This is a genomic window from Microbacterium tumbae (assembly GCF_054780175.1).
In genome coordinates this window covers 1-56,441 of sequence record NZ_BAAGWV010000002.1, presented here as the reverse complement: position 1 = coordinate 56,441, position 56,441 = coordinate 1, and the positions used below count along the sequence as shown (strand labels likewise).

Here is a 56,441-nt window from a genome sequence, read left to right as displayed (position 1 = left end):
AGTCCGTAGGGCAGGATCATTCCGGCGAAGGTGTTGAGCAGGCCGAGCTCCTTGATGAGCACGAAGTTCGGCAGGAGGGTGAGGATGCCCGGCACCATGAGCGCCGCGAGGAACATCGAGAAGACGAGCTCCCTCCCCCGCCACTGCAGCCGCGCGAACGCATACGCGGCCAGTGTGGAGAAGAACACGACGAGGGCGGTGGACAGGGTCGCGTAGACGATCGAGTTGAGCAGGTAGGGAGCGAGGTCAATCGAGGCTCCCGATCCTCCCTCGGCGAGCGATTCCTGGGGCGTCGCCAGGCCGAGCACCCGGCGGAAGGGCCCCCACGTGAAGTCCACCGGCAGGAGGGAGGACGGATCGGCGAGCAGCGCGTAGTTGTCCGAGAGCGCCGTGCGCAGGATCCAGTAGAAGGGGAAGATCGTGACGAAGAGGATCGCGATCAGATACGCCCAGGCCGCGAGGCGGCCGATGCCGAGTCTGCTGCGGATGCGCATCAGCTGTTGTCCGATTCGTTGGCCTTCAGCAGGCGCATCTGCAGGAAGGTGATGACGATGAGAATGGCGAAGAGCGACAGTGACATCGCGGCGGCGTAGCCGAAGTCGAACTGCCCGAACGCCTTGCTGTAGATGTACATCTGCAGCACGTTCGACGCGTTGGCCGGTCCGCCCTTGGTGGTGACCGCGACGATGTCGAACACCTGGAACGCTCCGATGACGTTGAGAACCAGGACGAGCGCGATGATCGGCCGCAGCAGCGGAAGGGTGAGCCGGAAGAACATCTGCGTCTCGCTCGCCCCGTCGATCCGGCCGGCCTCGTAGATCGACGGCGGGATCGTCTGCAGCCCGGCGAAGATGATGATCGAGGTGTAGCCGAGGTTCTTCCAGACGTGGATCAGCGCGAGCGAGGGGATCGCGAGGCCCCGGGAGGTGAGGAACTGCACGCCGTCGCCGCCGAAGGCCTCGATCGCGATGTTGACGATGCCCAGCTGGGTGTCGAGCATCCACGACCAGACCGTCGCCGCGACCACGGAGGAGATGAGGAACGGCAGGATGATGAGACCTCGGATGACCGTCGACGATGTGAGCCGGTGCAGGATGGCGGCCGTGGCGACCGACAGGATCATCGTGAGCCCGACGGCGAGGGCGACGAAGTAGACGGTCACGCCCAGGGCCGACCAGAACACGGCATCTGCGAACATCTCGGCGAAGTTGTCTATGCCGACCCATTCGGGAGGGGTGAGCACCCTGAACTCGGTGAAGCTGAGATAGATCCCGCGCAGAGTCGGATACACGGCGAACACGAGGAATCCGATCATCGCCGGCGCGATGAGGATCCATGCCAGACGTGCGTCTCCGCGATGAGACGGGGCCGCCGCGTTCACAGGACGGCGCGGACTGCGTCGACGCGGGGCGCCGGGAACGGGCGGCAGCGGCGCCACGGATTCGGTTTCCAAGAGCGTCATCGGTCTTCCTCTTCTGTTCCCCGTCACTGGGGGCGTGCCACGGATCGGAGGCCGGGTCGGCCGCGATTCGGGCTTGCAGCGTCAGAGTAAACATGATTTATTGACATTGTCAAGTAATACCGATCAAGGAGCTCACGATGCCCCACGGCGACGACGCCGTCCTCATTCTCCGAGCCGGCGGCGCGGCGATCGCGATCGATGCGGGCGGGGAGACGCCGACCGTGCTGCACTGGGGCTCCGATCCCGGCGACGGCGCGCAGGTGCTCACGGCGCTGCGCGCGACGGCGGTCCCCGCGATCCTCAACAACTCCCCCGATGCTCCTCGCGTCCTCGGCGTCTGGCCCACCGAGGCGGGCGGCTGGTCGGGAACGCCGGCGCAATCGGGTGACGCCGACGGCAGCGCGACCACTCCCCGACCGCGACTCACGGATGCCCGGCGGACGCTCGATCCCGCCGGCGGAGGGGAGATCGAGCTCTCGTTCGAGGACGCCGTCAGCGCGGTGCGGGCGACCGCCCGCTACCGCCTCGACGCGCACGGCGTGCTCGCCGTGGACATGTCCGTGGTGCGCGACGCCTCGCTCGACCCCTTCGAGGGCGCGGTGCCGTATCGGCTCGACGGTCTGCGAGCACTGCTGCCGCTGCCGGACCGCGCCACGGAGCTGCTCGATTTCACCGGCAAGTGGTGCCGTGAGCGCGCACCGCAGCGCTCCGCTCTCGACTTCGGCACGCACCTGCGTCGTGCCCGCCGGGGCAAGCCCGGCCATGACACCCCCTACCTCCTCGCCGCAGGCACGCCGTCGTTCGGCTTCGGGCGCGGCGAGGTGTGGGCGGTCCACCTCGCATGGAGCGGCGAGGGAGAGTACCTCGCCGAGCGTCTGCCGGAGGGCGCCGGCGCCTTCGCCTCCGTGCTGGGCGCCGGCGAGGCGCTGCGGCCCGGCGAGGTGATCCTGGCGGACGGCGACCGCTATGACGCGCCGACGGCCGTGTTCGTCTGGTCAGACACCGGCCTGGACGGCATCGCCGACCGGCTCCACCGACGGCTGCGATCGCGGGCGACGCACCCGGTCGCCCCCCGCCCTCTCGTGCTCAACACGTGGGAGGCGGTCTACTTCGATCAGGACCTCGATCGGCTCAGCGTGCTGGTCGACCGTGCCGCCCAGGTCGGCGTCGAGCGGGTCGTGCTCGACGACGGATGGTTCCGCGGCCGCCGCGGGGACGACGCGGGCCTCGGCGACTGGTTCGTCGACGACGACGTCTGGCCGGACGGGCTCGCTCCCCTGGTCGACCTGGTCCGCTCCCGAGGCATGCAGTTCGGGCTCTGGTTCGAGCCGGAGATGATCAGCCTCGACTCGGACCTGGCCAGGGAGCATCCCGATTGGGTCGTCGGACCCCGACAGGGACTCGGAGGCACCGCACGGCACCAGCATGTGCTGGACATCGCCCATCCCGACGCCTTCGACTACCTGCTCGAGCGCATCAGCGCGCTCGTCGCCGAGTACGGCATCGACTACCTCAAGTGGGACCACAACCGCGACCTGTTCGAGGCCGTCGGACGCCGCGACGGGCGCGACCGCCCGATCGTGCATCAGCAGACCGTCGCGCTCTACGCCCTCATGGACGCGCTGCGGCACCGGCATCCGGGGCTGGAGATCGAGACGTGCTCAGGCGGAGGAGGCCGCGTGGACCTCGGCATCCTCGACCGCACGGATCGGATCTGGGCCTCGGACTGCAACGACCCCGTGGAACGCGTCCGCATCGAGCGGTGGACGCGGCTGCTCGTCCCCCCTGAGCTGATCGGCTCCCATGTGGGTGCGGCGCGATCGCACACGACCTCGCGCACGGCCGATCTGTCGTTCCGGCTGATCGCGGCGCTCACGGCGCACGCCGGCATCGAGATGGACCTGTCCGAGGCGACGGGCGAGGAGCTCGAGGCCTTCTCGGCATGGTCCGCGCTGTACCGGGAGCTGCGCGGGCTGATCCACAGCGGCCGCGTGGTCAACGCGGATCTCGCCGACGACGCGTCGGCGCTGGAGGGGATCGTCTCGGACGACGGCGCGCGCTCTCTCTTCACCTGGACCCGGTTCGAGACCTCCGCCGCAGGGCAGTCCGGCCGCGTCCGCTTCCCGGGACTCGACCGGGATACGATCTACCGCGTGGTCGTCCGCGGCGAGCTCGGGCGCGCGAGCAGGCACGAGGGCGCCGACCCCGAGTGGGTGCGCCTGGCCGAGTCCGGCGGGGTCGAACTGCCCGGTGCCGTGCTCGCGGTCGCCGGCGTCCCGATGCCCACACTCAACCCGCAGCAGTCGATGCTGCTCGACCTCCGGAGGATCGTATGACCACTCCCGTCATCGTGTTCGTCGGTGACAGCGTCACCGACGGCGAACGCCGCACCGACCCTTCGGGACTCGGCGACGGCTATGTGCGCCTGCTCGCGGGGGCTCCCGCGCTGGCGGGCTGGAGCGTGCGCAATCGCGGCGTCTCCGGCGACCGCGTGCGCGATCTCCGTGCGCGCTGGGCGCCCGATGTCGTGGCCGAGGACGCCGCAGTGGTCAGCGTGCTCGTCGGGGTGAACGACACTTGGCGCCGGTTCGACAGCGACGACCCCACGACCGCTGCGGAGTACGAGCACGACTACCGCGCCCTGCTGGAGGCGACGTCCGCGCGTCTCGTGCTCATCGAGCCGTTCCTCCTGCCGGTGCGCGAAGAACAGGAGTCCTGGCGCGAGGACCTCGACGAGAAGATCGCCGTGGTACGAGGACTCGCCGAGGAGTTCGGCGCCGTGCGGGTGTCCGCCGACGAGATCCTGCGCGCGGCGGGCGATGCCGCAGGTCTCGCCCCCGATGGCGTGCACCCCTCCCCCCGCGGGCACCGGGTGCTCGCCGATGCCTGGCTGGCCGCGGCCGCACCGCTGCTCGCCGACATCGCGAAGTAGGCGCGCGGACGTCAGCGGAGTCGAACGCTCGAGACGGTTCGACGCTGGGCCGGGCCGCATGCCACGCTCTGGATATCGTGAGTGATATGCGATTCGAGATTCGACTGTCCGCCGTGGTGATGCTCCCTCTGGTCGCCGTGCTCTCGGCCTGCGCCCCCAGCGGCGGAGCCGACCCCGGCAGCGTCACGGGGATCCCTGAGACGTGGCTCGCGGCGACGGAGGAAGGGTGGCCGTCCTCGCCGGCGTACGGCGGCGATGTCCCCGTCCTCTCCAGGGAGAAGTGCCTGCTCGGCGACACCGTTCCCCCGCTGCCCGATGGAGGCGCGGAGTTCACCGACACGGGCTGGGGCGCATATGGCGGCCGGCCGGAGGGCTACCGGTATCTCTGCGGCCTGTGGAAGCCGGATGCCTACTCGGGACAGCTCCAGCTGATGCGCGCCTCGTCGGCCGCGGACGCACAGCGCACGGTGGAGGAGTTCCGCACCCAGCAGAGCACGTCGGAGCAGGAGAACTCCGTCGAGGAGGTCACGTCGGGAGAGCTCGATGTGCTGGTCCTCACGCGCTGGTATCCCACGAACCCGCAGGGTCTGTATCAGGCCCTGTATTTCGATGAGGAGCAGAACGCTCTCGTATCCCTCGAGATCAACTCGCTCGGCGAAGAGGAGTTCGCGGATCTCACAGCGCAAGAGGTCGCCGACGTCCTCGTCGAGACGATGGCGGCCAGTTCCTGACGTCGCAGGCGGGAACGCGTCACGCCCGAGCGGGATCCGGACCGGTCCCACGGCTGACGCGGAGGTACGTCGCCACGGGCGATCCGGTGTGCGGAGAGGGCTCTACGACGGCCGCGACGCCGTAGACGTCGTCGATCAGGGATGCGGTGATGACCTCTTCGGGCGGCCCCGCCGCGCAGACGCTGCCGCTCCGCAGCACGACGATGCGATGGCAGAAGCGCGCGGCGAGGTTCAGGTCGTGCAGCGCCGTCACCACGGTGATGCTTTCGTCGCGGAGCAGTTCGAGCATCTCGAGCTGGTACCGGATGTCCAGGTGATTGGTCGGCTCGTCCAGGACGATGACGCGAGGCTGCTGTGCAAGGGCACGGGCCAGCTGCGCGCGTTGCTGTTCGCCGCCGGAGAGCGTGCGCCAGCTGCGTGCGCGGTGCGCTCCCATTCCCGTCATACGGAGCGCATGCTCCACCGCTGCACGGTCTTCCGCGCCGAGGGGCTCGAAGGTGCCGCGGTAGGGCGTGCGCCCCAGTGCGACGGTCTCTTCGACGGTGACGTCCTCGTGGACCTCGAGGGACTGCTCGACGATCGCGAGGCTGCGCGCCAGCCGGCGGCGAGGGATGCCGGCCACGGGAGCGCCGTCGAGGAGGACGGTCCCCGAATCGGGCCGGCGGAGTCCCGCGAGGATGCGCAGCAGCGAGCTCTTCCCTGCGCCGTTGGGGCCGAGGATCCCCAGCACTTCGCCCGCGCGCGCCTCCAGGGACACGTCGTCGAGGATGCGGCGGGAGCTCTTCGTCCAGATGAGGCCTGCGGCGGTGAGGGTGCTCACCGGGTCGCCGCCTTTCTGAGCACGAGGGCGAAGACGGGAGCGCCGAGGAGCGCGGTGACGACGCCGACCGGTATCTCATGGGGCGAGAAGGCCGATCGGGCGAAGGTATCGATCCAGATGAGGAAGATCGCACCGCCCAGCGCCGAGAGCGGCAGCAGGACGCGATGTCCGGGACCGGCGAGGAGGCGGACGATGTGCGGGACGAGCAGACCGATGAAGCCGATCGCACCGGAGGCCGCGACGGCCGCCGCCGTCATGAGCGCGGTGAGGATCATGAGAGATACGCGTGCGCGCGCGACGTTGATCCCGAGCGAGGCTGCGGTGTCCCAGCCGAACGCGAAGGCATCGAGCGCCGGAGCGAACAGCAGGCACAGGATCGTGCCGGTGAGGATCACCGCTCCTGCGATGAGCAGCGGTTCCCAGCGGGCTCCGCCCAGGGAGCCGAGCAGCCAGTAGGTGAAGCCTCGCGTGGAGTCGGCGTCTCCGTCGAGCATGAGCACCAGGGACGTCACCGCGGAGAAGAACTGCGAGACGAGCACACCGGTGAGCACCACGCGGGCGGGGTTCGAGATGCGCCCTCCGCCGATCAGCAGCAGGACGATTGCGAAGGCGACGATCGCTCCGGCGAATGCGCCCGTCGACAAGCTGACCGCACCCGAGCCGAGACCCAGGATCATCACGGCGACCGCGCCGGTCGACGCGCCGGATGAGACGCCGAGCAGATACGGCTCGGCGAGCGGGTTGCGGGTGATGGACTGCAGCACGGCTCCGGAGACGGCGAGACCCATGCCGACGACCGCGGCCAGCAGCACCCTGGGCAGCCGCGACTCCCAGATCAGGGCGTCGATCAGCGGCGGCGCCTCGGGCCCCGGAGCGAGAACGCCGAGGCCCAGATGACGGACCAGGATCCCGTAGACATCGCCCGGCCCGATGTTCGCCGTGCCGATGAAACCGGCCGTGAGCACCGAGAGCACGAGCCCCGCGGCGAAGACGACCACGACGATCCCCGCACGAAGGCGACGCCCCGACACGAGCTGCGCCGCCGGCGAGTCCTCCTGACCGGACAGCTTCTCCCCCGCTGCGACTGCGTCCGTGGTCATCGTCGCGCGAGCACCACGACGTCGTCCCAGAACCGCCAGAGCACACCCGCCTCACGGAAGCCCGCCGTGCGCAGTGCGCTCAGATGCAGCTCCAGGGGCGCATCGGCCGTGGGCGGGCGATCCGCGAACCGATGCTCGCGTTCCGCCCGGAGCGCAGCGAGCTCGGGGACGGCGACGGCCTTCTCCCACCATTGGTCCCATGTGAGCACCCCGCGCGCATACGCCTCCCGCTGCGTGCGTGCGTCATCGGCGGCGGCGCCGGCGGCGAGGAACGGCTGCGCCCGGGAGTCGTAACGGAGGTGATCGGCGTTGAGGAAGAGACCGCCCTCGGGGAGCAGCCGGCCCAGCCGCTCGTAGACGGCGACGAGCTGGTGCGGGGCGAGCCAGTGCAGCGCCGTCGAGGAGACCGCGACCTGGATGGGCACGCCCTCCAGCGCCGCCGCCCAGTCCCCCGCCAGGTCCGCATCCACGGGGGTGAACCGCCCCGGATGCCGCTCCTCGAGCCAGGTTCCGGCGATGCGCAGCAGGACCGGATCGTAGTCGATGCCGATCGCCCTGGCTTCCGGGAACCGGTCGAGGATCCGCTGGGAGAGGCTTCCCGTGCCGCAGGCGACATCGAGCACGGTGAGTCCCGCTCCGCTCTCGCCGAGCTCCTTCGTCGAGCCGAGCAGGTGCGCGATCGCGTCGAGCATGATGCCGAACCGCTGCTCACGGTGCGTGATGTAGGCGGCCTGCTGATCGTCCCAGCCCTGGACGAGCGCCTGAAGAGATTCCGTGCTCATTCGCCGGCCCCGAACCCGACCAGCCCGTCGGCGACGGCGGTGATCGCCTCCACGCTGTGGATCGAGGGATCCATGTACTGGCCGGGCACGATGATGAAGCGCTCGTCGATCACGGCATCCATCGTCCTGGTCAGCGGGTCGCTCTTGAGGAAGTCGATCTTCTCCTCGGCGGTGTCGCCCGGGTATCCGCGGGTCAGATCGCCGAGGATGATGACATCCGGGTCGCGCTGGGCGATCTCGTCCCAGCTGACCTCGGGCCACTTCGTGTCCGCGTCGGCGAACAGGTTTTCCGCGCCGAGCATCTCCGTCACCGTCTGCGGCAGGCCGCCGGGACCGGCGACCGAAGGAGTGGACGCGGAGGCGGCGGTCGAGTAGAACCAGACGAGCTTGGGGGCGTCCTCGATCTGCTCCGCCGTCTCCAGCCCCTCGTCGATGATCCGCTGCTGTTCGGCGACGACCTGCTCGCCGGCCTCGGGCACGCCGAAGATCTTCGCGATCGTCTCGATCTCGTCGAAGAGCATCTCGAAGGTCGCACCGCCCTCGACGGCCTCGTGGTACGTGCAGTCGAACTCGGTCAGATAGGTCGGCACGCCCAGCTCGTGCAGCTCGGCGCGCTCCCCCGCGTTCTCCGCCGTCAGGAAGGAGGCGAAGGAGGAGTAGACGAAGTCCGGCTGCGCCTCCAGCAGCGTCTCGTGCGTGAGGATCCCGTCGGACAGCAGCGGGATGCTCTCGTAGGCTCCGGCGATCTCATCGGCGACGGGCTGATTCTGGTACGCGGTGCCCACGACGCGATCCTCCACGCCGAGCGCGATGAGGATCTCGGTCGCCGACTGGTTCAGCGAGACGGCCCGCTGAGGCGTGCTGTCGAACACGACATCGGTCCCGCAGTTCTCGATCGTCAACGGGAACCCGCTGCCCGCGACCTCTTCGTCCTGTCCGCCGCCGTCCCCTGCGGGAGATGCTCCGGAACATCCCGCGAGGAGAGCCGCTGCGCCCAAAGTACCGATAATAGGAATCATTCTCATCTTCACGATGTCGAGCTTACCGTGCGCCCGACTCGGACTCGGACACCGTCCGCCGCGCTCAGCCGAGCCCCTCGCGCGGGGAATGGGCGCGCGAGCGGGATCCGGAGATCGCTCGACGGAAGCTCGACGGCCGCAAGACCGACGAGAGCCTATGACGGCGGCCGTATCAGGAGAGTTCTGCGCGCACGATCTCCGCGCCCGCGGCCAGCGCGATCATCTTGTCCCGGGCGATGCGTCGCGGCAGAGGCGCCATGCCGCAGTTGGTGCTCGGGTAGAGCTTGTCGGCGTCGACGAACGGAAGCGCGCTCCGAAGGGTCTCGGCGACCTCCTCGGGCGTCTCGACGGTGTTGCTGGCGACGTCGATCGCCCCGACCATCACCTTCTTGCCGCGGAGGAGCTCGATCAGGTCGACCGGCACGTGGGAGTTGTGGCACTCCAGCGAGACGATGTCGAGCGTGGAGCGCTGGAGCAGCGGGAACGACTCCTCGTACTGGCGCCATTCCTCTCCGAGCGTCGCCTTCCAGTCGGTGTTCGCCTTGATCCCGTAGCCGTAGCAGATGTGCACGGCCGTCTCGCCGCGCAGCCCCTCCGTCGCCCGCTCGAGCGCGGCGACGCCCCAGTCCTTCACCTCGTCGAAGAAGACGTTGAAGGCGGGCTCGTCGAACTGGACGATGTCGACGCCGGCGGCCTCCAGCTCCCTCGCCTCCTCATTGAGGATCGTCGCGAACTCCCAGGCGAGCTTCTCGCGGCTCTTGTAGTGGGCGTCGTACAGCGTGTCGATCATCGTCATCGGGCCGGGCAGCGCCCACTTGATGGGCTGATCCGTCTGTGCGCGGAGACGCTTCGCATCCTCGGCGAACACCGATCGCTCGCGGCCCACCGCGCCGACCACGGTCGGGACGCTCGCGTCGTAGCGGTTGCGGATGCGCACCGTCTCCCGTCGCTCGAAGTCGACCCCGCTGAGGTGCTCGATGAACGTGGTGACGAAGTGCTGCCGGGTCTGCTCGCCGTCGCTGATGATGTCCAGCCCCGCGCGGCGCTGCTCGTCCGCCGCCAGGGACTGCGCGTCGAGGGCGCCTTCGGCCAGCTCGTCGCCGTGGAGCTTCCACGGCGACCAGAGCTTCTCCGGCTCCGAGAGCCAGGAGGGCTTCGGCAGGCTGCCGACGATCGAGGTGGGCAGGAGTGCATTCATCGGTGTTTCCTCGCGTATCGTGCGGTCAGGCGGGCTGCCGAGCAGCCCACTGCTCGAGGACGGCGCCGTACGGTTCCATCAGGCTCACCTCGGTGAACTTCCCCTGCGTGACGGCGAGCCGGCTGCGCTCCTCGCGATCGTAGGAGACCTGCGTGACCGAATGGCCGTGGTTCTCCAGGCTGGGCTGATACACCTCTGCGGCTGCCGCATTCGCGTTGTAGATCTCCGGGCGGTAGATCTTCTGGAACGTCTCCATCGTGGCGATGGTCCCGGCGAGCGCCAGGGGGGTGTAGTCGCCCAGGAGGTCGCCCCGGTGATAGAACGCCAAGGGTGCGGCGGAGCCGGGGGGCATGAAGTAGCGGACCTTCAGCCCCATCTTCCCGAAGTACTCGTCGGTCAGGGAGTACTCGTCCTGCTGGTACTCGACGCCGAGGAGGGGATGCTCGTTCACGAGCCGACGATACGTCCGGGACGTCGACACGCTGATGCAGATGACGGGCGGCTGCGTGAAGCGCTCCCGATAGGCGTCCGAGTCGAGGAAGCGCTCGAAGAGCTGCCCGTGCAGCTCTCCGAAGTCGCTCGGGATGCCGGCGCCGGGGGCGCTCGCCGCGTGGGCCGGCAGCCGCACGCTGAAGTCGTAGTCGCGGATGTACGACGAGAAGTTGTTGCCGACGATCCCCTCGACACGAGCGCCGGACTGCGCGTCGAGGATGTGCACGTCGAGGACCTCGATCAGCGGAAACACGGCGTCGTCGCCGGCGGCGGCGATCTGCAGGTCGACGGAGACGATGTCGAGCTCGACGGAGTAGCGGTCTCGGCGCGGGTTGTCCCAGTGCACGAGCTCGTTGAAGCGGCCGTCGATCATCGCGAGGGCGGTGCGAAGGTTCTGCCGGCGGTTCTCGCCTCGGGCCAGATTCGCGAAGTTGGTCGTGCTTCGAGAGCTGGACGAAGGGGAATACTCCTCATCGAAGCGTGTCGTGCTGATGCGGAAAGCACATTCGTTCGTCATGGTGATCTGATGCCTCAAGAGTCTCGGGATCCGCGGAATCGCGTCGATTCGCGCGTCGAGACCTCAGTGTATGCACAAGCATCCGCCATAGCCCCATCAGGAGCCGCAATACGTAACCATAGGCGGTGTCTATGCCAGGAGTTCGACGCCGAAGTCCGCCACGACGTCCCGCATCTCCGCGACGAAGCGCTGCGCCTGCGCCGTCAGCGAGATGGAGGACTGGCCGATCCAGCCGATCTCGATGCGCTCGTCGACGTCGAGCGGGACGGCGATGATCGACGGGTCGAGGTCGTCGGAGATGATGCCGGTGGAGATGGTGTATCCGCCGAGACCGATCATGAGGTTGAAGATGGTCGCTCTGTCGCTCACCCGGATGTCCTGCTTCGCGGAGCGGGTGGAGAGGATCTCCTCGGCGAAGTAGAACGAGTTGTTCGCGCCCTGATCGAAGGTGAGACGGGGCAGGGCGTCGAGATCGGCGAGCGTGACCCGTGCGCGCTCGGCGAGCGGGTTGGTCCTCGCGATGAAGATGTGCGGCGTGGCGAGGAACAGCGGGGTGAAGACGAGCCCCGAGTCGCGGAGCAGCTTGTCGATGACGTTGCGGTTGAAGTCGTTCCGGTAGAGGACGCCGAGTTCGCTGCGCAGCGTGCGGACGTCCTCGATGATGTCCCAGGTGCGGGTCTCGCGAAGGCTGAACGCGTACTCCGCCGCGTCCGTCGCCTTCACCATCCGCACGAAGGCGTCGACGACGAACGAGTAGTGCTGCGTGGACACGGCGAGCAGGCGCCGTGACGGCGCGCGTCCGAGGTAGCGCTGCTCGAGGAGCTCCGCCTGCTCGATGACCTGACGCGCGTAGCCGAGGAACTCGGCACCGTCCTCGGTGAGCGTCACGCCGCGGGCGGAGCGGAGGAAGAGAGTGCAACCGGTGCGGCTCTCGAGGTCCTTCAACGAGGCGGACATCGTCGGCTGCGAGACGTAGAGCAGGTCCGCGGCCGCGCTGATCGAGCCCTCGGCGGCGACTTCGACGAAGTACCTCAACTGCTGCAGGGTGATCCCCCGCGCTGCGGGCGTGCTGTCTCGGGGCATAGCGAGAGGCTATCCCACTGCGCATCGCGCGCAGCGCGGGTGATGGCGGAGACGCTGACGGTCACACGTCTCGCGGCGTGTGCGCGACGAGCTTCTCGGATCTGCGAATGAACTCGTCGACGGCCTCGGAGTCAGGCAGGTCGATCCAGAGTCGGATGCTTCCGGCTTTCGGTCCTGTGCCGTTGACGATCGCCGCGCCGCCGAGCTGGTCGAGAAGCAGTCCCATGACGTCTGCCGAATCGGCGGGCAGATGGCCGACGCCGCGGCCGTTCGAGGTGACGGCGACGCCTGCGGGAGATCTCCGTGTGCGGGGCCGGGTGCGAAGGACGTACGTGCGAGGCGCTCGGCTGTCGCGTTCGCGATCGTTCACGAGGTAGTGGGTCCGCTCCAGCGCGATCGGTCGTGTCGGCAGGTGCCGCAGATCGGGCAGTTCGTCGTGGCGGCTGATACGACCGACGGCGATGTGCAAGAGCTGTTCCCACCATGCGGGCATGAGCGCGCCTTCTCCTCGGATCGGTATGCCATCACCGAGGCGGAGCACCCTCCTACTGTGTCACTCCACGCTGTGAATCCTCCGGCCGGCACTCGCAACTCCCCGGACCGATCGCGCAGACGCGATGTCGCCGATCACCGTTCTTCTCGCGCGATTGAGCGTAGGGTGACCGACATGTGGACAGTTCTTCTCATCTTGCTTGTGGCATGGGCGGTGCTGTCGATCGTGGGATTCGTGTTCGAGGGCCTGCTCTGGTTGGCCATCATCGGAATCGTGCTCTTCGTCGGCACACTGATCTTCGGGATGCTCCGGCAGCGCGCCAAGCGCGCGAAGCCGTAGTCCTCCCCCGCTGGAAGGCGCTGGTCCGTGCCCTCGCGACCGGGCCCTCTACGGATGTGACGATGGCTGCTCTGCTGCTGCGCTCGCCCCCACCGCGTTCGAGCGGGCCGGCCGCCGGATGCGCAGGGCGCCTGGGCGGACGCTGACGCGCACACGGGCGACGCGGCCGAAGCTGTCGCCGTCGAGTTCGATGAGGTGAGGGGCGTCGAACCGGCTGCCTTGAACGTAGGCGAGCGAGTGGAGGTCTGGCGTCTGCTGGAGGATCCTGCGGCTGAGCGGGGAGCGGCGGGCGAGGCCTTGCAGCGTGAGGCGGGTTCCGATCCGCGCCCACCCGAAGCGTCCTGTCGGGCGCATCATCACGACGTCCAACAGCCCGTCGTCGATGATCGCAGCGGGAATCAGGAGCATGTTCCCGGTGAGGGTTCCGCAGTTGCCGACGATGACCGTGTGCGCCCGCGTCGACCTCACCCGCCCTCCGTCGATCCGATAGTCGAGGTGAAAGAGCTTGTTCGCGATGACCGAGCGGGCGATCGGTGTGACGTACGCGAACCAGCCGAGATGCTTCTTCGCAATGGTGCTCGTGCTCTCCGCCATCTCCGCATCCAGTCCGATACCCGCCATGACCATGAACGTATGCGAACGCCGGACGCCGTTCTCATCCTCGAGCTCGGCGACGCCGACATCGACGGACCGGTCCTCACCAGAGAACGCAGCGGAGACGCAGGCGGCGATGTCGTTGAGCGGCGCACCGACGTCCCTGGCAAGGAGATTGCCGGTGCCCAGGGGAACCAGCGCGACCGGGATGCCGGTCCCTCGCATCACCTCCGCGACGACTCGGACCGTGCCGTCGCCGCCCGCGACCATCACCACGGCCGGAGCGGCGGCAAGAGCGCTCTCGACAGCAGCCCGTCCTGAGTCGTCGCCGCTGGTCTCGTACCAGCGCGTCTCTGCCCATCGATGCCGGGCCTCGTGCTCGGCGACCATGGGGCGAAGCCGATCGAGAGGGGTCTTCACCGGGTTGTACACGACAGCCGCGCACCGTTGCCCTGCCGAGCGATCGGGCGCGCTCACTGCGGGACTGCGGTGACGTAGCGGCGCTGCTCGACCAGGGGGCACGTGAACACGTCGCGCTCCCCGAGTCCGACGCGGTTGATGTACCGCACGATGATCGCATAGGACGCCAGCAGCCCGGTCTGCGCATACGGCACATCGTGGCTTCGGCAGTAGGCGGCGATGATGGGCGCCGCCTTGCGCAGATGAGGGCGCGGCATGGACGGGAACAGGTGATGCTCGATCTGATAGTTCAGCCCTCCCATCGCCGTGTCGAGCAGACGCCCGCCGCGGACGTTCCGGCTCATCATCGCCTGGCGGCGCAGGAAGTCGAAGCTCGCGTCGCGGGGCACGATCGGCATCCCCTTGTGGTTCGGGGCGAACGAGACGCCCATGTAGAACCCGAAGAGTCCGAGCTGTACGGCGAGGAACACGAACGCGATACCCGGCGACAGCACGAGGAAGATGAGCACCGGGAAGCCGAGCAGGCGGACCAGGAGGAACCCGATCTCGACCCCTCGTCGATTCAACGGTCCGCGCGTCACCACCCGGCGCACCCCGGACGCATGCAGCGAGACGCCCTCCAGGAGCAGGATCGGGAAGAAGAAGATCCCCTGGTGCGAGCGCAACCACGACAGGACCCGCCCTCTCGGCGCGGCGCTCTCCGGGGCGACGACGATCACCGGCAGCTCGATGTCGGGATCGGACCCCAGCTTGTTCGGGTTCGCATGGTGACGGGTGTGCTTGTGCTGCCACCATCCGTAGCTCATCCCCACCAGCAGGTCGCCCAGGACGAGGCTCACCCAGTCGTTCCACCTGCCCGAGACGAAGATCTGCCGGTGCGCCGAGTCATGCCCGAGGAAGGCGATCTGCGTGAACACGACCGCCAGGAACGCCGCCGTGAACAGCTGCCACCAGGTGTCGCCGATCCACACGAACGCCAGCAGCCCGCCGGCGAGCACGAGCGGCAGGCCGATCAGCTTCGACCAGTAGTACCCGTATCTGCGACGCAGCAGACCCTGATCCCGGATCGTCTTCGCCAGCGCCGTGAACTCGCTTCCGCTCCGGCTGCCTGGCCGATCCACCGAGCGCGGCGTGGTCGAACGGATCCCGTCCATGATGCGCCCCGCATCCCATGGTCGCGGACGTGATCAGCGCCCGTGACCGTCCTCGTCTGCCCCGTCGTCGATCCGGGCGCGGTGGCCGGTCGCTGCGGATCGCTGATCCGACATGGATATCGCTCCCGAACCTCGGTCCGCGGAGGTGCGGAAAGTCACCGACTCCGCGAGAACGGCCACAGATGCCGCCCTGTCCTGCTCGCCCGCCGCCGCCTCGCGGAACCGGACCGCCGCCGCATCCTGCCTAGTGCGGACACCCGCACTGATCTCGGCGAGCCGGTCAGCGAGCACGCCGCCGAGGCCGTCGCGCAGCTCTTCGAGATTCGTGTTCGCGATCTCCAGACGACGATCCGAGATCGTCACCTCGACGGTCGAGTATCCGGCCTTCGCGAGACGTTCCCGTGTCTCGCTCCCCAGGATCTCGGTGATCTCGTCCCGTTCGGGGCGGCGTGTGAACACCGCCTCCACCGTGTAACGATCCGGGGCCTCATCCGTCATCAGCGCAGCAGGCAACGAACCCACCAGAACCGATCCCAGGCCCAGCGCCGCGGTGTCTGCACCGCTCGTTCGTGTCTGCGTCTCCATAGCCTGACGTTACGCCCCCAACATGTGCGCCTCACAGGTTCAGCGAAAGCCGCGCGCGGCGTCGCCGTCCACGCCGGCGGCGCGGACACGGAGCTCATCGAGCACGTCGCCCATCCCGCGTCCGCGAGGTGATGTCCGAGAGCGCGGCGACGCGCCGCGTCTTCGGCGGCGCCGACATCGCCGAGGCCGTCGCCCTCCTGGTGGCCCTGCCCCGGCACGTCACCCTGCAGCAGGTGACCGTGATGTCGACAGCCGGAACGAGCTAGGCCCGCGGGGGCGCCGCCTCGAGTCCGTGGAAGACCGCGGAGACGAGCCGGCGCCCCTGGGCCAGACCGTCGTCATTGTTCGCCACCCGCCACAGGAAGCTCATCAACATGATGACGTCGGCCGGATCGTGGCCGGCGGCGATGCTTCCCTCCGTCACGCAGGCGTCGAGGAGCTTGGCCACCGCTTCGCCGGCCGGCCCCCAGGAGTCCTCGACGACCTGCTGGGCTGCGGTGGAATGCAGTGCGTCGCCGAGCCCGTGCTTGATGCGGATGTAACCGGCGAGAGTCTCGAACCACTCGATGAAGGCCGCCTTGGCGGACGCGTGACGCGCCAGCACCTCCTCGGCTGTGGCGGTGAGCCGCTCGACGTCGTGCTGGTAGGCCGCGAGGATCAGATCGTCCCGGGTCGGGAAGTGGCGGTAGAGCGTGCCCGCGCCCACACCGGCGAGCTTGGCGACCTCGCTGAGCGGCACCAACGGGTTCTCGGCGAACAGTTCATGCGCCGCCGCGATGATCGCACCCCGGTTCTTCGCAGCAGCCTTCCGCTGTGTGCCATAGGTGACCGGGGTCTCGTCGCTCATGCCTCAATGATGCCCTCGTTTGACTTGCGGAGAATCCTCCGCTAGTTTCGCAATATGCGGAGAATCATCCGCATGTCGAAGAATAGCAGCAGAGGACCCTCATGGACTACGTGAAGCTCGGTACCACCGGCCTGGATGTCTCGCCCATCGCGATCGGAGCGATGACCTATGGCGAGCCGAACCGCGGCCACCCTGTCTGGTCGAAGGGCGAGGACGAGGCGCGGCCGCTCATCAAGCACGCGTTGGATGCGGGGATCAACTTCTTCGACACGGCCAACCTGTACTCGCTCGGGTCGAGTGAAGAGATCCTCGGCCGTGCGCTGCGCGACTTCGCCGCTCGCGACGAGGTCGTGATCGCGACCAAGCTGCGTCACCCGATGCGTCTGGGCCCGAACGGTCGGGGGCTCTCTCGCAAGGCGATCATGCAGGAGGTCGACCACTCGCTGCAGCGGCTCGGCACCGACTACATCGACCTGTACCAGATCCACCGCAACGACCACACGACTCCGTGGGAGGAGACCCTGGAGGCGCTCCACGACCTGGTGAAGGCCGGCAAGGTGCGCTACCTCGGCGCCTCTTCCATGCACGCCTGGGAGTTCGCGAAGGCCCTGCACCTGCAGAAGCTCAATGGCTGGGCGCGGTTCGTGTCGATGCAGGACCACTACAACCTGCTCGCCCGCGAGGAGGAGCGCGAGATGATCCCGCTCGCACTCGACAACGGCGTCGGCGCCATCATCTGGTCGCCGCTCGCCCGAGGCCGCCTCGCCCGCGCCTGGGACGACGCCCGCTCGACCACCCGCTCGGAGACGGACGGCGCCTACGCCGACACCCTCTACTCACCCGAGCAGGAGGAGTCCAATCACGCCATCGTCGATGCGGTCGGCCGGATCGCGGAGGCTCACGGCGTCAGCCGCGCGCAGATCGCCCTGGCCTGGCTTCACCGTCAGCCCGTCGTCACCGCACCCCTGGTCGGGGCCGGATCGATCCAGCAGATCGACGAGGCGGTGGCCTCCCTGGACGTCGAGCTCGACGACGATGACGTGCACGCCCTGGAGGCCCCGTACACGCCGCGATATGACTGGCAGGGCGTCTCCGACGAGGCCGAGCTGGAGGCCATCCGCAAGCGAGTCCCCGGAATGGCCCTGTGATGCGATCCATCGTCCGCTCCGGCACGGCGCTCCGCGCCGGGGGCATCCTGCTCCTCCTCGGCCCGCTCGTGTCGTGGGCGGCCGAGTTCATCACGGCCGCCGCCTGGCAGGACCCGCCGTACTCGCCGCTGCACAACTGGGTCAGTCACCTAGGCCTGACCGGTCCCGCTCAGACCGCATTCGGGCAGGCCGGCAACTCTCCGCTGGGCGCCGTCATGGATGCCGGCTGGGTGATCTACGGCGTCGTGCTGATCATCGGCGCGTTCCTCGCGTTCGACCTGCGCAAGGGAGCCCGTCCGATCGTCATCGTCATCCTGGCGACCCTCGCCGGGATCGGCGTGTCCCTCGTGGGGCTCTTCCAGGGCTCGAATGCGAACGTGGAGAACGGGCTGATCGCGTTCCACACCCTCGGAGCGCAGGGCGTCATGCTCGCCGGCAACCTCATGGCCGTCGTCGTCGGCACGAACGGAGCACGCATCGGGCTCGGCCGAGGCCGGTCGATCGCGAGCCTCGTGGCGGGGATCGTGGGCCTGGTCGCGCTCCCGCTGTTCATGGCGGACGTGTTCACGGGCTGGATGTGGAACATCGGGCTGTTCGAGCGTGCCGTGATCTACCCGATCATGGTGGGCCACGTGCTCCTCGGCAGCGGCCTGCTCGTCGCCCAGCGCCGCCAGAACACGCTCGGCGGACCATCGATGATCAACGAGGCAACCAAGCAAGGAGCCGTACGATGACACGCGTACTGGTGACCGGAGGGTCGGGATTCATCGGAAGCTGGTGCGTGCTCGCCCTGTTGCAGGCCGGATACGACGTGCGCACGACCGTCCGCAGCCTCGGCCGCGAGACGGCGCTGCGCGCACAGCTCCACGCTGCCGAGGACTTCGACGACGCACGGCTGAGCGTCGTGCGCGCGGACCTCGGAGACGACGACGGCTGGGACGAGGCGGTCACCGGATGCGACTATGTGCTGCACATCGCCTCCCCCACGCTCCGCAACGCCCCCGAGAGCGAGACCGCGATGGTCGACGCCGCCCGCGGCGGCGTGCTCCGTGTGCTGCGAGCCGCCCGCGACGCCCACGTGCGCCGAGTCGTCCTCACCAGCGCGTTCGGCGCCGTCGGCTACGGCCACCCGCGCCGCTCGACGCCCTTCACCGAAGAGGACTGGACCGACGTCGACGCGGACATCGCCCCCTATCAGCGGTCGAAGACCCTCGCCGAGCGCGCCGCTTGGACCTTCATCGAGGAGGAAGGCGACGGGCTCGAACTCGCCGCCGTCCATCCCGCAGCCGTCGTCGGCCCCGTCCTCGGCCCCGACGACCCGCCGTCACTGCGGATCATCCGCGGCATGCTCGACGGCGACGTCCCCGCCTGCCCGCCGTTCGGCACGAGCTGGGTCGACGTCCGCGACGTCGCCGACCTGCACCTGCGCGCCATGACCGACCCTGCCGCGGCCGGCGAACGCTGGCTCGCCTCCGCCGGCCCGAGTCTGCGCGTCGTCGAGGTCGCTCGCATCCTGCACGAGCGGCTCGGAGAGCGCGCCGCGAAGGCGCCGACGTGGGAGCTCCCCCTCTTCCTCGCCCGCATCCTCAGCCGCTTCAACCCCGGTCTGCGCGCCCTGCGCCCACAGCTCGGTCAGGACTTCGACGCCACCAGCACAAAGGCCATCCGGCTCCTCGGATGGGCGCCCCGCCCGATCGAAGACACCATCGCCGACACCGCCGAGAGCCTCCTCGCCCACGGCGCCCCCAACGAAAGCTGATCCGCCCATGGCCATCCCCCATCAGGATCAGATCGACATTCTCGAAAGGGTCAGCGCGGCCGGAAGGCTAGGCCGAGTCGCACCGCCGAAGGGGACGTCGATGAGCGCGCACTTCCAGGTCATCCACATCGCGAGCGCACGGATCTCGTCGAGATTCACGGATGAGCTGAATCGCACACCCCCTTTCGCGGGGCCCAGCGAGTAGTTGTGCTGGACGCGATACCCGGTCAAGACGCAGACGGAACCGTCATCGCGTCGCAGTGGGATGCTGACCGTCAGCTCCCTCCGAGGCCGGCAGAGTACCGCGTGTACGTCGGTGCCGTACCCCAAGCGGTCGATCGCTTCGGCAAGCTGGCTCTGCGCGCTCGCCAACGGACCTCGTTCCTGGATCTCGAGGATGAGTGACCCTCTGTTCGTCGAAAGGGTGGGAGCGCCGGATCGGCCGCTAGGAGGATGCGAACCCGTGCAGGGCGCTGAGCGGACGGAAGGACTCCTGGTAGGCGATCGCCGGGGAACGCACTGCGGCACTGGCGATGACGCCTTGGGCACGCCAATGCTCTTTTCGGATGCCGATACTCGTCGAGGCCTGCGTTTCGAAATTGATGAGTGGGCTCACGTCGGCAGTGAGCCTGCGCGCACCTGCGACGTCGCCTTGATTCCAAGCGCTGAGGGCAGCGGCGATCACCTCCGGCCTCGTGATGCCGCAGGCGACCGCGGTCGCCCCGGACAGGAGTTCGTCGATCAGACCGACCCCGCCGAAACCGGACATCAGAGGGACAGGCGTCAACCGACGCAACTGCTGCATCTTGTAGAAGGTCGGAGGGGCCTGACACCGGATGCTCGCGACGAAGTCCAGTCCTTCGACGGCCGCAGCGAGCACGCTCGCCGTGATGGTGATTCCCGTGGATGCCGGGAAGTCCTGGACGATGATCGGAAGTCCTGCCCGTTCGTGAACGTTGATCAGCAGCTCGCGAAACCCGTCCGCATCGGAGGTCGTGACCGGAACCATGACCCCGCTGAGCTGCGGGCCGACTTCCCGCAGGAGCTGCGCGGTCGCCGCGTCGCCGCCGTCGGGGCCGACGGACATCAGCGTCGCGACGATCGGCGTCGAGGGGGACGCCGCCTCAAGCAGGACCTCCACGATGTGGATCTGCTCCGCCACGGACAGGGACGCCGGTTCGGCCACGACACCCAGGGCGATGAGCCCGGAACATCCCCTTCGCACCAGGGCCTTCGCGATGCGATCCAAGGACCGGTCGTCGACGAGGCGTCCGTCCTCTGTGAAAGGGGTCGGCACCATTCCGAGCAGTGAGACCCCGTCGCCGCCGAGGAGGTCGGGCAACTGCGCCGCCCTATGAGGAAGCATCACTCGGGGTCGTCATTCTTCTCTCCCGGGACGAGAACCACGGCGCCCGGTCGGGAGGATGTTCCCCGACCATTGTTCTGCGCGGGCAGAGCGGTAGCGCTCGGGGAGACCTCGCTGATGAACTCCACGATGTAGTGAGTCACCGGGTGGTCCTCGAGATTGCGAATACGGTGCGGGGTGAGGGGCGCATCCCTGCCGACCGTCTTGAAGGCGACGTATCCGCGCTCGGCGCTCTGCTTCACGCTCCAGTCCTCATCCCCGAGATCCTGCGCCTCTGCGCGGCCCGCGTCAGGCCAGATGATGAGGTGGTCGTGGAAGTGCTGGTGGTAGTCGAACATGCCTTTGGCCGGCAGATTCATGGCCCACACTCGTACGCGATCGTTCTCGAAGACCAGCTCGTCGCCGGCCACTGCCGGATAGACGTTGTCCTTGGCGTCGTTCATCGTCAGAAGCTCCTTGTTATTAGAGAATCGTTTCGGCTGGGGTCGTCCGTCGTCAGGCGTGGGCGTCGGCGGTTCGACGCAGCCCGTACCCTTCGATCGACAGGTCGTTGGATGCTTCGCGCACCTGACCGCCGAGGAATCTGAGCAGGCCCAGCCTCTTCATCCACGGCAGGAGGCGGAACAGGCGGTTGCGTTTCCTGAGCAGCTTGGCGGTGCGGGGCAGCACGACCGAGCCGCTGCGCATGGCGAGCGCCTGGTTCTTCCGGATGAACTCGCGGAGGCGGTTCTCGTAGACGGTGAAGGCCTCGGCCGGATCATCGTGCGCCGCCAGCTCGCTCGCCAGCACGTAGGCGCCGATGATCGCGATGCTCGTCCCCTGTCCTGACAGGAACGCCGGCGCGAACGCCGAGTCACCCACGAGCACCACCCTCCCGCTGTGCCAGGTGTCCATCCGGATCTGGCTCACGGTGTCGAAGTACAGGTCGTCGGTGGTTCTGACCGCTCCGACCACGCGGGGGACGACCCAGCCGTCCTGGGCATACGCCTGACCGACCGCCGTCGCGACCGACTCGATGTCTGACACGTCGACGGAGCCTGGATCGTCGGTGACGAAGGCGATGAATGCCTGGTTGCCCCCGTCGGGCTCGGCTGCGACGGAGATCATCCGGCCGGGTTGGTTCCACATGAAGTTCGTGAGCTCGGGCGAGACATCCGCGGGCAGCCGGTAGATGGCCACGCAGGGGCCGAGGTGCTTGATGAACTGCTTCTCGTCGCCGAAGACGAGTCGACGCGTGTTCGAATGGATGCCGTCTGCCGCGATGACGACGTCGTACGTCTCCTCCGTGCCGTCGGAGAGGACGACGGATACGGAGTCCGACCCCTGGTGCAGTTGGACGATCGAGGTGTTGAACCGGTAGTCGACAGAATGCTCCGTCAGTCCGAAGAGAACGCTGGTCAGTTCGCCGCGGGGCAACTCGATGTCGTGGGTGTTCACGTTGCTGATGACGTCTCCGACATCCATCGTCACGAACGGCCGGCCCTCCCTGTTGACGATCGAGCTGGTCCGACGTTTCACTCGGCGACGATGGAGATCCTCGTGCACCCCCATCCGCTTGGCGACCTCGGCGGCTGTTCCGCGGATGTCGATGGGGTAACCGCCATTTCGGATGTGCCGGGCACGCTCGACGATCGTGACGTCCCATCCTGCCTGGGTGAGCCAAAACGCGGTGACGGGTCCCGCAACGCTCGCCCCGGAGATGAGGGCCCTACGCGGTGCTTTCGTGTTCATGCTGTTCCGTTCGGTTCTGTATCGGGGGTGGTTGCTGCGGACGTGGTCGAGAAGATGAAGCTGCGGACGTGGCCGGCCACGACATCCGGGAACTCCGTCCCGATCCCATGGCGACCTCCCTCGATCACTTCCAGGTGCGCATCGCGCAGGGCGCCTCTCATGAGCTCGGCTCCGGAGAGGGGCGTGATCGGGTCGTCGCTGCCGTGGATGAGCAGCACTCGCGCGGTCACCTCTCCGAGACGCTCGACGGTCTCGTGCTCGGGCATGACCGCGAATCGCCGCGCCGACTGCTCAGCGGTGCGGCGGGCGAGCACGCGCCGCCCGCGCGCGGCCAGCTCGGGGTCCCGATCCCGGCCGGCGGGCGAGAGCAGCGCGTCGACCATCGCGAGACGGCGCTCATCCTCGCTCAGCCGCACGAGAGGCGCGGTCGATTCGGCGAGAAGGGCCGCACTCGGAGTCGTGGCGACCAGGATGAGGCCGTCCACCGCCTCGGGGTGGTTGAGAGCGACGTGCTGGGCGATCATCCCGCCGAACGAGGTGCCGAGCAGGGTCGCCTTCTCCAGTCCCAGTGCATGGATGAGGCCGACGACGTCTTCCGCGAGGTCGGCGAGGGAGTACGGGCCGTCCGGGCCGAACGTGTCACCGGTGTCGCGCTGATCGTACGAGATGGCCCGGATGTCCGCTCCGAGGTGTTCTCGAAGGCCGGTGAATTGGAATCGGTCGCTTTCTGCCCCGTGAATCAGGATGAGTGGGCTTCCAGCCCCCGACTCGAGGTAGGCGACGGTCAGTGCGCCGACCTCTGCCGTGTGGCTGTGTTCTTGAACGGTCACTTCATGCTGCTTTCCTTGAGAGTGGGCACCGACTGGAGTAGGCGCCGTGTGTAGGGATGCTCGGGTTGGTCGAGGACGCGGCCGGTGGGGCCGCTCTCGACGACCTCGCCGTCCTTGAGCACGTAGACCCTGTCTGTGATCTGTCGGACGACGGCGAGATCGTGGGTGATGAAGACGTATCCCAGGCCGAGCTCCGACTGAAGGCGGCGCAGCAGGTTGAGTATGTGAGCCTGCACGGAGACGTCGAGCGCCGACACGACTTCATCGCAGACGACCACGTCGGGCTTCCGCGCCAGGGCACGGGCGATGGCGACTCGCTGGCGTTCGCCGCCCGACAGCTGTGTCGGCAGGCGGTTCACGTAGGTCGGCGGAAGTCCGACCAGCTCCAGCAGTTCGCCCGCTCGCGCGCCCAGATTGCGGGGGTCGACCATCCGGAGCGAGTCCCGCAGCGTGGAGCCGATCTTGCGATGCGGGTTGAGGGTGGAGAAGGGATCCTGGAACACCATCTGCACGGTCGAGCGGACGTCACCCCATGCCTCTTTACCCATCTTCGCGCCGAGATCGATCCCGCCGACGGACACCAGGCCGGAGGTGGGCGTGGTGAGACCGACGAGCATCCGCGCGGTCGTCGTCTTGCCCGACCCCGATTCCCCCACCAGGCCGACGCTCTCGCCGCGGTGGATCTCGATGGTAGCGCCCACGACGGCGACCTTCGGCCCGAACTCACGTCGGGCGTCGCGAGTGAAGATGACGGGCTCCTCAGTCTGTGGAGGCGGTTCGACCGCCGTGACCGTCTCCGCACGGCGCGTGTCGAGCGCGGCGATCTCTCCGGCGATCTCAGCGGTTCGGATGCATCTGCTGCGATGATCCGACCCGTCCACGGGAAGCAGGTCGATCGGTGCGGCGCGGCACGCTTCCGTCACCCATTCGCAGCGCTCGGCGAAATGACACCCGACCGGTCGATTCCCGGGCGCGGGTACGGAACCGGGGATGTTCGCCAGCGTGGCGACGCGCCGGTCCAAAGGCGGGTCCGCCAGGAGGAGATTGGCGGTGTACGGGTGGGAGGGGCTGGCGAGGATGACCGGGGCGGCAGCGGTTTCGACGACTTCGCCGGCGTACATCACGTAGACGCGATCGCACACGGAGAAGGCGACGCGCAGATCGTGCGTGATGAGGATGAGGCCGAGTCTATGAGAGTCGCGCAAGCGTTTGAGCAGCTCGAGGATCTCCTTCTGCGTGGTGACGTCGAGCGCGGTGGTGGGTTCGTCCGCGATGAGCACCTTGGGATTCTTGGCGATGGCCGCTGCGATTCCCACTCTCTGCAGCATCCCCCCGCTCAGCTCGAAGGGGTAGCGCTTGGCGACGGCCGGGTCGGAGATGCCCACCTCGGCGAGGCGGCGCACGGCCTCCGCCTGCCGGACGGCGCCGCGCAGTGGTCTTCCGGCGGCATTGGTCAGTCCGGCGGTCACCTGCTCCCCGCACCGCACCATGGGATTGAGCATGGTGAAGGGGTCCTGCATCACCAGCGCGATGTCGGATCCCCGCATGCGCTGCTTGCTGGCGGTGCTCATCCGATCAACGCGGTTTCCGGTGACGGTCACCGCGCCTGTGACGGTGAGCCCGTGCGGCAGCAGGTCGAGGATGGCCTTCGCGGTGATCGACTTGCCGCTGCCCGACTCTCCGACGATCGCGACGGCCTCACCGGGGTTGACGTTGAAGCTCACTGAATCGGTGATCTGCACCGCGGTGCCGCTGCGCTTCATGGTGACGTTGAGATCGTCGACGATCAGCGCCCTCGTGTCCTCGTATCCGCTTGCGCCTGTCGGGTCGGTAATTGCGGTCATCGCTGTCGGCTCGCTTTCTCGAAGCGGTTGAATGTCCAGTCGCCGACGATGTTCGCCGAGACGGCGAGCGCCACGATGCAGATGCCGGGCGCCGCTGTCGCCCAGACGTTCGACGACAGTGCGGATCTGTTCTCGAAGAGCATCCGACCCCAGTCGGGCGAGCCCACGGGTACGCCGAGGCCGAGGAACGACAGGGACGACACCTCCACGACCCCGTAGGTGAACTGGATGAAGAGCGAGGTCACGATCAACGGCGTCAGGGCGGGGATGAGCTGAGTGAAGACGATCCGGATCTTCGACAGCCCCACCGTGCGCGCCGCCTCCATGTAAGGCAGCCGCACCCGCTCGAGCACCGCCGCTCGGAGGACTCGGACGTTGGTGGGGATCCCGAAGATGAGCAGGATGACCAACGCCATGACGAATCCGCCTCCGGTCACGCCGACGACGACGATCGCGACGATCAGGGAGGGGATGGAGTAGAGCACGTCGATGATCCGGCTGATGAGATCATCGACGCGGCCGCCGACGAAGCCCGCCAGGATCGCCAGCACCACGCTCAGGGTGACCGAGCCGGCAGCCAGCGCCAAGGGCGCGAGGAACGCGGTGCGAGCTCCCGCTATCACGCGGGAGAAGACGTCGCGGCCCAGTTGGTCCGTGCCGAGCAGGTGCGTGGGATTGGGTCCTTGCAGGGACTCCGCGGGTGAGATGAGAGCCGGGTCGTAGGGCCCCAGCTGCGGGGCGAGCACCATGACCATCACACCGAGCAGGACGATTCCTGCGAGGGCGACCACGAAAGGCAGTCGTGTGGCGATGCGCAGGCCGCGCACCGCGCCGGTCGCGAGAGTCGTCATGAGGGCACCGATATTCCTTGTCGAATACGGGGATCGACCGCGTAGTTGAGCACATCGACCACGAGGTTCACCAGCACGACGGCGATGGCGATCAGCAGTGTGACCCCCTGCACCAGCGGGATGTCTCGATTGTTGATGGCGGTGATCAGGAGGGATCCGATTCCGGAGAGACCGAACAGCTGCTCCACGAGCACCAGACCGCTGATGAGGGTCACCAGGAGCGCCCCCGAGAAGGTGATGAGGTGCACGGCGGAGTTCTTGATGAAGACCTGTCGGATGAGGTAGCTCCGGGACAGCCCCCGAGCGCGGGCGAACGTGAGCTGGTCCTCTTCGAGGATCTGCGCCATTCGCACTCGCGTGAATTTCGTGGTGGAGGCCAGGAGCACGATGGTGATCGTGAGGGCGGGGAGGATCAGGTGGACGATGGTGTCCAGTCCGCCGTCCCCGCCGCCGAGAACGGGGAGCCAGTGCAGTTGGATGCCGAACACGTAGGTCAGGAGCATCCCGGTGACGAACGCCGGCGACGAGGCACCGAGCACGGTGAACCCGACGATGATGCGGTCGAGGACTCCGCCGCGGCTTCGAGCCGACTGGTACCCGAGGATCGCCCCGACCACGGTCGCGAGTACCCAGCTGATGAGCAGCAGCGGGATCGTCACGTTCAGCGCGGCCCGGGTGATGACGGTCACGACGGGTTCGCGCAGCGAGTAGGACTGGCCGAGATCCAGGGACACGACCGAGCGCAGGTAGGTGAAGTACTGCAGGGGCAGCGGGTCGTCGAGGTGGTAGGCCGCACGGATCGCTGCAAGCTGCTCCGGACTGGCCTCGCGCCCGCCGATCGCCTGTTCGGGGCTTCCCGGAGAGGCGTGGACGAAGCCGAAGATGATGATGGTGACGATCAGGAGCACCAGCAGCGCACCGAGCAGTCTACTCAGCAGGAGCACCAGCGCCCGGGGGACGGCTCCGCGGGCGCGTGCCCGCGGAGCAACGACGAGTGTGCTCATTGCTTTCCGAGTCCGTCGGTGAGGCGGGTCAGCCACCAGAAGGACTCGAAGCCGTCGATGGTCACCCCGTTCCCAGAGAAGGCGTAGGCGTCCGGGAACGCGATGGGGATGAACGTCATCGTCGAGTGTGTCTGGGTGAGCATGTCGATGAACACCTGCTGGCGGTTGGGATCGTCGACCGCCATCGCGTAGTACTCGGAGAGCGATGCGGAGACTGCGGCATCCTCGAACTGCGCGACGTTGCCGATGCTTCCCGGCGTCAGCATTGCCCGCGGGATGTTCGCGGGCTCCGGCGAACCCGCGCTCCAGGCGTCGACGATGAGCCCGTCTGTGCTGTGCTCGCGGTTGACCGCCGTGGCATAGGTGTTGTCATCGAAGGATGCCACCGTCGCGGTGATGTTGATCGCCGCAAGCTGCTGCGCGATGATCTGCGCCACGAGCGCCTGGCTGGGATCGCTCGACTGAACGGGAATCTCGATGGTGAAGCCGTCCGGTGCGCTCGACTTCTCCATCTCAGCCTTCGCGACGTCCACGTCGAACTCGAAGTCCTCAGCGAAGCCGGAGAGAGCTTCCTCGGCAGGGCCCGGTTCGCCGAGCGCCGAGAGCGCACCGTCCGTCACGAAGCTGTTCGCCAAGGTTGCTTTTCCACCGAAGGCTCCCTGGATGAGGGCATCCCGATCGATCGCGTGTGCGATGGCGGTACGCACGTGAATGTCGTCGAAGGGCGCCTTGGTGGTGTCGAAGTTCACCTTGTAGACGCCGAGGTCGGGTGCGGTGACGCCGGTGAAGCCGTCCAATGCCTCGAAGGCGGACAGCTGCGGCAGCGGGGCACCGAGGATGCCGTCCACCTGGCCCGACTGCAGCGCAAGGAGGCGGCTGGAGTCGTCCTTCGCCTGCTCGAACGTGAGTTTCTCCACCGTCGGCGCCGTACCCCAGTAGTCCGGATTGGCGACCATCGTGACGGAGCTCATCGCGGTGAACTTGTCGAAGGTGAAGGGGCCGGTGCCGATGTTCGGGACGTCGGGGGTACCCACCTGGTCACCGCTCTCCTCGTAGACCGCCTGACTGACGATGCCGGTTTTGGAGACGGTGAACGGGAACTCCGGATCCGGTGCGGCGAGGGTCACCTGCACCTGGTCGTCGCCCACCACCGAAACGTCGGTGACGCCGGTCCAGTAGCGGGCCATGTACGACGTGGTGTCCTCTGCCATGTGCAACTCGAACGAGAACTTGACGTCGGCGGGGGTCAGCTCGGTGCCGTCGGAGAAGGAGACGTCGGGACGGATCGTGTAGATGTAGGTGCTCGGATCGGGCTGCTCGACCTCGGTGGCCAGAGCAGGCTCGAACGTTCCGTCGGCCTTGTACACCTCGAGCGGCTCCGTCACGAGGAGCTGCATGGAGAGGAGAGTCGATGACGTCTGGCGGGTATCCCAGGAGTTCGCCATCACGGGTACGAGCAGGGTGACTTCGTCGTCCGCTGCTTCGCCCGCTGCCTGAGCACACCCGGCGAGCAGTAGCGGAGCGGCGATCGTGAGAGCGGCCAGGCAGGCGAGCCGCCGTCGTGTGGTCAAGTGCATGTGCTGACCTTTCGGTTAGGTGCAGTAAATGTGGATGCAAGAAAAAGACTAATTGCATCCAATCACAGAGGGTGAATTTGAAACATACTGTTTACTTCGGGCCTCATCGCCCGACGGCATACCCCTGTGCTCCGCGGGGGTTGGCCGCCGCGGACAGCATTCCGGTCGACGGGTCTCGCGAGACGGCTGACAGTCGTCCGAGCGACCAGTCCCCGGAGCAGGCGATCACGTGCCCGCGCCGGCGGAGGTCATCGATCACGCCTGCGCCCAGCCGGTCTTCGACGGTGGCGCCGCCGGGCACCCATTGCCGCGGCCAGAAGCTCTGGGGAAAGCTGGTGGAGTTGAACGCTGGAGCTTCGATGGCCTCCTGGGGTGTCCTGCCTCCTGCGAGGAGGCGTACGAGGTAGACGGCCTGCCATTGGTCCTGCTGATCTCCACCGGGCGTCCCCAACGCGCTCACCACGGCTCCGTCACGGACGAGAAGCGTCGGCGTCAGGGTGGTCCTCGGCCTGTTTCCCGGCACGAGAGCCGAGGGGCTTCCGGGATCGAGCCAGGTCATCTGCAGTCTGGTCCCCAGTGCGAACCCGAGGGTGGGAATGGTCGGAGAGGACTGTAGCCATCCGCCGGACGGCGTCGCGGAGATCGCGTTGCCCCATCGGTCGATGATGTCGATGTGGCAGGTATCGCCGTTGGTGACGCCGGACACGCTGACCGTGGGCTCCCCGGTGGTCGGGTGGGAGTCGTCGCCCTCCGCCTCACGCAATGGCGGCAGGAACGGCGCCGACTCCGCGGTGGGCGCTCCCGGGCGCATCCGGAGAGATGCCGAATCGCCGATGAGTCTTCGTCGTGCGGATCCGTAGCTGGGCGAGATCAACGTCTGGAGGACCGTGTCGTCGAGGTCCTCGCCGTAGTAGGCGTCCCGGTCGGCGAAGGCGAGTTTCAGCGCTTCGAGCACGCGGTGCACGCCGTCGCTGGTATCGAGATCGAGTTCCTCGTTCGAGTACCCGTCCAGGATCGCCATCGTCTGCAACAGGACCGGACCTTGGCTCCAGGCGCCGGCCTTGACGATCTCCGTGCCCCGGAACGCTCCCCGTACCGGTGTTTCGTACGTTGCACGGAAAGCCTCCAGGTCGTCCTTGCGGAGAACCCCATGGTGGTCGGTCCCCGTGGAGTGACGGTGAGGAGTGTGAGTGATGAAGTCATCGATCGCGTCGGCGACGAAGCCGTGACTCCAGGCTCGGCGCGCGGCGTCGATTCTGTCGACACGGCTTGCTCCGACGGACTCGTGGCACAGTCGGGTCAGTGTCTCTGCATAGGCGGGGTTGTAGATCACCTCGCCCGGTTCTGGCGCTCGCCCTCCACTCAGCCACAGTTCCGCCGAGGTCGTCCAATGATCCCGGAACATCCCCGCGACAGTGGCGATCGTCGACGCAGCCTTCGCAAGGATCTGGTGCCCCTCGCGCGCATAGAAGATCGCGAACGCGAGAACATCCGCCAGTTCCCACGTGCCGTGATCTCGCAGGAGGAGGAGCCACGCATCTACGGCGCCGGGAGCAGTCGCCGCCAGAGCGCCGGCTCCCGGGACCATCGTGAGTCCCTGATCGTGGAAGTGATCGATGGAGGCCCGTCGCGGCGCGGCGGCCTGGCCGACCAGAGTGCGTGGCGGCTTGCCGATCGGTGCGAAGAGAGCGACGAGATCACCGCCGGGGCCGTTGAGATGCGGCTCGACGACATGCAGGACGAAGCCTGCGGCCGCCGCGGCATCGAAAGCGTTCCCGCCACGTTCCAACACGGACTGCGCCACGGCCGAAGCAATCCAGTGCGTCGATGCGCACATCCCGAAAGAGCCCAAGAGGTCGGGACGTGCCAGGAACGGAGTAGGTGAGGCCATGTGAGATGAGACGCCTTCTGCAGATCTTGCATCAGATTCAATTAGGATTGGATGCAGTAAAGCACAATCTGGCACACTTATCGATAGTTCGGGTAGATTTCAGTTCAGACGGGCGCGTCCCACCCAAGTTCGAACGACAGGACGAGCAGATGAACAGTTCCAGCGCATTGGCTGAGGCAGCGAATATGCCGACGGGGAGAGGCGACCAGATCGAGCACTCGCGCGGCTCCGAGACTCCCTCGACGATCGATCGCATCATCACTGGACTTCAGAGCGACATCATCACTGGGGCGATCCCGATCGGCACGTGGCTGCGACATGGCGCACTTGCGGAGAGGTTCTCCGTAAGTCGGACCCCTGTCCGGGAGGCCTTGCGGGTGCTGGCTGCACAGGGAGTCGTGACCATAGTCCCCAACCGTGGTGCTCGCGTAAACGGCCTGTCAGGGCGTGACATTCGAGAACTGGGAGAGGTGAGAGCTCAACTGCAGGGCCTTGCTGCAGGCCTTGCCGCTCAGCGCGTGACAGATGAGCAGCTGGATGTCATCAGTCACACCTGGGACGATTTTCGGGATGCCCTCGAAGATCCCGATCGGCGCGACCAGTTGGGCGCCCTCTGGGCAGACGCGAACGAGACCTTCCACGCGGTGATCGTCAGCGCTGCCGACAACCATCAGCTCTCGCTCACCCTCAATGACCTTCATCACCGAATGCCGCGGAATCTCTCTTTCGGCGCCTACGAAGGCAAGAGCCATCTCCTGCGCCGGAACCTCGAAGAGCATGCCGAGATAGCTCGAGCTCTCGCGGACCATGATCCGGTGAGAGCCAATGCCCTCATGATCGCGCACTTCAAGGACGCCAACCAGGCCACCGCCTTGTGGGTAGAGATGCGCATCGAAGGTTGAGTCCTCGTCTCCGACAGCAGATGTAAACGTCGAGTGCGGTGCCGATGACCCCGCACAAGCAGTGGCGGACTGGATCAAGCCGCAGCGCGGCGCCAAGACGAACGTCGGGCTTCGGCCGCCCCGGAGAGGCGATCCGTACCGGCAACATTCGCGGGGAATCAGCGCCAGGCGAGTCTCCGATTGCAGCGCTTCGAGAGCGTGAAGATACAGCTCGGTGGTGGTCACGCTCTTGTGGCCGAGAGCGCGGCGCACCCAGTCCAACGGCTCTCCGAGAACTTGCATGTGCTGGGTGCGCTGGTGTCCCGACCAAAGCGGACAGGGCCTCGATATGGCCGCGTTGCAGTTGCTCGAGAGTGAGCACGGCGAACGTATGCCGCAGAAGGTACGGGTGAGATCGCAACGTCACATCGTATGTTCGCCTGCCTGAACACGTTCCTCCACGTTTGTAACCGATCGTGTGCTTGTGCGCAAGCCATCGGGCAACGTCGTGGTCACCCGTCTAGACCGCAGGTCGAGTACGGCCCATTGGGTGCTCACATTTGCCTCGGCGACGTGCTGCGTCGACGATTGCGCGGCGATCGATGTCCACAAAGGCCGCGATCCAGCCGCAGTGTCGCGTTCCGGGGTTCGAGACCCGCCAGAGGCATGCCCTCCGCACGCCAGAACAGTCCCTCCGCCTGAAATTCCGGCTGACCGGCGGGGAACCCGAGATCCACCTGCACGTCGAGGTCGGCGCCGGCCGGCCAGTGGGCGGAGATCTCTCCGCTCAGGCGCAGTCAGGTGGTACTCCACGGCAGTCCCCAATGCTGTCCGAGTTCCAGCGGAGCGTAGGTCTGGGCCGCCGCGTCTGCGAAGGGCACGGGCTCGCCCGGCGCCTCCCATGCGGCCACCGCGAGGCTCTCGTGCACCGCCGTGAGCGCGGGCACGATGACGTCGCGGTACACCCGGGCGATGCGCCGATCGACGATAAGGTCGCTGGCGTCGATCACGCGCGCGGCCCTTCTGATCCACCGCGACTCTCGTACGCCGCGGACGCGGTCTGCACGGCCCTGATGCGCTCGATATCGAACTTCGGGTTGCGCTCGAAGTCGTAGATGCCGTTCTCCTCCTGGAACGTGTCGGTGAGCTGCGTGTAGCAGTATCCGAACATGTCGGGGTTCTCCAGCAGAACACGAGTGAGACCCTCGTACCGAGCGTGCCAGTCATCCAGACTCCTCACACGCTCTCCGTATCCCCACGACGTATCGCGATTCGGGTCGTCCGCCGACATCTGGGCTTCGGCGATACGGTCCGGATTCCACCAGATGCCTCCGTACTCGGACACGAAGTACGGCTGTCCCGCATAGGGCAGTGAGATCGTGTCGTCGTACTCGAGGTTGACGTGCGGCTCACCGGTGGCGAGGCCGGCCTGTTCCCGACGGAAGGCATCGGGGTCCTGCTCGTACGAGTGAGAGTCGTAGACATCGACGCCGCGCACTCTGTGGGAGTACCCGGACGCGTCGATCACAGGGCGAGTGGGGTCGGCCGCCTTCGTGGCGAGATACATGCCATGGGTGACGTCGTCGAGCTGGGTGATGCGATCGTCCAGCCTCTGGTGCGTTTCGTTGAGCGGGCACCAGCCGATGATCGACGGGTGGTTGCGGTCTCGTAGGAGCACCTCGAGCCACTGGGTGATGAAGGATGCCGTGGGTTGCTGGTTGTCACCGCGAGGGCCGAGGCCTGAGACGCCCCAGTCGCCGAACTCGCCCCAGACGAGATAGCCGAGACGGTCGGCATGGTAGTAGAAGCGCTCCTCGAACACCTTCTGGTGCAGTCGTGCGCCGTTGAAGCCCGCGGCCATCGACAACTCGATGTCGCGTTGCAGCGCCGCATCGTCGGGTGCCGTCATCAGGGTCTCGGGCCAGTACCCCTGGTCGAGCACGAGTCGTTGGAAGACGGGCTCGCCGTTGATCAGGATGCGATTGCCGTCGATCGCGATCGAGCGCAGCCCGGCATAGGACTCGACCTCGTCCAGCATCCGGCCGTCGCGAGTCAGCCGCAGCGTCAGGCTGTACAGGTGCGGATCCTCGGGTCCCCACAGACGCACGCGGTCGTCGGGGATGTGCAACGTCATGCGGGGAGCCAACTCGTCTCCCACGACCGACTGAGTGACGACCGTGCCGTGCTCGTCATGCAGCGTCGCCTCGAGCACCGTGCCTGCCGCGGCCGGGGTCAGTTCGGCTGTGATGAGAAAGCTCGAATCGGCGAGTTGAGGCGTCACCAAGATCCTCCTCACGTGCCCCGGGTCGACAGCTTCCATCCAGACCGTCTGCCAGATACCGGTCGTACGGGTGTAATTGGCGGCGGTGTTGCGGAACCATGTCGACTGCTTTCCGCGCGCCTGCGGCGCGGTGGGGGTGTCGCGAGCACGAACGACGATCGTGACGGTCTCGCCCGGTGAGGCCACGCCCGCGAGCGACGCGGTGAACGACGAGAATCCGCCTCGGTGACGAGCGACCTCCACGTCGTCGACCCATACCGTCGCGTCGTGATCGACGGCGCCGAAGTGGAGGAGAATCTCACGGCCTTCCCACGATGCGGGGATGTCGACCTCGCGGCGATACCAGACGGCGTGCAGGAAGTCGACGTCGCCGACGCGTGACGCCGTCGACTCAGGCGCGAAGGGCACGAGAATGCTGCCAGCGAGTTCGCTGGTGCGCAGGTCACGGTCGATCCCGGAATCCCCTCGATCGATCTCGAAGCCCCATTCGCCGTTGAGGTTCAACCAGTCGGGTCGAAAGAACTGCGGTCGCGGGTGCTCCGGACGGGGCATGGTGATCGACATTGCGTCATCTCTGGATGTGCGTGAAGTGGTCGTCGGCAAGATTTGCTTCGATGCAAACGACATCACGGTAATGCAGATCTTGCCTCGATGCAACTGGTAACGTGGCGTGAGGAGGACTCGCATGGGCACACGCAGAGAGGTGGCGGAAGCCGCTCAGGTGTCGCTTCGCACGGTCAGCAACGTCGTCAACGGGTTCGCGCACGTCGCCGAGCCGACGCGTGCGCGCGTGCTGCAGGCGATCGCGGACCTCGACTATCGCCCGAGCGAGATCGCGCGCAGCCTCAAGCGAGGCAGATCCGGACTCGTCGGACTGGTGCTGCCCGAGCTGGATACGCCCTACTTCGCCGAACTCACCCGCGCCTTCGTCGAGGAAGGAGCACGACGAGGGATGACGGTGGTCATCGATCAGACAGACGGAGACATCGAACGCGAGCGGTATCTGATCGATCGCACGGTGGCCGGCTCGCTCTTCGACGCTCTCGTCATCAGCCCTCTCGCACTCGCCCCCGACGACCTCGCCGCCGTCGACCCCGCACGCCCGATCATCTTCCTCGGCGAGAATTCCTTGCCGCGGTTCGACCGGATCGCCATCGACAACGTCGCCGCGGCGCGAGACGCGGTGACGCATCTCGCGACAGCGGGGCGTCGACGCATCGCGGCCATCGGAGCGCAGGCATCCCCGTATGCGTCCAGCGAGCTCCGTCTCCGCGGCTATCGAGAGGCTCTCATGGCTGCGGGGCTTGGCCACGCAGGTCTCGTCGAGGAGGTCCTCCAGTTCCGTCGGGCGGACGGTGCCGACGCGATGGAGCGGCTGCTCGCACGAAGCGAGCGCCCGGACGCGGTCTTCTGCTTCTCGGATCTTCTCGCGCTCGGCGCGCACCGCGCATTACACCTGCACGGTCTGCGCATCCCGACCGATATCGCCGTCGTCGGTTTCGACGATATCGAGGACGGCGCCTACGCGACCCCGTCTCTCACCACGATCAGGCCGGATCGGAGCTTCATCGCGCGAACGGCGCTCGACCGGATCGAGGCGAGGCTCGGTGGTACAGCGCCCGCCGCCGCACTGATCACCGCGCCGCACGAGCTCGTCATCCGCGAGAGCAGCGGCTCGGACTGAGGATTTCAGCCCCACGGCGCAGATTGCGCGAGGCTCCGTCGCAGTGCCCGCCGCTCGGCCTGCGCGTGCGGATCGGCGACGAGATTCGCTGCCCAGAGACGCCGGGTGTACGGGTGCTCCGGATGCTCCGTGACCTGGGTCGCGCGTCCGGTCTCGACGATCCGCCCCTCGCTCATGACGGCCACGCGGTGCGAGATGTGACGCACGACGGCGAGATCGTGGGAGATGAACAGATACGCCACGCCGGTGCGCTCCTGGATCTCGAACAGAAGGTCGAGCACCTTCAGCTGCGTCGACAGATCCAACGCAGACACGGGTTCGTCGCACACCACGAGCTTTGGGTTCAGAGCGAGAGCGCGCGCGATCGCCACGCGCTGACGCTGACCACCGGAGAAGTCACGCGAATAGCGGTCGAGCGCGTTGGCGGGCATCGCGACTCGATCGAGCAGCTCTCGCACACGCGATCGTGCCTCCTTCGCCCTGACGCCCTGCGCGATGAGCGGCTCGGTCAGGATGTTGCGGATCGTCATCGCCGGATTGAGCGAGGTGTAGGGGTCTTGGAAGACCACCTGCAGATCCCGGGCGATCCTTCGCCGCGCACGCGCGTTCGCGTGCGTGATGTCCTCACCCAGGAAGGTGACGTTCCCCCCGGCCACAGGCGCGAGGCCGAGCACCGCCCGGCCGAGAGTCGTCTTGCCGGACCCCGACTCGCCGACGAGCCCGAGAGTCTCCCCCGCCGCGATGTGGAGGTCCACATCGTGCAGCACCTTCTTCGCCGAGCGGCGGCGACCGTACACGACCTCGAGTCCTGCCACGTCCAGCACACGATCAACCATGGTCTTCCACCTCCGCGTTCTCGATGTCAGCTCGAGGTTCCGCCTCGTCGAGAAGCGAACCGACCAGCATCCGCGTGTACTCGTGCGTAGGCCTCAGCAGCACGTCGTCCACGCCCCCCGACTCGACGATCTCCCCCTGCCTCATCACGATCACGCGATCGCAGATGTCGGCGACGACACCGAGATTGTGCGTGACGATGAGAACACCCATCCGGAACTCCTGCTGCAGATCCCGGAGCAGATCGAGGACCTCTGCCTGGATGGTGACGTCGAGGGCCGTGGTCGGCTCGTCGGCGATGAGCAGCTTCGGCTTGCACGCGATCGCCCCTGCGATGAGCACGCGCTGCGCCATACCTCCCGAGATCTCGTGCGGATAGGCGCGGTAGGTGCGCTCAGGCTCTCGGATGCCCACCCTGTCGAGCATCTCCAAGGCGAGGGCACGCGCCTCTCGGTGGCCCATGCCGGTCTGAGCGCGGATGCCCTCCACGATCTGCAGGCCCACGCGGAATGAAGGATCGAGATTCGCCATCGGCTCTTGCGGAACGTAGGCCATCTCTGAACCTCGCTGTCGCGCGAGCTCCCTTTCCGGCATCCCGAGCAACTCCTCACCCTGGAGTCGGATGCTCCCACCGATCACGATGGCCTGCTCCGGCAACAGTCCGAGTGCCGCGAAGACGGTCTGAGTCTTGCCCGATCCGGATTCGCCGACGAGGCCGAGCACCTCGCCGTGATTCACGTCGAAGGAGACTCCGCGGATGACGGTCGTCAGCTGACCGCCGTGGCCGTAGCCGACTCGGAGATCGCGAACGCGCAACAGCGGTTCCGCGTGATCGGTCGTCTCGGGGTCGACCTCCGCGGCGACGTCCTCGGGTGCGCTCGGTCGGACGTCTGCCGCATCGAGCAGCCGAGCGACTGCCGCTCGGCGCGCGCTCGCGCTCGGCTTGATATAGGTGCCGTCCAGCGCGTCGCGAAGCCCGTTTCCGACCAGCACGAACGCCGCCATCGCCAGGCCGAGGGCGAGACCCGGCCAGATGAGCTGCCAGGGCGCGATGTAGTAGTTGGTGAACGCGTCGTTGAGGATGCTGCCCCAACTGGCCTCGCTGCCGTCTCCGAGTCCGAGGAAGTCCAGCCCCGCCGAGACGGCGAGCGCACCGCCGGCGAGGAACGCCGCGATGATGATGATCGGCCCGCGGATCGCGATCAGCACGTGCCGCCCCACGATCCGGAGGTTCGACAGTCCGGAGACGCGCGCGGCGTCGACATACGGCTCGCTGCGCACGTTCCTCGTCAGGCTGCGGACGAGATAGAAGATTCCGGTCGACGACAGCACACCGAGAGTCGCCATCGCGACCGGCATCGAGACATCGATGAGCGTGTAGAGCGCGATGAGAAGGATGATGCCCGGCACGGCGATCAGCACGCCGAAGATCCAGGTCGACACGGTGTCGACGATTCCTCCGAAGTAGCCGGCGATCAGACCGAAGGCGGTGCCCAGGGCGATGGCGATCGACGTCAGGATGAGCGCCGCCAGCACCGCATTGCGCGTGCCTGCGATGAGCTGCGAGAGGATGTCGCGTCCGTACTTGTCACCGCCCAGCAGGTACTCGCTCGTGAACGGCTGCGCATTCGTGAGCGCGAGCGCCACCCGGTCCGGCGGGAAGGGCATGATCACAGGCTGGAGGATGGCGACGACGACCATGATGGCGAGGACCGCCATCGACGCGATCGTCAGCGGGTTCTTCAGCAGCTGCCGGAATACGCCCGGACGGACCATCCACCCGGACGAGACGTTGACGGATGCATCGATGGTCATCGGATCCTCGCCTTCGGGTTCAGCATCCCGTTGACGATGTCGACGATCAGGTTGACCACCACGACGACGATCACCATGTACATCACCGTTCCCAGCACGATCGGTGCGTTGCCCTCTCGTCCCGCGGTCACGGAGATCGAGCCGAGACCCGGCAGAGCGAAGATGCGCTCCACGATGACCGCGCCGCCGAGCACGGCGATCACCTGCAGCGAGAGCACCGTGAGCATCGGCGGAGCGGCGTTGCGCAGCGCGTGCTTGAGCACGATGGATCTGCGTGGGATGCCACGTGAACGCAGCGTGCGGACGAAGTCCTTGTCGAGCACCTCGAGCATCGCGCCGCGCATCTGCGCCGCGACGAAGGCGACCGCGCCGAGAGCGATGGCGAACGAGGGCATGATGATCGTCGAGAACCATCCGCCGAACGACTCGTTGATCGGTATGTACCCGGTCGCGGGTACGAGCCGCAGGGTGAGGCCGAACACGATGGCCAGGATGAGGGCGAGCCAGTAACCCGGGATCGCCTGGACGACGACGGTGAGCACCTGCAGCGCGCGGTCCAGCGCTCCGCCTCGGGTGGCGGCGAGCACGCCGAGCGGAAGCCCGATGAGCACCGTGATGAGAAGGCTCATCACGACGAGGCTGAGTGTGACGGGCACCCTGCTCGCGAGGGTGTCGACCACGGCGATGCTGGAGCCGTAGGACGAGCCGAGGTCTCCTCGGAACACGTTGAGCAGCCAGTCGACGTACTGTTCGGGGAGCGGGCGGAGCAGGCCGAGGTTCTCCGCGACCTGGAGGACCTGCTCTCGGGAGGCGTTCTGCGGAAGGAAGTTGCGCGCGATCGCCTCGCCGCCGCGGGCGAAGAAGAGCCAGAACGTGAGCGCGGTGACAGCGAGGAAGACCGCGACTCCCGCTCCCACTCGCCGGAGGATGTATACCGTCACCTGTCCGACCTCATCGGGTGTTCTTCCTTGCCCACGCTCTGCACAGTCTCTCTCCGCTCCTCTTCGAACCCGTGAACCCGCGGGTCCTGCGGGCGCGAGCGCCCGCAGGACCCATTCGATCAGTTCGCCGGGGTGATCACGTCCATGGTCACCCAGTCCGAGTACTGGGGTGTGGTCACCTGAACCTCCTCGACGGATGCCCAGATCGTCGCGGGGTGCGCCCAGATGACCCACCACGCATCGTCGAACTGGAGCTTGCCGAGGGCGTCGGTCGCGGAGACGATCTCCTCCGGAGTGCCGGTGTTGATCGTCTCGAGCAGGGCGACGGCCTCGGGATCGTCGTTGTGCCACGGGTTCCAGAAGAAGTCCGGCGAAGCGACGTCCACAGCCTGGGCGAACGGCAGACCGAGGGTCGCGATCGGGAACTCTCCGCCCGAGAACGCCGGCACCCACGTGTCGTCGTTGAAGGCCTCGAACGTGACCCGGATGCCGATGTCGGCGAGGGCCTGCTTGATGTAGGCCTCCGCGTCGCCCGTGATGGGCTCGTAGGTGGGAAGCGTCAGGTCGAATCCGTCGGGGTAACCCGCATCGGCGAGCAGTTCCATCGCTCCTTCAGGGTCGTAGGCGTATGCGTCGGCATCATCCTCCTGATACCCGGGGGTGCCTTCCGCGAAGGCCTGGCTGCTCGGCTTCGCGTAGCCCGCGAAGATCGCGTCCACCATCGCCTGCCGATCGAAGGCCATGTTCATCGCCTGCCGCACCCGGACGTCGCCCAGCGGCGGCAGGATGTCGCCTCGGCGATCGCCGAGGATCATGCCTGCCGCGCTCGAGTACAGCTGGTTCAGCGTGTACCCGGCCGCCTCCGCGTCCGCGGCCGTCGCCGAGCCGATCGGAGCGACGTCGATCTGCCCGCTCTTGAGCGCGTTGACTCGCGAGGTGACGTCTTCGAGGATGCTGATCGTCACATCGTCGTAGGGGAACATCTCCGCGTCGGGGTAGTCCGGATTGCGCGTGAAGACGTGCGTCGCGCCCGACGTGGAGGCTTCCTCGTCGTAGAGGTACGGGCCGGACTCATTCGGGTTCTCGGCATACGTCTCGGGATTCTCCAGCGTGTCGACCGAGACGATCGGCATGGCCCACATCGACAGCATGACGTTCTTGTCGGCGGCCGACTGCGTGACCTCGAGCGTCAGGTCGCCGGTGACCTCGACGGACTCGATGGCCCCGAAGAAGGCGCCGTTGTCTTTGGCCCACAGGATGTTGGCCCTCACCACCTCGGCGTCGATCGGGGTGTCATCCGCGAACGTCAGGCCCTCGTTCAGCTCGATCGTGAGGACCGTGTTGCCCTCGTTGTAGGTGAGTGTCGCCGCGCGCGGGTGATATCCGCTCTCGTCCTGCGTGACCAGGAAGTCGTACACCATCGATGTCGCAAGGCGATCCTGCGACGTCGGCGCGAACGAGAACCCGGCTCCCTCGATCCCGATCCGGACGCTGGAGGTGTCGTCGGTCGGCTCGGTCGATGGCGAGCACGCGCTGAGCACGAGCGCCGTCGATACCGCAAGGGCGGCTGCGGCGAGGAGCCCGCGCCCGGAACGGCGACCCGGGCCAGTGCTGCGATGGACTGCTGTCTTCATGTGATTTCCTTCCACTTCTTCGTGATGGACATCTGGTGAATCGGTTCACTTCGATTCTAGACGGAGTTATTGCCTCGATGCAATGATCAAGATGAGCGCGTGACCCGCAGCATCCAGAAGAGGTCGGACGGCGCTGGTGGCAGGCGCCATTCGCCGTGTTCAGGCGTGAACGGATCGCCGAGCGGCACCTCGTCGCCCGTGCGCGGATCGAACCAGGATGCCGTGTGCGCGACAGCATCCATGCCCCGCAGCATCCCGTTCGAAGACTGCGCACTCGGGTGGTCCAGCGCGACGATCCATGTCGCGCGTTCGATGGTCGCGAGGTAGGTGCCGTCGGCGAGCACGCTCCACCGCGGATCGTCGAACCTCGGTTCGAGGCGCCACCATTCGACCGACTCGTAGAACGCTCGGAAATGGGCGAGCATCTGGGCGGCCGGCTTCTCCGCCCCGTCGAACCACCAGGTGTAGCGCTCCGGAAGCTCGTAGTCCGTGCCCGCATCGAGGGGTTCGCCCGGTCGAGAGTAGACGTCGTTCCAGATGCCCGATGCGCCGTAGCCGTAGCCGAAGAACCCGACCTGGAACGATTTGTACGCGGCGGCCAGCGCCCCTTCGTCGTCGATCCAGAACCCGTCGTACCGGGTCTCGTACATGACGGTCGGCTTGGGCGGGGTCTGATCCCAGAAGTCGCGAGCCGCGTGCGTGTTCCAGGTCTCGACCTGCGTGCCGAACGCATGATGGAACGAGTGATCCTTCCACATGGATGCCGAGGCCGTCGCCGAACCCGTGTTCTCCATGTGGGGCATGATGACGTGGCCGTAGGCGTCGTGATCCTCGATCGCCCGAGCGACGGCGAACCACACGCCCAGGTTTCCCTTCTCCTCGCTGTACTTGCCGTACATCGTCGGGTCGATCTCCTGGCCGATGGTCCAGATCACCGGGTAGCTCCCGTACCGCGCGACCCAGTAGCGGCCCATGCGGTACATGAACTCCTCGGTGAACACATCGGGGTGATCGGCCGGATCGAGCACCCACGTCACCTGCGCGTTCGCGTGGACCAGACCCCGCTCCGCGATGTAGGCGAACTTTCGGTCGAGGTTGGCGAACCCGGCGAGGTCGTCCGCCTCGAAGCCTGTCGACAGGTCGGCCACCGCCTCCTCGTCCGCGCCCTCATGCGGCCAGACCCCCGCGACGTGCGGCCGCCAGATCGGCTCTGACTGATAGACCGTGAAGCCCTGGTGAACCCGCAGGTCGACGAGATGACGGAACTGCGACGCGACCCCCGGTGCATTGGAGGAGTCCCAGCGCTCATGGGGAAGAACCCAGTGCGTGTCGCCGAGGTAGAGGAAGGGCGTGCCATCGGCATGCTCGAGATGGCGTCCCATCGGCGCCACGCGAAGGAATCCGCCCCGGTAGATCGCGTGATCACCCGCGTAAGGAACACTCAGGATGCGTGCGGTCGCCCCGGTCAGCCCGCCATCGGCGACGCTCGATCGGATCACCATCTCCCACTCCGCGGCGACGGGTGCGGCGAACCTCACCCGCCACGTCCGGCCGCCGTCCCAGAACACCGGTCTGCGGACGACGTCGCCCAGGCTCGACGTGAAGATCGCGTCGACGTCCATGGCGAGAGGATGCGGATGATCCGCGTCCGCCGCCAGCTCGATCTCGATGGTCCGCCATGTCTCGACGGTCAAGCTTTCGCTCACTGCGACTCCTCCATTACCGGCGCGCCACCGACAGCGACAGCATCCTCGACGGGTCCGAAGACCTCGAGCACCTGCTCCAGGAACCCCGGGCCGTTCACCGTGTCAGGGAGAAGTGCCGACCCTTCCGACCACTCGTTCCAGGCGTTGATCGTGACGATCGGATGCCTCACCTCGTGCTCACGGACGAATCGCAGTGCACGACGAAGTCCCTCACCGAACTCGGCCGGCGACGGATCCCACACCGGATACGCCGGATAGTCCCCGCGCTCGAAGAGGATCTCGGGCGCGATCCGCGGCGACGAGTCCCAGCCGACCGTGGCATTCGGATGGAAGGGGACGCTCAGCTCGCGGGCGTAGTCCTCGTAGTCGGCGAATGCCGAGTCGCGCAGCGCGGCGATGTCCGCCCGAGGGAAGTCGGCGCCTCCGATATCGGCATGGTGCACCCACACGTAGGACGTCGCGGAGCGGAACCCGAGTGCGGGCACGATGCTCGCGGCGTCATCGACCGCCACTTCGTTCGGCAGAAGCGCGACCCCCCACACCACGGCATCGAAATGGACGCCGTCGTGGCCGGCAGCGCGCGCGAGTTCGTCGAACCAACGGAGCGCATCGCGCGTCGCGTCCAGACCGCCGAGACCGCGGATCAGGTTTCCGATCTCGTAGACGGAGAACCACGGCCTGTTCTCCACGCGGTAGTAGTTCGGCTGGGAGAAGTAGTGCTCGACCACGTGGCGCGCCATCTTCTCGAACGTCTCGCGCGCGATCGCACCCTCTCGAAGGGTGCGCGGGCGGTCTGCTCCCATGGCCGTGAGCGGAAAGATGTCGACGAGATCGTGATTCGCCCACATGAGCGCGATCAATCCGTCAGAGCGGTTTTCGGCCCGGAGCAGTCCTCGGTCGAGCGCCCCAGAGAGATACGGTCCGTCGTCATACCAGTAGAAGTCGACGAAGAATCCGTCGATGCCGTGCTCGCGAGCGAGCGAGATCTGCTGTGCCGCAATCTCAGGGTCCGCCTCGTCGACGTACCCGTCTGCCGGCACCCGTGGCTGGCGGTGCCCATCGAATCGCGGCGCCGCTGCGCGGACGAGCGCCCACTCGTCCCACGACGGTCCGAACCAGTCCCCGTTGCGTGCATCGGTGTGCCAGTTCGGGAAGTAATACGCGAACACCTTCGGACGCTCAGCCAAGCCATCTCCTTTGATCGAATCTGCGGTGAACCAATTCACTAGTGAACCTGTTCACCTCTTCGAATGATCACGGAAGCGTCGGGAGATGTCAAGCCCTAAGCGGATTCCCGGACCACGAGCTCTGGCGTATACCGCACGATCTCCACGGAGTTGACGGGCTCCATCGCCAGTTCCGCAGCCCGCATGCCGAGCTCGTAGCCGGGCTGACGGACGGTGGTGAGCTGCACCGGCGCCGTCGACGCACCTTCGATGTCGTCGTAGCCGACCATCGCGACGTCCGCCGGCACCCTTAGCCCGGCGCGCAGCGCCTCGAACTGCAAAGCGAGCGCCAGCACGTCATTCGCACACACGACCGCCGTCGGACGCGAGTGCGCACCGAGGATCGTGCGCGCCGCCGCAGAGCGGTCCGCCGGCAGGTTGCTCGCGGCGTCGAAACGCCGTAGTCCGCCGAGGTCGAGACCGAAGCTCGACATCGCATCAAGGCATCCGGCAAGGCGCCCCTCGATCTGCGGATCCGCGGCCGGCCCGCCGAAGTACGCAATGTCACGGTGACCCCGGTCGAGCAGATGGCTCATCGCAAGGCGTCCGCCCTCATGATCATCGACGACGACCGCGGAGTGCCCGGTCGCGGCATCGCCGAGCCCGAGTCCGACGATCTTCGAGCCCCAGTCCTGGAGGAAGGCGAGCTGCGCTTCACTCGTCGCCGAGGGAACGACGATGGTCGCGCGCACACGAAGCTCTGCCAACGCCTGGGCATAGTGCTCCTCGCGGTCCGGATCGCCATCCGTATTGCATGTCACGACGACATGACCGTGCCTGACCGCCACGTCCTCGATGCCCCGGAGCATCTCGGCGAAGTAGGGGTTGCCGCTGTCGGGCACGAGCAGCGCGATGACCCGGCTGCGTGCGCCGCGCATGACGCGGACGGCGGTGTTGGGCACGAAGTTCAGCTCGGCGATCGCCGCCTCGATGCGCGCACGCGTGGGCTCGGCGATCGGCTTGCGATCGTTGAGGTAATTGGAGATCGTGCCGACCGACACATGGGCATGGTCTGCGACCTCGCGGACCGTGGAACGACGGGACATCGCTCTCCCTCCATCGCTGCGCCAACCAGATGTGCGCGCCTTGCCACCATAGAGCTTACGAGACGGCCAGCGACGCGGGCAGCACCCATCGAGGGCTGGGCTGTGGCCCCCGGGCACTCATTCTTATCGGAGCGATGCGGCGGGGCGCCGTCGGGTCACCCTGTCTGATCTCGAGCAAAGTCGCCACGATCGAACGGCAGCGCTCCCCCGGCGCCGGCGGCCTGAGCATCAAGCCTCCGAAGGGTCGTCGCGCGCGCCACGTACCCATCATCGAACCGCTCGAGCCCGTGCTGCGCAGGCTCACAACGCGACGGTCGCGTAGCCTGCCGCCGTTGCGCGGGCCGCGCGGAGGTGTCATCACGACCGCAGCATTGCGTGACGCAACCGGTTGGGACGCGCTGGTTGCATCGCTGAGGTTGCCAGGGTTGCGCCGTCACGACCTTCGGCATGCGGGTGCCATGTGGTTCGCGAACGCCGATCACACGACCTCTTGAAAAACCTTTTGATCAGGTATTTTCTCTTCAGTCGGGCTGACAGGATTTGAACCTGCGACCCCTTGGAGGATCCGGTCGATTTCCGGTCTCCGCCGATCGTCTCGAGAACTCGCGGATTCCCTTGTGTTTACAGGGAACCGGGCGGTTCGCTTGGTTCGAGTGTAGCCGGTTGGTGGCGGGTTGTGGCGGGTGATTTCGGTGGGTTCTTGATGAGTCGGGCCTCGGGCTCGCGCCAAGAACAACTGACGGGCTCGAGCGGGCTCCGGGTGGAGTGGCGGATCGCTGATCGGTGGCCAGCACCCACGATGTCCAGTTGCGTGGTGTCGTTCGGGTTCAGGAGGTTGAAGGACGACTCAGCGCATGTGGAAGCCTCAACCCGACGAAGCGTCGGTGGTCGTGCGCATAGGGAGCCGCTATAGCGCAAAGCATCGGGCGGTGTATACGCGCGCTAGACGCCACGCACGACTCGTCCTGTCCGCGCAATGACAGCCCAGGACTCACGACGCGATTCCACGCACGCTCAGCCACCGGTTTCCGCACGATTGCGGACCTAATGTGTGGTTATGAAGAACGGTGAAGACGCAGCGGCACCCGATCCCGTGGTCGATACGGAACACGAGGACGTGATTCTGAGACGCCTGTCGCGTCGCATTCGAGGAGCTCGATCGAACCCATCGCCAAAGCGCCTCCACAGCGCGTTCTTGGTGAGTGATGCGGAGTACTTCTGGGACCGCCACCTCCGGGGGACCTCGTCAACGACGCCTTGGGGCTTGGTGTCGCTCGCGCCAGAGGTCTCGCGCCGTTCGGGGAGGTGATCGGCGAGGCTTTCGCGACGACTCGATACCTGCTCGCTGGCTATATCCAGTTGGCCGGCAAGATGAACGACCTCGCGCTGTCGAAGTGGATGCCACAAAGCCATCGAACTGCGCCGAAGGTCCAGGCCCTCGCGCAGCTTCACGCTCGAGCACTGATTTTGGTTGAGGAGGTCTTTGTGCTCACGACAATGGGCTACCCGTCGGGCGCGCTTGCTTTAGCGCGGACGCTGCACGAGGTCCGCGTGATCGCGAAGTTCCTCCACCGATTCGAGGCGAGGTTGTCTGAACGCTACCTTGAGAGCCACATCGTCGACATGTGGAAGTCAGTCGACGATCTGAGACCGAGTGGGGCCGCGCGCAGGGGCAGCCAATGGCTTGCGGTTGAGCGCGAGCTCGAGAGTCGCTTCAATGCGGTCATTGCGGCACACGGTGAGTCCATGCTGATCGAGAACGGATGGGCGCTACCGCGATTCACCAGGACAAGTGCGCAGACCCGGCACCCGCGTCGGATCCCATTTTCTCGTCTCGAGAATGAGGTGAAGCAGCCGAGCGACAGGGCACGATACCGCTACGCCAGCCGTCACGTGCACGCAACCAGATTGGGCAACATCAGCGCGCTGCGAAGTGGCGACCCAGGTGTCGCCCTCCTCGGACCTCGACCGTACGACCTCGATAGAGCCGCCCTCCAGGCAATGTGGGACGTACAAGACGTGACCGAATCCCTGATGCGATCATGCGGGAGATTCACGGATGATCAAGACATCTACTACTGGCTCGAAGCGCTCGACCAGCTCTCCTTCGTGATCCGCGATTCGCTAGATCAAGGTCAAGAGGTTCTCGACGACATCTTCGCCACAGACCACGACAAATAGGCCCGCAGCGCCACCGGCCTGCGAACGCTCGTGAGCTTCGAGAACTGCAGCGATTGCACTCTGGCGGATTGCTTCGGACTCAGCGAGGATGACTTCATGCAGTTCGCTGGAGTTCTCCCTGAGGATGCGCTTAACCCGCGCCTTGAACGCGAGGAACTGTTGAAGGACATGCCCATCCCGATTGTCGTGCTTGCCCCGCAGCCGTCGGTGGAGCTGGTGAATTTCGGTGTGTCCACTAGCGGTAGCGGCATCAATGCGATGAGCGTCAGTATGTCGGCGACGCTGTGGCGGAACCCGGTCGACAAGTCGGACCCGGTGAACCTCGCGGACCTCGACCCGGACACGCGCCGTTCAATCGGCGAGGTCCTGCCGTGGCCGCGGCCGGCGTGGTTGGTCGAGTCCATCGAGCGGATGCGGTACCCGACGCTGTGGGAGGCTGTACAGACGACCTGGCATCGCTAGGAGACCGAGTACAGAACCGTCGCCGCGTTGTTGGTGCAGCACACGAACTACATCCTCATGAACCAGTTCCGCGCGGGGCTGTCGTCTCAGGTTCGGAGATCGACACCGACCCACTCGTGTACGCAATAGGCGCAAAGCTCCCCAGCGGCGGCGCCCTCACCGCCGTCGTCCCACGAGATCACCTTCCGTATCTCACGCTGACGTTCGTGCGGCGCCCCCGCTGGACCCAGGTCACGCACAGCGCCCGCGGGGCGACGGCTAATCGTGGAGCCGAGACAGAGCGGGCGTAGCGTCTCGCTCAGGCAGGTCCTGGTCGCCACGTCGTGGTGTCAGCCAGATGTGCAACTGTACCCATAAGGTAGCGACAGGCGCATAGACGATTTCTGAGGAGCCACTGTCGATGCTCACAAAACTTGTAGTTCGAGGCTTCAAGAACTTGCTCGACATATCCGTCGAGTTTGGCCCATACACCTGCATTGCTGGCGCCAATGCTGTCGGGAAGTCCAATCTCTTCGACGCGATTGAGTTTCTCGCGCTGCTGGCGGAGCACCCCTTCCTCGACGCAGCGCAACGTTTGCGTCCGTCCGGTGAGCGCGGCATCGATCCGAAGACACTCTTCTCCTTGGGCCGGGACGGGGAGCCTGTGCGGTCGATGTATCTCGAAGCCGAGATGCTCGTCGGGCCTTCGGTGACAGACGAGTTCGGACAGTCCGCCGAACCAAAGAGCTCGTTCCTGCGATACACGATCGAGTTGGAGTACACGACGAACGAACGCGGCCTAACTGGGAGACAGGGCGGCTTTGGGCTCGTCCGCGAGACACTCGCCCCGATCTCGAAGGGCGACGCGCATGCTCACCTCCGCTGGCCACACAGCGCGAAGAACTTTCGGCAGAGCGCCGTGTTTAACACCCGCTTCGCGGGGGCATTCATCTCCACAGAAAGCCAGGACGGGATCCCGACACTCTTGGTGCACGCGGATGGCGGCAGCCGTGGTAAACCGCGCCGCGCGCCCGTCGCCGGGGCAAGCCGGTCGACGATCTCCAGCATCTTTAGTGCCGACGAACCAACAATGCTTGCCGCCAAGCAGGAGATGCGGAGTTGGCGGAAGCTCGCCCTCGAGCCGTCGGCCATGCGCGCGCCCGACGATGCCTACGGCTCTTCTCCATCGGTCGGCGTGGATGGCGCACACATGGCATCGGTGCTCTGGAAGCTGTCGCAATCTGACCCCGATGCCGAGTCCTTCGTCACCGCAAACGTGTCGGAGCTGGCCGATGTGCGCGAAGTCCGTGTCGTTGAAGACACGAGACGTGATGTCCTCGTATTAGAGGCGCGCCTTGCTTCGGGGCCATTCCTGCCTGCGAGGTCTCTATCGGAAGGAACTTTGCGCTTCTTGGCTCTCGCTGTCATCGAGGCTGATCCCGCATTTGGGGGATTGATCTGCATGGAGGAACCCGAGAACGGCATCCATCCGGCGAAGATCCCTGCGATGGTAGAGCTCCTGAAGAGGCTAGCGGTCGATCCTGAAGAGCCGCCCGGGGATGAGAATCCACTAAGGCAGGTGATCGTGAACACCCATTCCCCCGAGTTCGTAAGAGCACAAGAAGCAGGCGACCTCCTCTTTGCGATGCCGGTCTCGTACGACGTCAGCGGAACAGAAGGAATCGGAGTCTCATTCTTCGCCATGTCTGGAACGTGGCGAGGCCGTTCCGGCATGCCCACCGCGACGCCCTACAGCGTCTCGAGCTATCTCAATGACCCTCGGCGATCGGCTGTATGGCAGACACTCCAACTTCCGCTGGACGAGTTGGAGGGGTGAGGTGGAAGTAAAGTTCGTTCTCCTCTGCGAGGGGACATCCGACTCGCCGTTGGTCGACGTCCTGCGCTCCCTTCTGGTTCAGGCTGGTGCCTCAGCTGCGTCAGGGGAACCGATTCCAATAACAGGGACGGTGGAGAGCAAGGTTCGAAACCTGCTTGCCAGCAAGCCTGAAGTCGACCTCGTGTTCGTTCACCGCGACGCGGACTCTCGCGATCCGGAACCGCGGTATCAGGAGATCCAGTCCGGAGCAGCCGACGGCGGTTGGACCAAGGACCTAGTTTGCGTTGTTCCTGTCCAAATGACCGAAGCCTGGCTACTCACTAGCGAGTCGGAGATTCGGGAGGTGGCCGGAAAGAGGAATGGCAAAGCGCCGCTGAACCTCCCCAATCACGGCGAGATCGAGAGGACCGCGGACGCCAAAGCACGCCTCCACGAGGCGTACATGAGCGCGTCAGAGTCCACCGGGCGACGCCGGAAAGCAATCGCGAAATCCTTCAACTCTCGCCGAGCGGCGCTCCTCCAACGGCTGGACATCAACGGTGACGTAGGCAAGCTCGAATCGTTCGCGCGGCTCCGCGCCGACGTAATCGCCGTCGTCTCGGAGATGACCAGTCGAATTGCCGAGCAACCCGCCGATGAGCCGGCTGTGCCCTAATTGTGTGAGCCTGCACGGGAGCGACTATCTCGTGACGCCCGAAAAGGGTCCGCGGACAACTAAATTGACCTTAGCGGCCGACAAGGGACGGCGCCGATTTGCCACACCCCGCGCTCGGGCGAGTCTGATTCGCACAGTCGAGCGCTGCTTCCGAGCACGCCCGCCAACATGACGAGGAAACCGAAAGACAGATGGGCTACGAGGACTTCACGAGTCGCTTCGCCGAGGCAAGAACGCAGTACAACGTCATGGCGTTGGTCGGCAATGGGTTTGATATCCAGGCGCTTTCTGGCCTTGGCGCTCCAACAGACACGCGGTACGAGTCGTTCTATCACTTCCTGAAATATCGCAAGTTTGAGCCCACCAGTCTGATCCTGGAGCAGATGGAGTCGCTTCAAGCCGCTGGCGCCGAGAACTGGAGCGATGTCGAGAACGCCATCGAGACACTTCGGAGCGGCCGCGGTGTCGGGGCGGCGCAGATTTCAGCCGACGTGAGGAAGATCCAACGGGAGTTCGCGAGCTTCCTCGACCAGGTCGCCACGCCGGATGTCCTCTCCAGGCTGGGTGACAACGCAGTGGCGCGCGAGTCGACCATCAGCTCCTACATGGAGTTCTTGGGGGATATCGAAGACGCCGATGAGTACCACAAGATGAAGCTGACCCAGCGGGTGGACATCGGTGATATCTTCAATTTCCAGTTCATCAACTTCAACTACACGACGCTGCTGGACGACTTCGTCTACCTCGACCAGGAGCAGTTCGATCCGCACCCGCACCGATGGTCAGACCGGAATATCAACTTCCATCCGAATCCGCGAGGGCACTCGGACGCGCGCGAGCGCGCATCGTTTTACATGGTCGCCAATCTGATGTCCAATGTGGTCCATCCTCACGGTGTTCAGTACACGCCGCGATCACTGCTATTCGGCATCGATGAAGCGGACGGTGACGCACGCTCACTCTCCAAGCCGTACTGGGCACAGAACAAGGTGAAGTATGAAGCACTGTTCCCCGAGACTGACCTCTTCATCATCTTCGGCTGCTCACTCGGAGCCACGGATCGGTGGTGGTGGAAGGCGATCATCGATGGCTTGCGCTCCAATGAGAACGCTGACCTCATTCTTTACTGGCGACGCGGAGCGCACGACGCGACCTTGACAGCCGACGAGCTCAGAACCAGGTTCTCAGACGCTGCGGGGTATGGGGCCGATGCGGGTACGGTCACGCTCCTGAAGGAGATGATGCGCGTGGTGCTGTACGACGATTCGTCCGAGCGGGCGTGGCTCAACACCAATGCTCTAACCGCGCCGAGTTGGGTCCGCACCTAACCGCCCCGCGGCGGTTCTACGAGCGGGAAATCGCGCTCGGCCGTCCCCACAAATCGCTACAAACATGCAACATGAACGACAACCCGCGACTCACCCGGCGCGGCCTCCACTCGCAAGCCATCGACGGGGTCTGTGAGATTTGTCTGAAAGGACCAGCCCGACCACGGGTAGCTCATCGGTCTCGGGGCGGCCAACCGCGAGAAGCATGTCGGTGAGGTAATTCGTGCCCACCGATGACCGAGCGTGCTGCCCCGCCGCCGGCATACCGACTTTGCCCCGCCACGTGTTCGTCGGGGTCAGCCTGCTCGCGCGCGCCGTCGGCGTCAGTCATGTGTCAAGTTTCGCCGGAGAAGCGCGCGCGGCCGCGTCACCCGCCGGCCGCTAGCGGCGGCTGAACGCACGCCTCCGGTTCCAGGAGCGGGGCTGCGCGGTTGGTGACTCTATCGGACGCAGACGCACACGGCACCAGATGCCCGGTGAGCGTCCCTGATCGTGCCAGCGCCCGTTGGGGGATCGGCGCCTGCTCGAGGATCGATGCGACAGCTGACGCGCACCACTGACCGTCGACCAGCGTCACTCTCGCGCTAGAACCGACACGGCTCGGCTATCGTCACTTACATGACCGAGGCTCGCCCTGCCATTCCTCTTCCTCTGCAGCGACAGCTCTTTATCGAGTCGGGCTACAAGTGCTCGATTCCAGCGTGCGGCGTAACCGCCCCGCTCGAGATCGATCACATTGAGGAGTGGGCGAAAGTGAAGGAACACAGGTACGAGAACCTCATCGTTCTATGTGCGAACCACCACGGAATCAAGGGAGCGGGGGGCGCTCGAATCCTCACGTCGACCTCTCTGCGGATCATCAAGGCAAATCAGGTCGAGATGAACGGGCGCTACGGTGATATCGAACGTCGAGTAATCGATCATTTTGTAACGAACCCCAATGCACTCCGAATTCATCTTCCCGGCGACTTCGATCTGCTGCTTTCTCGACTTCTCCAAGCGGACTTCCTCGCGTGGGATCCGAACAGCGATGGAAACGTAGGGCTCCGTATCCCTCAACCCGTCGAGGAGGATCAGGGCTCGGATCTGTCGGGCGACGAACTCAATGGACAGGACCACGTTCCCGAGATGGACGTGATCATGCGTCGCGCGTATGTACTCACCCCGACGGGCATTGATTACGTCAGCGCGATACGCGATGCGCGCGACGTCAACTGACGGGTCTTCGGAGAATGGCGAGGCAGAAGCTCTCGTGCGACGGCTGCATGATCAGGTGACACCGCTGCGCACTGCTGCTGGGACTCCGTGAGTGTCTTCAGGTGCAACTCGCGGCGGAGCCGTGCCAACGTCTGTCGAGAAAGTCCCGGGCCGTCTCCTCAGTCCACACGTTGGGTCCATCCTGCCTCGGTCGGCCTTTGGCCGATGCGTGATAGGAAATAGTAGCCGCCATCCTTGCTGAAGTGAATCACCCGTTTCAAACATCTCCACACCGCTCCTCTGCCTCTGTGTCGTTTTCGCCGCTATCGGCCGTCTCGTACGTCCGTGTCTCGACTACTCGTCAAGTAGACAAGGGCGGCGAGCGAGACGGCTTCTCCATCCCTGCCCAACGGGAGGCGAACAGAAGGCAAGCGCACGGGCTGGGCGCTCTCATCTCCGCTGAGTTCGTCGACCGTGGTCAATCGGGACGAAGCACGAACCGTCCAGAACTCCAACGGATGCTCACCTATCTGCAGGAGCATCCCGTCGACTACGTCATCGTCCACAAACTCGATCGCCTCGCTCGGTCTCGAGCCGACGACGTCGCGATCACCCAGGCTGTTCATGCCGCCGGCGCGCGCGTCGTCTCGAGCACCGAGGGCATCGATACCACGCCGAACGGCGTCCTCCTGCACGGGATCATGGCGTCGATCGCGGAGTTCTACTCGCGCAACCTCGCGCAAGAAGTCATGAAGGGCATGCGGCAGAAAGCCATCCAAGGCGGGACACCGGGCCGGGCGCCGATCGGCTACCTCAACATCCGTCGCCAGACCGAGGACGGACGCGAGTATCGAGCTATCCAACTCGACCACGAACGAGCGCCACACATCGCCTGGGCGTTCGACGTCTATGCCGCTGGGGAATGGAGCGTCGCCCAGCTCGCCACAACACTCAGGGACAGAGGCCTTCGGACTCGGGCGACTGCTTCCCGCTCCCCCGCCACGCTGACCGTCTCGAGCCTCCATCGTGTGCTGACGAACCCCTATTACAAGGGCATCGTCACGCTGAACGGCGCGCAGCATGACGGAACCCACGAGCCGTTGGTCCGGGCGAAGACTTGGGCCACCGTCCAATGTCTCCTCGCCTCTCGGCGTCAAGGTGAACGCAGCCGCATCCACACGCACTACCTCAAGAGCACGATCCGCTGCTTCAACTGTCAACGCCGTCTGCTGGTCCACAATGCTCGGTCGAAGAGCGGGCGCGTCTAGGACTACTTCGTCTGCTCCGGCCGCCAGCACGGCACTCCGCGATGCACACAGAGCGCGCTACGTATCAGCGACGTGGAACGTCGCGTCGAGGACGCCTACGAACGGATCCAGATCTCCACTCACCGACGCAAGGAGATCGAGCTGCATTGGCAGGATCGGCTCGCGGCGGAAGCATCCATCTCCGAGCAGAAGCGATCAGACCTCGCCGCACAGGCGCAAGAAATCCGGCTGCGCCAAGAGAAACTCCTCGAGGCTTACTACTCCGACGCCCTGCCTCGCGACTTGTTCGTCAAAGAGCAGCGCAAGTTGGCCGAGTCGCTATCCCGTACCGAGGCCGAGAAGGAGCGCCTGAGCGACGACGTCGTGTTCCAGATGAAGCCCGTGGCGGAATCGCTCAATCTCCTCGAAGGCGCCTACGACCGCTATCTCGCAGCGGCGCCTGCAGATCGCAAGCAGCTGAACAACGCGTTGATGAACCATGTGCTCATCGGGCCGAAGCCGGAGGACATCTACGTCGAGCTTCGGCCGGAGATCGCCAAGCTAGGGCTGCGCGGCGCTGCGGAAGAAGATTTCGTGTAGGGCTACTTCGGGAGACCTAACGCGAGTCGAACCCGCGACGTCACGATCACCGGCCGTTTCGCACAACGCGCGCCAGGTGGACCTAACGGGATTCGAACCCTTGACCTTCTGCATGTGCCGCAGCGCTTCGTATAGCGCACCCCAGGTGCACCTGATGGGAGTCGAACCCTCGACCTACTGGTCTGATCGAGCCTTCGCTCCGATCCCTCCCAGTTACCCGTCAATGATGACGAGTTCCTTGGGTGGGAGCGAAGCGCACCTATCGAGTACACCGAAGATCCGTAGCGGGCACGGCCCGCTCAACGCCGCAAGAAATCAACACCAGGAAGGCAGGAATGAGATGTCCGAATCACCGCTCAATGGATCATCCGAGGTCGCCGAGGTTCGCCCGCCTCAGTGGGCTCCGCTCTTGAAAAAGGACATACCGGCGTTCCTCGACTACGCCGCCGAGCACTACCCGCTGCTGATCGAGATCTTCGATCGGGTCGAACAAGAGCTCATCAGGGAGGGTGTCGATCTGAGCGGGCTGGCGGAAGGCGACCTCTCCGTCTTTGAAACACAGCGAGCCAAGCCCAGCTCACGCCCATAGAACGCGCCGCCAGCTGACGGGGATCGTCACAGGCTGCTGGCACCTGTGACGATCCCATCGATCGGTCGCCTTTCACTGGTCCTTCGCGAATGCCCGCTCAAGCATCTCGGCGGTGACCGGGTTCACCATCTCGCTGCGGCGGATGTAGTGCTGGATCGTGATCTTCGGGTCCGTGTGCCCGAGCAGTTCTGCGGCGAGCTCCACACCGGCCTGCTCGTTGATCGCGGTCGCGACGGTGCGGCGGAACATGTGCGGGGTAACGCCGGTGATTCCTGCGAGGTCCATCACGTGCCGGAGCTGGCGGCGCACGTTGTTCGTGGTCAGCGGAGTTCCCTCGCGACTGCAGAACAGCAGGGCGTCGAGCGACGAGTCTTCCAGCCGTGTCATCCGGCGCCTCACAGCTTCTGCGGTGAACGACGGGATCGCCACGGTCCTCCGCGACTTCGCTGTCTTCGGGTGGTCCTGCCGCGTGGTCGGCTCTCCGCGGTGGCTGACGATCGTGCCGGTGATCCGGATGGATGGGGTTGGGCTGGTGACGTCGATGTCGCGGCGGCGGATGGCGAGGACTTCGCCGATGCGTGCGGAGGTTCCGAGCATGACCTCGACGATCGCCCCGAGCTGTCCGTCGGGCTTGGGACCGGAGATCGAGCGTCCGGCCTCCCAGTACGCGATCGCCGTGCGGATCGCGTTCACCTCCGCCGGTGTCAGCGCGTTCGGAGTGGACGCCGGCCGATGCAATCGAGAAACGTGATCCATCGGGTTCCGCGGCAGCACCTCATGCCGGACAGCGAGGCCGAGTGCAAGTCGGAGAACGACGCGAGCTTGCTTGGCCCGGTTATAGCTCTGCTTCGCAAGCTGCTTGAGGAAGTGATCACAGCGCGCGACGCCAATCTCACGCAGGGTGAGGCTCTCGAACACCGGCAGGACGAGCTTCTGCACGTTCCGCTCATACAGCTGAAAAGTGCGCTTTGAAAGCCGGCCTTCCAGTTCGAGGTCTTCAAGCCAGTAGGTGACCAGATCCGGGAACGGACTGTCTGGTGTGAGCGTCGACGCGGCGGGCTGGAACAAGCTCCGCTCGGCGAGCTTCGCCTTCAACGCCCGCTCCGCTTGCTTCCGGGTGTCCCCCGTCGCCTGCACGAGACGGTTCTTGCCGTCCCAGTCGCGGTAGCGGGCACGCGCGATAGTCCGGCCGTTCGGACCGGCGAGGAACCCGATGTCACCGAAGGTCCCGATCGTCAGCCGCTGCCGACTCATCGCGTCACCTCCCGTCCGAAGAAGCGGACCGTTCGCCATCGCGCTGCTGTTCGACCCAGATCCGCACGTCCGAGACTGCGAACTTCAGATGCTTGCCGAAGCGATACGCGCGCGGACCGAGACCCCGGGTGCGCCAGTCGTAGACCGTGGAGACGGGCACGCCCAGGTACGCGGCGAGCTCGCCGACGTCGAGCAGCGGCTCCAAGCCCCAAGGGTTGCCGGTCGGGCTGTGTGTGGTGTCCATACCGAACAGGTGCGACTCGCTCCCACCCACGAACCGGGAGCAACCGGCATGGTCGCTCCCCTACCGGAGCACGACGGCTCAAGAGGGCCGTGAGGGCGTCAAAGTGATGGGTTTTCGATGACCGGAGGGTTATAGGCAAGAACGTGTGGATGGGTTCTTGATCTAGCCGCGGGATCTCGCGGTGAAATGGGGATGGTTATGGTCTGCGAGGCTTACTCGTGGACCTTCCCCCGAACTCGACGACGTGTCTG

52 protein-coding genes and 2 pseudogenes (1 of these 54 running past the window's edge) are annotated in these 56,441 nt (G+C 66.1%); 19 read left to right on the top strand and 35 right to left on the bottom strand.

The window, feature by feature from the left end:
- Both ACYVGQ_RS07520 and ACYVGQ_RS07515 read right to left on the bottom strand, forming a co-directional pair.
- Window positions 1-494, bottom strand: partial view of a carbohydrate ABC transporter permease gene (locus ACYVGQ_RS07520; RefSeq protein ID WP_460783987.1) — the 5' portion only. It extends 394 nt beyond the left edge of the window; the window shows 494 of its 888 coding nt (coding positions 1-494); it begins with the start codon at window positions 492-494; its stop codon lies off the left edge, out of view.
- Window positions 494-1,462 (bottom strand): carbohydrate ABC transporter permease, encoded by a 969-nt coding sequence (locus ACYVGQ_RS07515; protein ID WP_460783986.1) that lies wholly within the window; start codon window positions 1,460-1,462, stop codon window positions 494-496. The genes ACYVGQ_RS07520 and ACYVGQ_RS07515 overlap by 1 nt, the downstream gene beginning before the upstream one ends.
- Window positions 1,463-1,599: 137 nt before the next feature.
- Between ACYVGQ_RS07515 and ACYVGQ_RS07510 the strand changes: the two genes are divergently transcribed.
- From ACYVGQ_RS07510 to ACYVGQ_RS07500, 3 genes are all read left to right on the top strand, one after another.
- Window positions 1,600-3,798 (top strand): alpha-galactosidase, encoded by a 2,199-nt coding sequence (locus ACYVGQ_RS07510; RefSeq protein WP_460783985.1) that lies wholly within the window; start codon window positions 1,600-1,602, stop codon window positions 3,796-3,798.
- Window positions 3,795-4,394 (top strand): SGNH/GDSL hydrolase family protein, encoded by a 600-nt coding sequence (locus ACYVGQ_RS07505; RefSeq protein ID WP_460783984.1) that lies wholly within the window; start codon window positions 3,795-3,797, stop codon window positions 4,392-4,394. Before ACYVGQ_RS07510 ends, ACYVGQ_RS07505 begins: the two co-directional genes overlap by 4 nt.
- Window positions 4,395-4,480: 86 nt before the next feature.
- On the top strand, window positions 4,481-5,125 hold the full coding sequence (locus tag ACYVGQ_RS07500) for a hypothetical protein (protein ID WP_460783982.1): 645 nt from the start codon (window positions 4,481-4,483) through the stop codon (window positions 5,123-5,125).
- A gap of 19 nt (window positions 5,126-5,144) precedes the next feature.
- Here the strand turns inward: ACYVGQ_RS07500 and ACYVGQ_RS07495 are convergent.
- The 8 genes and pseudogenes from ACYVGQ_RS07495 to ACYVGQ_RS07460 all read right to left on the bottom strand — a co-directional run.
- A pseudogene (locus tag ACYVGQ_RS07495) lies at window positions 5,145-5,879 on the bottom strand (ABC transporter ATP-binding protein); the annotation flags it as partial.
- Window positions 5,880-5,941: 62 nt separating this feature from the next.
- On the bottom strand, window positions 5,942-7,045 hold the full coding sequence (locus ACYVGQ_RS07490) for a FecCD family ABC transporter permease (protein ID WP_460783981.1): 1,104 nt from the start codon (window positions 7,043-7,045) through the stop codon (window positions 5,942-5,944).
- Entirely contained in the window at window positions 7,042-7,827 is a 786-nt protein-coding gene (locus ACYVGQ_RS07485; protein ID WP_460783980.1) for a class I SAM-dependent methyltransferase, read from the bottom strand. Before ACYVGQ_RS07485 ends, ACYVGQ_RS07490 begins: the two co-directional genes overlap by 4 nt.
- Window positions 7,824-8,825, bottom strand: a complete 1,002-nt coding sequence (locus ACYVGQ_RS07480) for an ABC transporter substrate-binding protein (RefSeq protein WP_460783979.1) — start codon at window positions 8,823-8,825, stop codon at window positions 7,824-7,826. The genes ACYVGQ_RS07485 and ACYVGQ_RS07480 overlap by 4 nt, the downstream gene beginning before the upstream one ends.
- A gap of 193 nt (window positions 8,826-9,018) precedes the next feature.
- Window positions 9,019-10,044 (bottom strand): methionine synthase, encoded by a 1,026-nt coding sequence (locus ACYVGQ_RS07475; RefSeq protein WP_460783978.1) that lies wholly within the window; start codon window positions 10,042-10,044, stop codon window positions 9,019-9,021.
- Between the two features lie 25 nt (window positions 10,045-10,069).
- On the bottom strand, window positions 10,070-11,053 hold the full coding sequence (locus ACYVGQ_RS07470; protein WP_460783977.1) for a putative oxygenase MesX: 984 nt from the start codon (window positions 11,051-11,053) through the stop codon (window positions 10,070-10,072).
- A 129-nt stretch (window positions 11,054-11,182) separates the two neighbouring features.
- The gene (locus ACYVGQ_RS07465) at window positions 11,183-12,136 is read right to left on the bottom strand and encodes a LysR family transcriptional regulator (RefSeq protein WP_460783976.1); all 954 of its coding nucleotides are present in this window, start codon (window positions 12,134-12,136) and stop codon (window positions 11,183-11,185) included.
- A gap of 61 nt (window positions 12,137-12,197) precedes the next feature.
- Window positions 12,198-12,629, bottom strand: a complete 432-nt coding sequence (locus tag ACYVGQ_RS07460; RefSeq protein WP_460783975.1) for a hypothetical protein — start codon at window positions 12,627-12,629, stop codon at window positions 12,198-12,200.
- Between the two features lie 174 nt (window positions 12,630-12,803).
- Between ACYVGQ_RS07460 and ACYVGQ_RS07455 the strand changes: the two genes are divergently transcribed.
- Window positions 12,804-12,968 carry a hypothetical protein gene (locus ACYVGQ_RS07455; protein ID WP_460783974.1) on the top strand — a complete coding sequence of 55 codons (165 nt, stop codon included), beginning with the start codon at window positions 12,804-12,806 and terminating at the stop codon, window positions 12,966-12,968.
- Between the two features lie 48 nt (window positions 12,969-13,016).
- Here ACYVGQ_RS07455 and ACYVGQ_RS07450 read toward each other — a convergent pair whose 3' ends face one another.
- From ACYVGQ_RS07450 to ACYVGQ_RS07440, 3 genes are read right to left on the bottom strand one after another with little or no spacing between them, the layout of a single operon-like run.
- Complete coding sequence (locus tag ACYVGQ_RS07450; RefSeq protein ID WP_460783973.1) at window positions 13,017-13,982, bottom strand: diacylglycerol/lipid kinase family protein; 966 nt, start codon at window positions 13,980-13,982, stop codon at window positions 13,017-13,019.
- Window positions 13,983-14,035: 53 nt separating this feature from the next.
- A complete protein-coding gene (locus tag ACYVGQ_RS07445; protein WP_460783972.1) occupies window positions 14,036-15,136 on the bottom strand; it encodes a fatty acid desaturase family protein in 1,101 nt (366 codons plus the stop codon).
- 33 nt (window positions 15,137-15,169) lie between these two features.
- A complete protein-coding gene (locus ACYVGQ_RS07440; RefSeq protein ID WP_460783971.1) occupies window positions 15,170-15,721 on the bottom strand; it encodes a hypothetical protein in 552 nt (183 codons plus the stop codon).
- Between the two features lie 131 nt (window positions 15,722-15,852).
- On the opposite strand from ACYVGQ_RS07440, the gene ACYVGQ_RS07435 reads away from it, so the two are divergent.
- Window positions 15,853-15,987, top strand: a complete 135-nt coding sequence (locus ACYVGQ_RS07435; protein WP_460783970.1) for a hypothetical protein — start codon at window positions 15,853-15,855, stop codon at window positions 15,985-15,987.
- Here ACYVGQ_RS07435 and ACYVGQ_RS07430 read toward each other — a convergent pair.
- Entirely contained in the window at window positions 15,984-16,568 is a 585-nt protein-coding gene (locus ACYVGQ_RS07430) for a TetR/AcrR family transcriptional regulator (protein WP_460783969.1), read from the bottom strand. The genes ACYVGQ_RS07435 and ACYVGQ_RS07430 overlap by 4 nt on opposite strands.
- Window positions 16,569-16,669: 101 nt before the next feature.
- Between ACYVGQ_RS07430 and ACYVGQ_RS07425 the strand changes: the two genes are divergently transcribed.
- From ACYVGQ_RS07425 to ACYVGQ_RS07415, 3 genes are read left to right on the top strand one after another with little or no spacing between them, the layout of a single operon-like run.
- Window positions 16,670-17,716: an aldo/keto reductase gene (locus ACYVGQ_RS07425; protein ID WP_460783968.1), complete on the top strand. Its 1,047-nt coding sequence runs from the start codon at window positions 16,670-16,672 to the stop codon at window positions 17,714-17,716.
- Complete coding sequence (locus tag ACYVGQ_RS07420; RefSeq protein ID WP_460783967.1) at window positions 17,716-18,450, top strand: DUF998 domain-containing protein; 735 nt, start codon at window positions 17,716-17,718, stop codon at window positions 18,448-18,450. Before ACYVGQ_RS07425 ends, ACYVGQ_RS07420 begins: the two co-directional genes overlap by 1 nt.
- Window positions 18,447-19,475 (top strand): SDR family oxidoreductase, encoded by a 1,029-nt coding sequence (locus tag ACYVGQ_RS07415; protein WP_460783966.1) that lies wholly within the window; start codon window positions 18,447-18,449, stop codon window positions 19,473-19,475. Before ACYVGQ_RS07420 ends, ACYVGQ_RS07415 begins: the two co-directional genes overlap by 4 nt.
- A 78-nt stretch (window positions 19,476-19,553) precedes the next feature.
- On the opposite strand, the pseudogene ACYVGQ_RS07410 reads toward ACYVGQ_RS07415, so the two are convergent.
- From ACYVGQ_RS07410 to ACYVGQ_RS07365, 10 genes and pseudogenes are all read right to left on the bottom strand, one after another.
- Window positions 19,554-19,874, bottom strand: a pseudogene (locus ACYVGQ_RS07410) (Glu/Leu/Phe/Val dehydrogenase dimerization domain-containing protein); the annotation flags it as partial.
- Window positions 19,875-19,920: 46 nt separating this feature from the next.
- Complete coding sequence (locus ACYVGQ_RS07405; RefSeq protein ID WP_460783965.1) at window positions 19,921-20,817, bottom strand: dihydrodipicolinate synthase family protein; 897 nt, start codon at window positions 20,815-20,817, stop codon at window positions 19,921-19,923.
- A 23-nt stretch (window positions 20,818-20,840) separates the two neighbouring features.
- Entirely contained in the window at window positions 20,841-21,284 is a 444-nt protein-coding gene (locus tag ACYVGQ_RS07400) for a hypothetical protein (RefSeq protein ID WP_460783964.1), read from the bottom strand.
- Window positions 21,285-21,336: 52 nt separating this feature from the next.
- Window positions 21,337-22,572, bottom strand: coding sequence for an FAD-dependent monooxygenase (locus tag ACYVGQ_RS07395; RefSeq protein ID WP_460783963.1), 1,236 nt, complete (start codon window positions 22,570-22,572; stop codon window positions 21,337-21,339).
- Window positions 22,569-23,402: an alpha/beta fold hydrolase gene (locus ACYVGQ_RS07390; protein ID WP_460783962.1), complete on the bottom strand. Its 834-nt coding sequence runs from the start codon at window positions 23,400-23,402 to the stop codon at window positions 22,569-22,571. The genes ACYVGQ_RS07395 and ACYVGQ_RS07390 overlap by 4 nt, the downstream gene beginning before the upstream one ends.
- Window positions 23,399-25,246, bottom strand: a complete 1,848-nt coding sequence (locus ACYVGQ_RS07385; RefSeq protein ID WP_460783961.1) for a dipeptide ABC transporter ATP-binding protein — start codon at window positions 25,244-25,246, stop codon at window positions 23,399-23,401. The genes ACYVGQ_RS07390 and ACYVGQ_RS07385 overlap by 4 nt, the downstream gene beginning before the upstream one ends.
- Window positions 25,243-26,097 carry an ABC transporter permease gene (locus ACYVGQ_RS07380; RefSeq protein ID WP_460783960.1) on the bottom strand — a complete coding sequence of 285 codons (855 nt, stop codon included), beginning with the start codon at window positions 26,095-26,097 and terminating at the stop codon, window positions 25,243-25,245. Before ACYVGQ_RS07380 ends, ACYVGQ_RS07385 begins: the two co-directional genes overlap by 4 nt.
- On the bottom strand, window positions 26,094-27,101 hold the full coding sequence (locus tag ACYVGQ_RS07375) for an ABC transporter permease (protein ID WP_460783959.1): 1,008 nt from the start codon (window positions 27,099-27,101) through the stop codon (window positions 26,094-26,096). The genes ACYVGQ_RS07380 and ACYVGQ_RS07375 overlap by 4 nt, the downstream gene beginning before the upstream one ends.
- On the bottom strand, window positions 27,098-28,678 hold the full coding sequence (locus ACYVGQ_RS07370; RefSeq protein ID WP_460783958.1) for an ABC transporter substrate-binding protein: 1,581 nt from the start codon (window positions 28,676-28,678) through the stop codon (window positions 27,098-27,100). Before ACYVGQ_RS07370 ends, ACYVGQ_RS07375 begins: the two co-directional genes overlap by 4 nt.
- Before the next feature lie 103 nt (window positions 28,679-28,781).
- Complete coding sequence (locus tag ACYVGQ_RS07365; RefSeq protein WP_460783957.1) at window positions 28,782-30,569, bottom strand: gamma-glutamyltransferase family protein; 1,788 nt, start codon at window positions 30,567-30,569, stop codon at window positions 28,782-28,784.
- A 149-nt stretch (window positions 30,570-30,718) separates the two neighbouring features.
- Here ACYVGQ_RS07365 and ACYVGQ_RS07360 point away from each other — a divergent pair, with 149 nt between their 5' ends.
- Complete coding sequence (locus tag ACYVGQ_RS07360) at window positions 30,719-31,471, top strand: GntR family transcriptional regulator (RefSeq protein WP_460783956.1); 753 nt, start codon at window positions 30,719-30,721, stop codon at window positions 31,469-31,471.
- Window positions 31,472-32,247: 776 nt separating this feature from the next.
- On the opposite strand, the gene ACYVGQ_RS07355 is transcribed toward ACYVGQ_RS07360, so the two are convergent.
- Together ACYVGQ_RS07355 and ACYVGQ_RS07350 are read right to left on the bottom strand one after the other, a co-directional pair.
- Window positions 32,248-32,460, bottom strand: coding sequence for a hypothetical protein (locus tag ACYVGQ_RS07355; protein WP_460783955.1), 213 nt, complete (start codon window positions 32,458-32,460; stop codon window positions 32,248-32,250).
- Entirely contained in the window at window positions 32,457-34,295 is a 1,839-nt protein-coding gene (locus ACYVGQ_RS07350; protein WP_460784824.1) for a glycoside hydrolase family 2 protein, read from the bottom strand. Before ACYVGQ_RS07350 ends, ACYVGQ_RS07355 begins: the two co-directional genes overlap by 4 nt.
- A 121-nt stretch (window positions 34,296-34,416) precedes the next feature.
- On the opposite strand from ACYVGQ_RS07350, the gene ACYVGQ_RS07345 reads away from it, so the two are divergent.
- Window positions 34,417-35,415 carry a LacI family DNA-binding transcriptional regulator gene (locus ACYVGQ_RS07345; RefSeq protein ID WP_460783954.1) on the top strand — a complete coding sequence of 333 codons (999 nt, stop codon included), beginning with the start codon at window positions 34,417-34,419 and terminating at the stop codon, window positions 35,413-35,415.
- A gap of 5 nt (window positions 35,416-35,420) precedes the next feature.
- On the opposite strand, the gene ACYVGQ_RS07340 is transcribed toward ACYVGQ_RS07345, so the two are convergent.
- From ACYVGQ_RS07340 to ACYVGQ_RS07310, 7 genes are all read right to left on the bottom strand, one after another.
- Complete coding sequence (locus ACYVGQ_RS07340; RefSeq protein ID WP_460783953.1) at window positions 35,421-36,251, bottom strand: ATP-binding cassette domain-containing protein; 831 nt, start codon at window positions 36,249-36,251, stop codon at window positions 35,421-35,423.
- Window positions 36,244-38,064, bottom strand: a complete 1,821-nt coding sequence (locus tag ACYVGQ_RS07335) for an ATP-binding cassette domain-containing protein (RefSeq protein ID WP_460783952.1) — start codon at window positions 38,062-38,064, stop codon at window positions 36,244-36,246. The genes ACYVGQ_RS07340 and ACYVGQ_RS07335 overlap by 8 nt, the downstream gene beginning before the upstream one ends.
- Complete coding sequence (locus ACYVGQ_RS07330; protein WP_460783951.1) at window positions 38,061-39,005, bottom strand: ABC transporter permease; 945 nt, start codon at window positions 39,003-39,005, stop codon at window positions 38,061-38,063. The genes ACYVGQ_RS07335 and ACYVGQ_RS07330 overlap by 4 nt, the downstream gene beginning before the upstream one ends.
- 119 nt (window positions 39,006-39,124) lie before the next feature.
- Complete coding sequence (locus tag ACYVGQ_RS07325) at window positions 39,125-40,639, bottom strand: ABC transporter substrate-binding protein (protein ID WP_460783950.1); 1,515 nt, start codon at window positions 40,637-40,639, stop codon at window positions 39,125-39,127.
- 86 nt (window positions 40,640-40,725) lie between these two features.
- Window positions 40,726-42,345, bottom strand: a complete 1,620-nt coding sequence (locus tag ACYVGQ_RS07320; protein ID WP_460783949.1) for an apiosidase-like domain-containing protein — start codon at window positions 42,343-42,345, stop codon at window positions 40,726-40,728.
- Entirely contained in the window at window positions 42,342-43,532 is a 1,191-nt protein-coding gene (locus ACYVGQ_RS07315) for a glycoside hydrolase family 99-like domain-containing protein (RefSeq protein WP_460783948.1), read from the bottom strand. Before ACYVGQ_RS07315 ends, ACYVGQ_RS07320 begins: the two co-directional genes overlap by 4 nt.
- 95 nt (window positions 43,533-43,627) lie before the next feature.
- On the bottom strand, window positions 43,628-44,617 hold the full coding sequence (locus ACYVGQ_RS07310; RefSeq protein WP_460783947.1) for a LacI family DNA-binding transcriptional regulator: 990 nt from the start codon (window positions 44,615-44,617) through the stop codon (window positions 43,628-43,630).
- Window positions 44,618-45,922: 1,305 nt separating this feature from the next.
- Between ACYVGQ_RS07310 and ACYVGQ_RS07305 the strand changes: the two genes are divergently transcribed.
- The 9 genes from ACYVGQ_RS07305 to ACYVGQ_RS07265 all read left to right on the top strand — a co-directional run bounded on the left by ACYVGQ_RS07305 (window position 45,923) and on the right by ACYVGQ_RS07265 (window position 54,692).
- Window positions 45,923-46,798, top strand: coding sequence for a DUF5677 domain-containing protein (locus tag ACYVGQ_RS07305; RefSeq protein WP_460783946.1), 876 nt, complete (start codon window positions 45,923-45,925; stop codon window positions 46,796-46,798).
- A gap of 30 nt (window positions 46,799-46,828) precedes the next feature.
- Window positions 46,829-47,260, top strand: coding sequence for a hypothetical protein (locus ACYVGQ_RS07300; RefSeq protein WP_460783945.1), 432 nt, complete (start codon window positions 46,829-46,831; stop codon window positions 47,258-47,260).
- 400 nt (window positions 47,261-47,660) lie between these two features.
- Window positions 47,661-49,076: an AAA family ATPase gene (locus ACYVGQ_RS07295; RefSeq protein ID WP_460783944.1), complete on the top strand. Its 1,416-nt coding sequence runs from the start codon at window positions 47,661-47,663 to the stop codon at window positions 49,074-49,076.
- Complete coding sequence (locus ACYVGQ_RS07290) at window positions 49,012-49,731, top strand: hypothetical protein (RefSeq protein ID WP_460784855.1); 720 nt, start codon at window positions 49,012-49,014, stop codon at window positions 49,729-49,731. Before ACYVGQ_RS07295 ends, ACYVGQ_RS07290 begins: the two co-directional genes overlap by 65 nt.
- Window positions 49,732-49,922: 191 nt before the next feature.
- Window positions 49,923-51,059 carry an AbiH family protein gene (locus tag ACYVGQ_RS07285; RefSeq protein WP_460783943.1) on the top strand — a complete coding sequence of 379 codons (1,137 nt, stop codon included), beginning with the start codon at window positions 49,923-49,925 and terminating at the stop codon, window positions 51,057-51,059.
- A gap of 618 nt (window positions 51,060-51,677) precedes the next feature.
- The gene (locus tag ACYVGQ_RS07280; protein ID WP_460783942.1) at window positions 51,678-52,277 is read left to right on the top strand and encodes an HNH endonuclease; all 600 of its coding nucleotides are present in this window, start codon (window positions 51,678-51,680) and stop codon (window positions 52,275-52,277) included.
- A gap of 242 nt (window positions 52,278-52,519) precedes the next feature.
- Window positions 52,520-53,524 carry a recombinase family protein gene (locus ACYVGQ_RS07275; RefSeq protein ID WP_460783941.1) on the top strand — a complete coding sequence of 335 codons (1,005 nt, stop codon included), beginning with the start codon at window positions 52,520-52,522 and terminating at the stop codon, window positions 53,522-53,524.
- Window positions 53,525-53,596: 72 nt separating this feature from the next.
- Window positions 53,597-54,103, top strand: a complete 507-nt coding sequence (locus tag ACYVGQ_RS07270) for a hypothetical protein (protein ID WP_460783940.1) — start codon at window positions 53,597-53,599, stop codon at window positions 54,101-54,103.
- A 340-nt stretch (window positions 54,104-54,443) separates the two neighbouring features.
- A complete protein-coding gene (locus ACYVGQ_RS07265; protein WP_460783939.1) occupies window positions 54,444-54,692 on the top strand; it encodes a hypothetical protein in 249 nt (82 codons plus the stop codon).
- Between the two features lie 72 nt (window positions 54,693-54,764).
- Here ACYVGQ_RS07265 and ACYVGQ_RS07260 read toward each other — a convergent pair whose 3' ends face one another.
- The gene (locus tag ACYVGQ_RS07260; protein ID WP_460783937.1) at window positions 54,765-55,946 is read right to left on the bottom strand and encodes a tyrosine-type recombinase/integrase; all 1,182 of its coding nucleotides are present in this window, start codon (window positions 55,944-55,946) and stop codon (window positions 54,765-54,767) included.
- 4 nt (window positions 55,947-55,950) lie between these two features.
- Window positions 55,951-56,190, bottom strand: a complete 240-nt coding sequence (locus ACYVGQ_RS07255) for a helix-turn-helix domain-containing protein (protein ID WP_460783936.1) — start codon at window positions 56,188-56,190, stop codon at window positions 55,951-55,953.
- Window positions 56,191-56,441 lie beyond the last annotated feature (251 nt).

What these genes read in the sequence shown, in the direction of transcription:
- ACYVGQ_RS07415 (WP_460783966.1), top strand. Translation starts at nt 18,447, where the DNA reads ATGACACGCGTACTGGTGACCGGAGGGTCGGGATTCATCGGAAGCTGG.
- ACYVGQ_RS07325 (WP_460783950.1), bottom strand. Translation starts at nt 40,639, where the DNA reads ATGAAGACAGCAGTCCATCGCAGCACTGGCCCGGGTCGCCGTTCCGGG.
- ACYVGQ_RS07285 (WP_460783943.1), top strand. Translation starts at nt 49,923, where the DNA reads ATGGGCTACGAGGACTTCACGAGTCGCTTCGCCGAGGCAAGAACGCAG.
- ACYVGQ_RS07265 (WP_460783939.1), top strand. Translation starts at nt 54,444, where the DNA reads ATGTCCGAATCACCGCTCAATGGATCATCCGAGGTCGCCGAGGTTCGC.
- ACYVGQ_RS07395 (WP_460783963.1), bottom strand. Translation starts at nt 22,572, where the DNA reads ATGAACACGAAAGCACCGCGTAGGGCCCTCATCTCCGGGGCGAGCGTT.
- ACYVGQ_RS07255 (WP_460783936.1), bottom strand. Translation starts at nt 56,190, where the DNA reads ATGGACACCACACACAGCCCGACCGGCAACCCTTGGGGCTTGGAGCCG.
- ACYVGQ_RS07465 (WP_460783976.1), bottom strand. Translation starts at nt 12,136, where the DNA reads ATGCCCCGAGACAGCACGCCCGCAGCGCGGGGGATCACCCTGCAGCAG.
- ACYVGQ_RS07430 (WP_460783969.1), bottom strand. Translation starts at nt 16,568, where the DNA reads ATGAGCGACGAGACCCCGGTCACCTATGGCACACAGCGGAAGGCTGCT.
- ACYVGQ_RS07420 (WP_460783967.1), top strand. Translation starts at nt 17,716, where the DNA reads ATGCGATCCATCGTCCGCTCCGGCACGGCGCTCCGCGCCGGGGGCATC.
- ACYVGQ_RS07280 (WP_460783942.1), top strand. Translation starts at nt 51,678, where the DNA reads ATGACCGAGGCTCGCCCTGCCATTCCTCTTCCTCTGCAGCGACAGCTC.
- ACYVGQ_RS07425 (WP_460783968.1), top strand. Translation starts at nt 16,670, where the DNA reads ATGGACTACGTGAAGCTCGGTACCACCGGCCTGGATGTCTCGCCCATC.
- ACYVGQ_RS07375 (WP_460783959.1), bottom strand. Translation starts at nt 27,101, where the DNA reads ATGAGCACACTCGTCGTTGCTCCGCGGGCACGCGCCCGCGGAGCCGTC.
- ACYVGQ_RS07510 (WP_460783985.1), top strand. Translation starts at nt 1,600, where the DNA reads ATGCCCCACGGCGACGACGCCGTCCTCATTCTCCGAGCCGGCGGCGCG.
- ACYVGQ_RS07455 (WP_460783974.1), top strand. Translation starts at nt 12,804, where the DNA reads ATGTGGACAGTTCTTCTCATCTTGCTTGTGGCATGGGCGGTGCTGTCG.
- ACYVGQ_RS07385 (WP_460783961.1), bottom strand. Translation starts at nt 25,246, where the DNA reads ATGACCGCAATTACCGACCCGACAGGCGCAAGCGGATACGAGGACACG.
- ACYVGQ_RS07440 (WP_460783971.1), bottom strand. Translation starts at nt 15,721, where the DNA reads ATGGAGACGCAGACACGAACGAGCGGTGCAGACACCGCGGCGCTGGGC.
- ACYVGQ_RS07350 (WP_460784824.1), bottom strand. Translation starts at nt 34,295, where the DNA reads ATGTCGATCACCATGCCCCGTCCGGAGCACCCGCGACCGCAGTTCTTT.
- ACYVGQ_RS07340 (WP_460783953.1), bottom strand. Translation starts at nt 36,251, where the DNA reads ATGGTTGATCGTGTGCTGGACGTGGCAGGACTCGAGGTCGTGTACGGT.
- ACYVGQ_RS07400 (WP_460783964.1), bottom strand. Translation starts at nt 21,284, where the DNA reads ATGAACGACGCCAAGGACAACGTCTATCCGGCAGTGGCCGGCGACGAG.
- ACYVGQ_RS07445 (WP_460783972.1), bottom strand. Translation starts at nt 15,136, where the DNA reads ATGGACGGGATCCGTTCGACCACGCCGCGCTCGGTGGATCGGCCAGGC.
- ACYVGQ_RS07515 (WP_460783986.1), bottom strand. Translation starts at nt 1,462, where the DNA reads ATGACGCTCTTGGAAACCGAATCCGTGGCGCCGCTGCCGCCCGTTCCC.
- ACYVGQ_RS07485 (WP_460783980.1), bottom strand. Translation starts at nt 7,827, where the DNA reads ATGAGCACGGAATCTCTTCAGGCGCTCGTCCAGGGCTGGGACGATCAG.
- ACYVGQ_RS07380 (WP_460783960.1), bottom strand. Translation starts at nt 26,097, where the DNA reads ATGACGACTCTCGCGACCGGCGCGGTGCGCGGCCTGCGCATCGCCACA.
- ACYVGQ_RS07470 (WP_460783977.1), bottom strand. Translation starts at nt 11,053, where the DNA reads ATGACGAACGAATGTGCTTTCCGCATCAGCACGACACGCTTCGATGAG.
- ACYVGQ_RS07335 (WP_460783952.1), bottom strand. Translation starts at nt 38,064, where the DNA reads ATGACCATCGATGCATCCGTCAACGTCTCGTCCGGGTGGATGGTCCGT.
- ACYVGQ_RS07345 (WP_460783954.1), top strand. Translation starts at nt 34,417, where the DNA reads ATGGGCACACGCAGAGAGGTGGCGGAAGCCGCTCAGGTGTCGCTTCGC.
- ACYVGQ_RS07500 (WP_460783982.1), top strand. Translation starts at nt 4,481, where the DNA reads ATGCGATTCGAGATTCGACTGTCCGCCGTGGTGATGCTCCCTCTGGTC.
- ACYVGQ_RS07310 (WP_460783947.1), bottom strand. Translation starts at nt 44,617, where the DNA reads ATGTCCCGTCGTTCCACGGTCCGCGAGGTCGCAGACCATGCCCATGTG.
- ACYVGQ_RS07365 (WP_460783957.1), bottom strand. Translation starts at nt 30,569, where the DNA reads ATGGCCTCACCTACTCCGTTCCTGGCACGTCCCGACCTCTTGGGCTCT.
- ACYVGQ_RS07460 (WP_460783975.1), bottom strand. Translation starts at nt 12,629, where the DNA reads ATGCCCGCATGGTGGGAACAGCTCTTGCACATCGCCGTCGGTCGTATC.
- ACYVGQ_RS07370 (WP_460783958.1), bottom strand. Translation starts at nt 28,678, where the DNA reads ATGCACTTGACCACACGACGGCGGCTCGCCTGCCTGGCCGCTCTCACG.
- ACYVGQ_RS07490 (WP_460783981.1), bottom strand. Translation starts at nt 7,045, where the DNA reads ATGACCACGGACGCAGTCGCAGCGGGGGAGAAGCTGTCCGGTCAGGAG.
- ACYVGQ_RS07360 (WP_460783956.1), top strand. Translation starts at nt 30,719, where the DNA reads ATGAACAGTTCCAGCGCATTGGCTGAGGCAGCGAATATGCCGACGGGG.
- ACYVGQ_RS07290 (WP_460784855.1), top strand. Translation starts at nt 49,012, where the DNA reads ATGACCCTCGGCGATCGGCTGTATGGCAGACACTCCAACTTCCGCTGG.
- ACYVGQ_RS07260 (WP_460783937.1), bottom strand. Translation starts at nt 55,946, where the DNA reads ATGAGTCGGCAGCGGCTGACGATCGGGACCTTCGGTGACATCGGGTTC.
- ACYVGQ_RS07295 (WP_460783944.1), top strand. Translation starts at nt 47,661, where the DNA reads ATGCTCACAAAACTTGTAGTTCGAGGCTTCAAGAACTTGCTCGACATA.
- ACYVGQ_RS07505 (WP_460783984.1), top strand. Translation starts at nt 3,795, where the DNA reads ATGACCACTCCCGTCATCGTGTTCGTCGGTGACAGCGTCACCGACGGC.
- ACYVGQ_RS07475 (WP_460783978.1), bottom strand. Translation starts at nt 10,044, where the DNA reads ATGAATGCACTCCTGCCCACCTCGATCGTCGGCAGCCTGCCGAAGCCC.
- ACYVGQ_RS07435 (WP_460783970.1), top strand. Translation starts at nt 15,853, where the DNA reads ATGTCCGAGAGCGCGGCGACGCGCCGCGTCTTCGGCGGCGCCGACATC.